The organism is Streptomyces sp. SID13031, assembly GCF_010548305.1.
Taxonomy (GTDB): domain Bacteria; phylum Actinomycetota; class Actinomycetes; order Propionibacteriales; family Kribbellaceae; genus Kribbella.
On the sequence record NZ_JAAGLV010000001.1, the window covers coordinates 746,219 to 803,142 of the forward strand.

At 68.8% G+C, this 56,924-nt stretch carries 52 protein-coding genes (2 of these 52 running past the window's edge); 26 read left to right on the forward strand and 26 right to left on the reverse strand.

Going from position 1 to position 56,924, the window contains the following annotated elements:
* From G3I17_RS03190 to G3I17_RS03270, 17 genes are all read right to left on the reverse strand, one after another.
* Positions 1-3,566, reverse strand: the 5' portion of a protein-coding gene (locus G3I17_RS03190) for a hypothetical protein (protein WP_164593717.1). 2,206 nt of this gene lie to the left of the window's left edge; the window shows 3,566 of its 5,772 coding nt (coding positions 1-3,566); it begins with the start codon at positions 3,564-3,566; its stop codon lies beyond the left edge, outside the window.
* Positions 3,566-6,832, reverse strand: coding sequence for a hypothetical protein (locus G3I17_RS03195; protein WP_164593719.1), 3,267 nt, complete (start codon positions 6,830-6,832; stop codon positions 3,566-3,568). The genes G3I17_RS03190 and G3I17_RS03195 overlap by 1 nt, the downstream gene beginning before the upstream one ends.
* Before the next feature lie 9 nt (positions 6,833-6,841).
* Positions 6,842-8,077: a collagen-like protein gene (locus G3I17_RS03200; protein ID WP_203589641.1), complete on the reverse strand. Its 1,236-nt coding sequence runs from the start codon at positions 8,075-8,077 to the stop codon at positions 6,842-6,844.
* Positions 8,074-9,795, reverse strand: a complete 1,722-nt coding sequence (locus G3I17_RS03205) for a hypothetical protein (RefSeq protein ID WP_164593721.1) — start codon at positions 9,793-9,795, stop codon at positions 8,074-8,076. The genes G3I17_RS03200 and G3I17_RS03205 overlap by 4 nt, the downstream gene beginning before the upstream one ends.
* A complete protein-coding gene (locus G3I17_RS03210) occupies positions 9,795-10,349 on the reverse strand; it encodes a hypothetical protein (protein WP_164593723.1) in 555 nt (184 codons plus the stop codon). The genes G3I17_RS03205 and G3I17_RS03210 overlap by 1 nt, the downstream gene beginning before the upstream one ends.
* Before the next feature lie 27 nt (positions 10,350-10,376).
* Positions 10,377-11,132 (reverse strand): hypothetical protein, encoded by a 756-nt coding sequence (locus tag G3I17_RS03215; RefSeq protein WP_164593725.1) that lies wholly within the window; start codon positions 11,130-11,132, stop codon positions 10,377-10,379.
* Positions 11,133-11,143: 11 nt separating this feature from the next.
* A complete protein-coding gene (locus tag G3I17_RS03220; protein WP_164593727.1) occupies positions 11,144-12,703 on the reverse strand; it encodes a hypothetical protein in 1,560 nt (519 codons plus the stop codon).
* Positions 12,700-14,517: a baseplate J/gp47 family protein gene (locus G3I17_RS03225; protein ID WP_164593729.1), complete on the reverse strand. Its 1,818-nt coding sequence runs from the start codon at positions 14,515-14,517 to the stop codon at positions 12,700-12,702. The genes G3I17_RS03220 and G3I17_RS03225 overlap by 4 nt, the downstream gene beginning before the upstream one ends.
* The gene (locus tag G3I17_RS03230) at positions 14,514-15,011 is read right to left on the reverse strand and encodes a GPW/gp25 family protein (RefSeq protein ID WP_164593731.1); all 498 of its coding nucleotides are present in this window, start codon (positions 15,009-15,011) and stop codon (positions 14,514-14,516) included. Before G3I17_RS03230 ends, G3I17_RS03225 begins: the two co-directional genes overlap by 4 nt.
* The gene (locus G3I17_RS03235; protein ID WP_164593733.1) at positions 15,008-15,343 is read right to left on the reverse strand and encodes a hypothetical protein; all 336 of its coding nucleotides are present in this window, start codon (positions 15,341-15,343) and stop codon (positions 15,008-15,010) included. Before G3I17_RS03235 ends, G3I17_RS03230 begins: the two co-directional genes overlap by 4 nt.
* Positions 15,344-15,346: 3 nt before the next feature.
* The gene (locus G3I17_RS03240) at positions 15,347-15,991 is read right to left on the reverse strand and encodes a hypothetical protein (RefSeq protein ID WP_164593735.1); all 645 of its coding nucleotides are present in this window, start codon (positions 15,989-15,991) and stop codon (positions 15,347-15,349) included.
* A complete protein-coding gene (locus G3I17_RS03245; protein ID WP_164593737.1) occupies positions 15,988-16,947 on the reverse strand; it encodes a hypothetical protein in 960 nt (319 codons plus the stop codon). Before G3I17_RS03245 ends, G3I17_RS03240 begins: the two co-directional genes overlap by 4 nt.
* Positions 16,948-18,256: 1,309 nt before the next feature.
* Entirely contained in the window at positions 18,257-18,730 is a 474-nt protein-coding gene (locus tag G3I17_RS03250) for a hypothetical protein (protein ID WP_203589642.1), read from the reverse strand.
* 2 nt (positions 18,731-18,732) lie between these two features.
* Complete coding sequence (locus tag G3I17_RS03255) at positions 18,733-19,248, reverse strand: hypothetical protein (protein ID WP_203589643.1); 516 nt, start codon at positions 19,246-19,248, stop codon at positions 18,733-18,735.
* Positions 19,249-19,254: 6 nt separating this feature from the next.
* Entirely contained in the window at positions 19,255-20,730 is a 1,476-nt protein-coding gene (locus tag G3I17_RS03260) for a phage tail sheath C-terminal domain-containing protein (RefSeq protein ID WP_164593739.1), read from the reverse strand.
* Positions 20,727-21,581, reverse strand: coding sequence for a hypothetical protein (locus G3I17_RS03265; RefSeq protein ID WP_164593741.1), 855 nt, complete (start codon positions 21,579-21,581; stop codon positions 20,727-20,729). The genes G3I17_RS03260 and G3I17_RS03265 overlap by 4 nt, the downstream gene beginning before the upstream one ends.
* Positions 21,578-22,177, reverse strand: coding sequence for a hypothetical protein (locus tag G3I17_RS03270; protein ID WP_164593743.1), 600 nt, complete (start codon positions 22,175-22,177; stop codon positions 21,578-21,580). Before G3I17_RS03270 ends, G3I17_RS03265 begins: the two co-directional genes overlap by 4 nt.
* Positions 22,178-22,382: 205 nt before the next feature.
* Between G3I17_RS03270 and G3I17_RS03275 the strand changes: the two genes are divergently transcribed.
* From G3I17_RS03275 to G3I17_RS03295, 5 genes are all read left to right on the forward strand, one after another.
* The gene (locus G3I17_RS03275) at positions 22,383-22,616 is read left to right on the forward strand and encodes a hypothetical protein (RefSeq protein WP_164593745.1); all 234 of its coding nucleotides are present in this window, start codon (positions 22,383-22,385) and stop codon (positions 22,614-22,616) included.
* Between the two features lie 52 nt (positions 22,617-22,668).
* Complete coding sequence (locus tag G3I17_RS03280; protein WP_164593747.1) at positions 22,669-23,388, forward strand: BTAD domain-containing putative transcriptional regulator; 720 nt, start codon at positions 22,669-22,671, stop codon at positions 23,386-23,388.
* A 27-nt stretch (positions 23,389-23,415) separates the two neighbouring features.
* A complete protein-coding gene (locus tag G3I17_RS03285; protein ID WP_164593749.1) occupies positions 23,416-24,138 on the forward strand; it encodes a hypothetical protein in 723 nt (240 codons plus the stop codon).
* 203 nt (positions 24,139-24,341) lie between these two features.
* On the forward strand, positions 24,342-24,938 hold the full coding sequence (locus tag G3I17_RS03290; RefSeq protein WP_164593752.1) for a sigma-70 family RNA polymerase sigma factor: 597 nt from the start codon (positions 24,342-24,344) through the stop codon (positions 24,936-24,938).
* Positions 24,935-25,417: a hypothetical protein gene (locus tag G3I17_RS03295; RefSeq protein WP_164593754.1), complete on the forward strand. Its 483-nt coding sequence runs from the start codon at positions 24,935-24,937 to the stop codon at positions 25,415-25,417. Before G3I17_RS03290 ends, G3I17_RS03295 begins: the two co-directional genes overlap by 4 nt.
* Before the next feature lie 5 nt (positions 25,418-25,422).
* Here the strand turns inward: G3I17_RS03295 and G3I17_RS03300 are convergent, their stop codons facing one another.
* A complete protein-coding gene (locus G3I17_RS03300) occupies positions 25,423-28,044 on the reverse strand; it encodes a CHAT domain-containing tetratricopeptide repeat protein (RefSeq protein ID WP_164593756.1) in 2,622 nt (873 codons plus the stop codon).
* A gap of 41 nt (positions 28,045-28,085) precedes the next feature.
* Here G3I17_RS03300 and G3I17_RS03305 point away from each other — a divergent pair, with 41 nt between their 5' ends.
* The gene (locus G3I17_RS03305) at positions 28,086-29,501 is read left to right on the forward strand and encodes a S8/S53 family peptidase (RefSeq protein ID WP_164593758.1); all 1,416 of its coding nucleotides are present in this window, start codon (positions 28,086-28,088) and stop codon (positions 29,499-29,501) included.
* On the opposite strand, the gene G3I17_RS03310 is transcribed toward G3I17_RS03305, so the two are convergent.
* Positions 29,502-30,110 carry a hypothetical protein gene (locus tag G3I17_RS03310; RefSeq protein ID WP_164593760.1) on the reverse strand — a complete coding sequence of 203 codons (609 nt, stop codon included), beginning with the start codon at positions 30,108-30,110 and terminating at the stop codon, positions 29,502-29,504.
* 212 nt (positions 30,111-30,322) lie between these two features.
* On the opposite strand from G3I17_RS03310, the gene G3I17_RS03315 reads away from it, so the two are divergent.
* From G3I17_RS03315 to G3I17_RS03340, 6 genes are all read left to right on the forward strand, one after another.
* Positions 30,323-31,210 (forward strand): hypothetical protein, encoded by an 888-nt coding sequence (locus G3I17_RS03315; RefSeq protein WP_164593761.1) that lies wholly within the window; start codon positions 30,323-30,325, stop codon positions 31,208-31,210.
* Positions 31,211-31,332: 122 nt separating this feature from the next.
* Complete coding sequence (locus G3I17_RS03320) at positions 31,333-31,584, forward strand: hypothetical protein (RefSeq protein ID WP_164593763.1); 252 nt, start codon at positions 31,333-31,335, stop codon at positions 31,582-31,584.
* A 410-nt stretch (positions 31,585-31,994) separates the two neighbouring features.
* Positions 31,995-33,392, forward strand: a complete 1,398-nt coding sequence (locus G3I17_RS03325; protein ID WP_164593764.1) for a hypothetical protein — start codon at positions 31,995-31,997, stop codon at positions 33,390-33,392.
* A complete protein-coding gene (locus tag G3I17_RS03330; protein WP_164593767.1) occupies positions 33,389-34,282 on the forward strand; it encodes a GTPase domain-containing protein in 894 nt (297 codons plus the stop codon). The genes G3I17_RS03325 and G3I17_RS03330 overlap by 4 nt, the downstream gene beginning before the upstream one ends.
* A 10-nt stretch (positions 34,283-34,292) precedes the next feature.
* Complete coding sequence (locus G3I17_RS03335; RefSeq protein ID WP_164593769.1) at positions 34,293-35,321, forward strand: hypothetical protein; 1,029 nt, start codon at positions 34,293-34,295, stop codon at positions 35,319-35,321.
* Positions 35,318-36,331 (forward strand): hypothetical protein, encoded by a 1,014-nt coding sequence (locus G3I17_RS03340; protein WP_164593771.1) that lies wholly within the window; start codon positions 35,318-35,320, stop codon positions 36,329-36,331. Before G3I17_RS03335 ends, G3I17_RS03340 begins: the two co-directional genes overlap by 4 nt.
* Before the next feature lie 78 nt (positions 36,332-36,409).
* On the opposite strand, the gene G3I17_RS03345 is transcribed toward G3I17_RS03340, so the two are convergent.
* Positions 36,410-37,405, reverse strand: coding sequence for a LacI family DNA-binding transcriptional regulator (locus tag G3I17_RS03345; protein WP_203589727.1), 996 nt, complete (start codon positions 37,403-37,405; stop codon positions 36,410-36,412).
* Positions 37,406-37,594: 189 nt separating this feature from the next.
* Between G3I17_RS03345 and G3I17_RS03350 the strand changes: the two genes are divergently transcribed.
* Both G3I17_RS03350 and G3I17_RS03355 read left to right on the forward strand, forming a co-directional pair.
* A complete protein-coding gene (locus G3I17_RS03350; protein ID WP_164593775.1) occupies positions 37,595-39,799 on the forward strand; it encodes an RICIN domain-containing protein in 2,205 nt (734 codons plus the stop codon).
* A gap of 469 nt (positions 39,800-40,268) precedes the next feature.
* Complete coding sequence (locus tag G3I17_RS03355) at positions 40,269-40,634, forward strand: LuxR C-terminal-related transcriptional regulator (protein WP_239062095.1); 366 nt, start codon at positions 40,269-40,271, stop codon at positions 40,632-40,634.
* Between the two features lie 10 nt (positions 40,635-40,644).
* Here G3I17_RS03355 and G3I17_RS03360 read toward each other — a convergent pair whose 3' ends face one another.
* Positions 40,645-40,851: a hypothetical protein gene (locus tag G3I17_RS03360; RefSeq protein WP_239062096.1), complete on the reverse strand. Its 207-nt coding sequence runs from the start codon at positions 40,849-40,851 to the stop codon at positions 40,645-40,647.
* A 122-nt stretch (positions 40,852-40,973) separates the two neighbouring features.
* On the opposite strand from G3I17_RS03360, the gene G3I17_RS03365 reads away from it, so the two are divergent.
* From G3I17_RS03365 to G3I17_RS03380, 4 genes are all read left to right on the forward strand, one after another.
* On the forward strand, positions 40,974-41,240 hold the full coding sequence (locus tag G3I17_RS03365; RefSeq protein ID WP_164593777.1) for a hypothetical protein: 267 nt from the start codon (positions 40,974-40,976) through the stop codon (positions 41,238-41,240).
* A gap of 189 nt (positions 41,241-41,429) precedes the next feature.
* Positions 41,430-41,867, forward strand: coding sequence for a ribonuclease H (locus G3I17_RS03370; protein ID WP_164593779.1), 438 nt, complete (start codon positions 41,430-41,432; stop codon positions 41,865-41,867).
* 132 nt (positions 41,868-41,999) lie between these two features.
* Complete coding sequence (locus G3I17_RS03375; RefSeq protein WP_164593781.1) at positions 42,000-42,731, forward strand: FHA domain-containing protein; 732 nt, start codon at positions 42,000-42,002, stop codon at positions 42,729-42,731.
* A 6-nt stretch (positions 42,732-42,737) separates the two neighbouring features.
* Positions 42,738-43,133, forward strand: coding sequence for a hypothetical protein (locus G3I17_RS03380; RefSeq protein ID WP_164593783.1), 396 nt, complete (start codon positions 42,738-42,740; stop codon positions 43,131-43,133).
* 41 nt (positions 43,134-43,174) lie between these two features.
* On the opposite strand, the gene G3I17_RS03385 is transcribed toward G3I17_RS03380, so the two are convergent.
* Both G3I17_RS03385 and G3I17_RS03390 read right to left on the reverse strand, forming a co-directional pair.
* Positions 43,175-43,879, reverse strand: a complete 705-nt coding sequence (locus G3I17_RS03385) for a hypothetical protein (protein ID WP_203589644.1) — start codon at positions 43,877-43,879, stop codon at positions 43,175-43,177.
* A 390-nt stretch (positions 43,880-44,269) separates the two neighbouring features.
* Positions 44,270-45,772 (reverse strand): aldehyde dehydrogenase family protein, encoded by a 1,503-nt coding sequence (locus G3I17_RS03390; RefSeq protein WP_164593787.1) that lies wholly within the window; start codon positions 45,770-45,772, stop codon positions 44,270-44,272.
* 252 nt (positions 45,773-46,024) lie between these two features.
* Here G3I17_RS03390 and G3I17_RS03395 point away from each other — a divergent pair, with 252 nt between their 5' ends.
* The 5 genes from G3I17_RS03395 (at position 46,025) to G3I17_RS03415 (ending at position 50,654) form a co-directional block, all read left to right on the forward strand.
* Entirely contained in the window at positions 46,025-47,047 is a 1,023-nt protein-coding gene (locus G3I17_RS03395) for a carbon-nitrogen hydrolase family protein (protein WP_164593790.1), read from the forward strand.
* Positions 47,048-47,088: 41 nt separating this feature from the next.
* Entirely contained in the window at positions 47,089-47,994 is a 906-nt protein-coding gene (locus G3I17_RS03400; protein WP_164593792.1) for a fumarylacetoacetate hydrolase family protein, read from the forward strand.
* A 2-nt stretch (positions 47,995-47,996) separates the two neighbouring features.
* Positions 47,997-48,752 (forward strand): aspartate/glutamate racemase family protein, encoded by a 756-nt coding sequence (locus tag G3I17_RS03405; protein WP_164593795.1) that lies wholly within the window; start codon positions 47,997-47,999, stop codon positions 48,750-48,752.
* Between the two features lie 2 nt (positions 48,753-48,754).
* The gene (locus G3I17_RS03410; protein WP_164593797.1) at positions 48,755-49,450 is read left to right on the forward strand and encodes a GntR family transcriptional regulator; all 696 of its coding nucleotides are present in this window, start codon (positions 48,755-48,757) and stop codon (positions 49,448-49,450) included.
* 73 nt (positions 49,451-49,523) lie between these two features.
* Positions 49,524-50,654: a cupin domain-containing protein gene (locus tag G3I17_RS03415; protein ID WP_164593799.1), complete on the forward strand. Its 1,131-nt coding sequence runs from the start codon at positions 49,524-49,526 to the stop codon at positions 50,652-50,654.
* Here the strand turns inward: G3I17_RS03415 and G3I17_RS03420 are convergent.
* Both G3I17_RS03420 and G3I17_RS03425 read right to left on the reverse strand, forming a co-directional pair.
* Positions 50,644-51,279, reverse strand: a complete 636-nt coding sequence (locus G3I17_RS03420) for a TetR/AcrR family transcriptional regulator (protein ID WP_164593801.1) — start codon at positions 51,277-51,279, stop codon at positions 50,644-50,646. The genes G3I17_RS03415 and G3I17_RS03420 overlap by 11 nt on opposite strands.
* Complete coding sequence (locus tag G3I17_RS03425) at positions 51,276-52,940, reverse strand: FAD-binding oxidoreductase (RefSeq protein WP_164593803.1); 1,665 nt, start codon at positions 52,938-52,940, stop codon at positions 51,276-51,278. Before G3I17_RS03425 ends, G3I17_RS03420 begins: the two co-directional genes overlap by 4 nt.
* A 140-nt stretch (positions 52,941-53,080) precedes the next feature.
* Here G3I17_RS03425 and G3I17_RS03430 point away from each other — a divergent pair, with 140 nt between their 5' ends.
* A complete protein-coding gene (locus G3I17_RS03430; RefSeq protein WP_164593805.1) occupies positions 53,081-53,479 on the forward strand; it encodes a DUF3892 domain-containing protein in 399 nt (132 codons plus the stop codon).
* 38 nt (positions 53,480-53,517) lie between these two features.
* Here the strand turns inward: G3I17_RS03430 and G3I17_RS03435 are convergent, their stop codons facing one another.
* The gene (locus G3I17_RS03435; RefSeq protein WP_164593807.1) at positions 53,518-54,210 is read right to left on the reverse strand and encodes a GntR family transcriptional regulator; all 693 of its coding nucleotides are present in this window, start codon (positions 54,208-54,210) and stop codon (positions 53,518-53,520) included.
* A 106-nt stretch (positions 54,211-54,316) separates the two neighbouring features.
* On the opposite strand from G3I17_RS03435, the gene G3I17_RS03440 reads away from it, so the two are divergent.
* Positions 54,317-56,224 (forward strand): alpha-L-fucosidase, encoded by a 1,908-nt coding sequence (locus G3I17_RS03440; RefSeq protein WP_164593809.1) that lies wholly within the window; start codon positions 54,317-54,319, stop codon positions 56,222-56,224.
* Positions 56,225-56,265: 41 nt separating this feature from the next.
* Positions 56,266-56,924, forward strand: partial view of an NPCBM/NEW2 domain-containing protein gene (locus G3I17_RS03445; protein WP_164593811.1) — the 5' portion only. It continues 2,590 nt past the right edge of the window; the window shows 659 of its 3,249 coding nt (coding positions 1-659); its start codon is at positions 56,266-56,268; its stop codon lies off the right edge, out of view.

The window sequence follows — 56,924 nt, forward strand, 5'->3', positions numbered from 1 at the left end:
CCACGCCGCATCAGGTCGGACACCCACCCGCCACCAGGGGCCAGTACGGACGTGAAGCCGGGCAGTTCGAAGCCCAGCGCGCCGAGCAAGGCGTACTGGCCGATCCCCGCGCCCGGCAGAGTCCGGGGAACCGTTGCCGCCGGCCCGCCTGCCATGTTCGCCCGTGCGGCCGTCGCCATTGCCAGGACTCTGCGCTCGACCGGGTGCGGCCGTACTGGCACGGTGTAGCCACCGAAAGCGGGGGAAACCCTTGAGGAGTTGACCTTCCGGCCCAGTTGATCGGCGAGGTCGCCGAGCCTTTGGTGGGCGAGTAGCGCCGTGGTCAGTGGAACCAGGAGCCCGGTGCCACCTGGTGGGTTCAGTTGCGCGCCACCGCCGGTGCCTGAGGACGCGGCCAAGCCCCGAGCCGGTACTGCGGTCACCCGGCGCATGGCTGCCCGGGGTTCGCCGGTTACGAGAGTCACCGGATTCTGCGACGCGGCTGCAGGGAACGGATCTGTGGCGTGGTGGACGAGAGCGAGCAGGACGAACCGCTGGCCGTCCGCAACGTCGACGGGTGGCAGCAGATCGCTGACCAGGTTGAAGGTCGCCACCCCTGGCTTGCCCGGCCGGATTCCGTCGACTGTGCGGATGCCTACGGTTTTCCAGCCACCGGCGTCGATCGGCGTACCGTCCCGTACTGCGGCCGTGTAGCCGGCCGGCAGAGCAGTCGGTGGGGTTACGTCGTCCGCACCCGCAGGGCCGACCAGCAAGGCGACTCGTACACCGTCGGCGGGCGGGTTGCCCGGACTCACCCCGCGGTTTCGGACCGTGACGTGCACACGGGTGGTGGCCGGTGCGGCGGGGACACTGGCTAGTACCTCGCGCTTGCCGTCGAGGTTGCGCAGTTCCACCAGGTTTGGGGTGGCGACCCCGTCGAGCACATAGCGGCCGTTCTGGTCCGGGGCATCCACCACGATGTCGGGGCTGGCGTCCGCTGTGGTGGTCCGGTTGTGGTCGCCGGGAAGGGCCGCCCCGACGCGGGCCGGTCGCCCGCGGTCGGCGGGGGTGGCACGTAGTACCAGGCTGATCGCGGGTTGGGGTGCGCCGGACAGGTCGAGCTCGAACACTCCACGGCCGTAGGTGGTCGCGCGTAGAAGAGTAGGAGCAGCAGGGACCGTCGGGTCGGACACCAGGTCGAGATCCAGGACGGCTGCATCGGGCAGGTTGGCGGACAGGACCTGCCAGGCGGCCGCACCGGCGTTCCAGCTCCACACCCCGAGGTCCGCGGCCACCCACCGGCGGCTCCCGGTGGGGTCGGCGGGATCCAGCACGATCGCGTTGTGCTGTACGTCGAGCAACCCCGCGCCGACCGCTACCCAGGGCCAGACGAGCGGTGGGGGAGGCGGGGGAGGAACGCGAGTGTCCAGGGACCAGACCCGGGCGCCGGCGCCGGTCCGGCCGCCGAGGGTGACGAAGATGCCTTGTCCCAATGGGATCGACGGATTGATCGCGATCCCGGTGACGGGCCTGGTTTCGCCGATCCGGGGGAGGTCCAGCGCGGTCCAGCCGGCCGCCGTCTTGTCGTACCTGGCGACGTGACCATCAGTCCAGCCCGCATACAGCCGGGTTGGGGATGCGAACGCCAGCGAGCGCACGAACGCGCCCGCAGGCGTTACCGGCGTACGAGCGGGTAGGCGTTTCCAGTTCCCGCCGAAGGTCTCGCTCACGTAGGGGACTTCGCCGCCGAAGGCGACCACCTGCGAGTCGCCGGGAATCGCGCTCGGCGGGGCTCCGACCATCGGCGGATAGAACAGCTGGCCCGTCGGGCTCGGGTCTACCGAGGAAGTGTCGTACCTGGCGCCGTCGAGGTCGCTGCGTCGGACCGCCGCGTCGTGGTAGATGCTCAGCAGCCGGCGCTTGGTCCCGGACCCGGCGGGCGCCCAGTCGACGACGGTGTCCCCGCCGTCGCCGTACAGCTGGTGGTCCCAGACCTCCGAGCCGAGGTAGCGCAGGCCGCCGTTGTCCTGCGCGCCACAGAAGGCGTACGAGTCCTCGCCGGGCAGATGGCCGAGTCCCATCAGGGTCAGGGTGCCCAGGCCGGCATTGCAGGAGCGGAACAACCGGCTGCCGGTCCCGCGGGCATTCGTGGTGGCGAAGACTCCGCCGTCGCAGCCGATCCACAGGTCGCTGGAGGAACCCGGGCGATGCGTCAGCGCGTGCACGTCGGCGTGTGAGGAGGCGCCGATGTAGATGTCGCGGCAGCTGAAACCCCCTCCTGCGGCCGAGACCTCGAGCCGATAGACAGTGGCGGAGAACTCGCCCTCGGTGGTCTTGCCGGAGCCGCCGATGTAGAGGACGTTCTGGTCATTGGGGTCGACTGAGATGGCCTGGTCGTAGTTGCCCTGGCCCGGCTCGTCGCTGCCGAACACATCACCGGGTACGCCGGACACCGTCGACCACGCCGGTGCCACCACGGACGGATCGATCCGGTGGACCCCGTGCAGGATGCCGCCCTTGAGCTGGTTAGGGCTGGGCCTGGTCACAGGAGTCGTGGAGAGCGCGTAGACGACGACGGGATCGCTTCCTGAGGCCGCGAGCGAGCTACGGCTCGACCCGGCCGGTAGGGCCGGTAATGCGGCCCAGCCGGCACCGGGCCGCCACTCGAAGGCGGCGCCGTTCTGTACCACGGCGTAGAACCTCACCTGGCCGGCTACCTTGCCGACGGCAACGCTGGTCACCTGGTTACCCGCACCGATCACCGGCAGCGGTTCTTCTACCCAGGGCGTCGCAGTGCCCGCGGTCGCCTGGGTACGACGGAAGACGCCGACGTTGGTGGCGACTAGGACATGCTCGCGGTCGGTGGGATCAGTGGCGAGGGCGTAGACAGTGCGGCCGAGCAGGGATGGAGCTGCGGCCTCCTGTGCCCACGTCCGGCCGCCGTCGTCGGAACGCAGCATGCCCACGCCGAAGAAGTCGGTGGACGGCCCGGTCCCGAAGCCGGCGTGGCCCTCGCCGGTACCGACGTAGAGGCGGTCGTGGGCCGCGTCACCGCCGTCGACCATGGCGATAGCGCCCGTGGCGAGTGTGTCGACCTGCCGGAGCGGCGGTACGACAGGTCCGGGTGGTATCGGCACCTCCAGCGCGTCGAGCTCGTCGCTCATCGCCTCCCAGGTCCGGCCGGCGTCGCCGGTTCGCCAGACGCCGCCGTTCGCGGTGGCGAGGTAGACGCGCTGGCCGTCCAGGGAGATCGCTATGTCCTGGACTCTGCCGCTCACCACGGGTTTTGGCGCGGCCTGCCCGGAGACTGCGCCGAGTGGTCCGATCGGCACCCAGTTCGGACCGCCCGGTACTGCGACCAGCCCGACTGGCTGCGTGGTTTCGGCCAGTGCTTCGTGCTGCAGCTCCCGGTAGGCACGCAGCTGCGCCAACCGGGTCTCGATGTCGGCGCCGGGCTCAGCGATCCTGTCTGTCGGGGCGAAGCCGACCGGACCGTCCGGACCGCCGGCCAGCCGCTCGCCGACGAAGTACTCCCAGCGTCGTTGCGAACCGCGCTTCCCGGATCGACCGCTCCCAGTTCCGGCCATCAGAAGCCCACCTCGACGCCGATGCTCACACCGATCGAGAGCGGTGACTCCTCGACGTGGTCAGGCAACGCGGCCTGCAGGCGCTGCAGCGCGTCACCAGTACGGTCGAAGCCCTGGTCCAGTTGGGCTGCCAGGACATCCAGCGCCGTCAGAACGGGTGCCAGCAGACCTCGCACGTCCAGTCCCGTGGCCAGCGCCAGGATGGTGGCGTGCATCTTAACGACGTCGGCGAAGACGATCGTGGGCCGCGCCTCGTCCAGTACGGCGGCCGCCGCGTCCTTCGCCGCGGTGACAGCGTCCTGCACCGGCGCGAGGGGATCGAAGGCACGGAGTCGGGCAATCACCTGATCGGCTGCCGTGAGTACTCCGCCGAGCAGCTGTTCGGGGCTTAGGGCAACGATCTCGCCAGTGATCTGCGTGTGCAGCGCGACCAGCTCGTCGACGATCGGCTGCAGGTCGAACGCCTCGATCACCCCTCGAACGCTGTCCACCACGTCCAGCGCCGGTTGCAGGAACACGTCGAGCAGGCGGATCAGCGCATCCCGGCCGGCCGCCACCAGGTCGGCGATCGCGGGCAGGATCCGTGCCGGGCCGGCCAGGTCGTACAGCTCGATCACCAGCTCGGACAGTGGCGCCGAACCGTCCACGCCAAGAGCACTGAGGATGTCTCGCAGCCTGGCCGGGATCGCCAGCAACGGCAGCAGTGCAACGGTGACCCCAGCCGCTGCAGCCGTGACCTCGCTCCGCCCGGATGCCGCCAGCGTCTCGGCCACAACCGCGTCCGCTTGCAAGGCGACCAGGTAGCGCCGCCGGTTCTCGGCCAGGGGGCCGAGGACGGCGCTCGGGGAAACGCCGGCCAGCAGGGGATCGAGAGCCAGCCGCAGTTGGGTGCCCGGGGCATGTACTTGCAGAGCACCACTGATCGCCCTCTGCTGGGCCCCAGCCGCCGCAGTCAGCGGCACCGGGTCGAGCGCGGCTACTCCGTCCCGAGCTGTGGCCATCTGGTCTGCGACGTGCCGCATCCGCGCCCGCACCACGGTGGCGCCGTCCTCGCGGCCCGAGATCCAGGCCAGCATGTCCGCCACCGCAGGCTCGGTGAGGTCCAGTCCACCAGACTGGCCGACCTTGACGAGCAGGGATCCGAAGGCGCCACCGGGCGGGCCCTTAGGGAGGTCCCGCAGCCGTGCGGCGACCGCCTCGTCCAGTACTGCCGCCAGTGCCATCGGGTCGACCCGGCCGAGCCACTCCGCGGCGCCATCGCGGAAGGAGGTCACGGCGGCGGTCACGTCGTCGAGGTGCAGGGCGTCGAGCGCTGTCTGCCTCACCTGGTCGAGCGGTTCCTGGAGAGGGTCGAGCACGTGTGCCGGATCGAGCTCGGCCAGCGCCCGCAGTACCGGCTCGAACAGGTCGGCCAGCGGGTCGAGAACTGCGGCCTTCAGGTCGATCCCGTCGAGTAGGCCGCGTACTTCGTCGAGGGCTTGTTCCGCGGGAGCCAGCAGTGCGGCCGGGTCGACCGCTGCGACGGCGGCACGCAGCTCCTCCAAGGGGCCGGTCTCCAGCTCGAGCAGAGCGGGTTCCGGGTCGAGCGAGGCGAGGAAGGCGACCACCTTCTGATAGACCTCGTCGATCGCGTCGAGGACCTCGGCATGCAAGGACTCCTGGATCGCCGCCAGCTCCACTCGCAGGGTGTCCTCGACTGCCTGCAGATCGAGCGCCTTGATCGGCTTGGCCAGGTCGACGATCTCCTGCTGTACGTCGGTCGGCAGCAATCCGAACGGGACGGCGTCGATCACCTGCGCACCGGTGTCGATCACGTCGTTGGCGGCATCGAAGTACGGCGTCAGCTGGGCGGCTCCGAGCGCGGCCGAGATCGAACCGAGTTCGGTACGCAGGTTCTCGGCCAGGTCGGCGAGGTGCAATGCGTCAAGCGCGGCGTCCACCCGGCCAAGGGCCTCGCGGACCTCGCCGGCGGCGGCGGTGACGGCACCGGCGACCTCTTGCAGGCCTGCCTCGATGTTGCCGCAGACCTCGAGCAGCACCTCTTCCGCAGTACCGACTGCTGCCTCGATCGCGTCAAGAGTGTCGATGACCGGCTGCATCGCCCGCTGCACCGCTTCGGCGACCGAGGTCAGGTCGACCTCATCGACGAGCTGGCGGACAGTACGGATCGCCGAGGAGATCGTTCCGGCGACGGACTCCACAGCCAGCCGTACTTCGTCCAGCGGGCCTACGACCAGGTCTGTCACCCCGGTCACCGGCTCGACGAGGGTTGCGGGGTCCCAGCTCCGTACGGTCGTCACCATCGCGCCGACGTAGTCCAGTGCCTGGTCGACGACGTCGCGGCCGGCGTTCTCGAGTACCGGCAGTTCGAGCTCCAGTACGGGAGCCGCCATCGCTCGTACGTCGGCTGCCATCTTGCCGACGGTCTCCAGGTTCGCGTTCGCCATGGCCAGCCGGGCGAGCTCCAGGCCGGCGAGACCACCGGCCAGGTCGAGACCGACCAGGGCTGCTTCGCCGACACCCATACCTATCGTCCAGCGCTGCTCGACATCGAGTACAGCGTCGAGGAAGGCGACTACGCGCCGGCCCAGCACCTCTACTGCGACAGGGTCGTCGGGGTCGGCGGATCGCAGCGCTGCAACGAGCCCTGTGTCAGCGGCTAGCGCGCCGAGACGGTTGGCCGCCGCTTGCGCTGCCTGTACGTCGAGTCGACCGGCGAGCAGGTCTGCCCGCCCTACCAGCCGGTCGCTGACTGCCGCTGTCGCCGTGAGCCCGGCCAGCACGCGTGCCAGCTCGACCAGTCCGCCTACGGTGCCGGCAGTGCCTACCAGCGTTTCTGGGAGGTGCAGGTCGGGGATCAGGTTGAACAGGGCGCCGAGGGGGGCTTCGACGGACGAGATCACTGAGCCAGTGCGGGCGAGCAAGGAGTCCAAGCCTGTGTCGGCGACGAGGTCGAGGGTCGGCTCGAGCACGTTGCCTGTCTGGCCGATCGAGCTGATCAGGCTGATGAGCTGGTCGATCTGGGAGGGAACCTCGGCACCAGGTACGCCGGCTTCGAGGCGGCCCGTGAGGGTGATGGACGCCGTACCGGCTGCTGACAGGACGGCAGCCAGGTCGGGAGGGGCCGCGCTCGCGACCAGGTTGAGGATCGCGGACGCGTCGAAGCGGATCTCGCCGAGGTCGGCGCCGGTGAAGGAGCCGGACAGCGCGGTGAACAGCGCATCGAGGTCGATGGAGGCTGTGACCTGGAGGTCCGCGTCGAGCATGGTCGCCCCCTAGCCGTTCCGGACCCGGATGGTGAGCCGCATCAGGCCGCCCGGTGTCGGTACGTCCTCGGTGCCGGTGATGGCGGCCTGCGACGAGGACACCGGCCGGCCACTGGTGTCGATCAGGTAGTCGCAGACGAGGTCGATGATCACGAAGCCACCGAGCTCCTTGAGGGAGTCGATGCCCTGCTGGAGCGAGACGGAGATGCGCAGCTGGTTCGCGTCGATGGTGACGCGGTGGCTGGGGTGGAGGACCGGTAGCGCGTCGGTTCCCGGCAGGACGAACACCTGGACGATCGCACTCGAGAATCGCTTGAAGAGCCCCGGCTCCAGGTCCGAGGTCCAGTCCAGCACCAGCTGCTCCAGCAGGCCCGGAAGCTCCGCGATCCCGACCGGCTTGACGGGATCCCAGCTCAACCCCTTCAGAACCGTCACCTCAACCTGCTGCCCCCCGCCGGGCGGCCCCTGAGGCCCCTGCTCACCCTGCGGCCCTTGCTCCCCGGGATCACCCTTCGGCCCTGCCTCACCTTGTGGTCCGGCGTCGCCCGGCGCGCCTGGTGCTCCGGGGTCACCCTTCGGGCCCCCTTCACCTTGCGGTCCGGCATCGCCCTGTGGTCCGGCGTCGCCTTGCGGGCCGGGATCACCCTTCGCTCCTGGATCGCCTTGTGGACCGGGATCGCCTTGTGGGCCTTGGGTTCCTTCGACGTCGCCCACGTCGACCGGGGCGCCGTCGTACAGCCAGAGGCCTTGCTCGTCCTGGTGCCACGTCCCGGAGTGCGTATGCGCCTGCGCCGGTACGAAGCGCGCCGGATCCTGCGAAACCGCCAGCTCCGGATCACGCCGTACGGTTCCCACCACCAGCGTGTCCGCGTCGGCTCCGTCCGCCGGCGCGACCACCTCGGTCAGCAGATCGACGATCGTCGCGACCTCACCGAGCCGGGTTCCCTCGTCCTCGCGACTGACCGCGCGCACCCCCACCACGACATCGTCCGTCCCGGCAGGCAACGACAACTTGACCTGCTCGTCCCGGCGCACCGCCAACCCGCTGCGGGTGAAACCCACCCCAGGCGTGAGTACGACGTCGGCCCCGTCCACCAGCAACCGGAAGCCCAGCGCCACCCGGTCCCGCCCGACCACCCGGCGCAGGTCGGCGACCGCCTGGTCCGCCACGGTCTGGAGGTGGTTCAGATGCGAAGGAGTGACCCGTAGGCCGTCCACGAAACGCGTTCCCGGAGCCTCGGTCACGGCGATCCCTCCAGCTCTCGATAGGTGACCAGCACGGTGTCGATGGTCAGCGAGCCGGCCGCGGCGCAGGTGGCCCGCAGGATCACCGGTGCCGTCGTGGGAATCGGCGTACTCAAGGTCAGCCGCGCCCGCAGGTCAGCCGGTCCCGGGTCCACCTCCAGCGCGTCGGTCGTACTCACCACCTGCAAGGTCGTCGCCGCGATCAGGTGGTCGCGATCAGGCAGCCCGACCAGTCGCAACGCGGCCCGCAACGGCCCGACCGCCGGGATCTCGGTCAGCCCACCCGTCGACCCACCGGACAGCCGCCGGCGCAGCGGTCCACCCGGACCGACCGGATCGGCCGGCAAGCCGGCCGTCAGCATGCACTCGACCTCGCCGTACCCCGGCTGCAACTCCAGCCACGCCGCAACATGATGCTCGTCGGACAACTGCGGCGGCTCCACGGGCGGCTCGGGCGGCATGGTCACCGCCACTGGAGCCGCGAACGGCAACGTGTACCAACGCGCCAAGGCGTCGACCACCTGTACCGGGCTGAGCGTCCCGCCCTCGACGGGCTCACCCGGTCGGCCGTCTGGAGTAGCGGCCAGCAGTTGGCCAGTGACCTGACCACCGTTGGTCCCATCGGCCGCCACCAAGTTCAGCCGAACCCCACTGATCGTCCCGAACCTCGACACCAGCGTCCGCGGCAGGCCGACGAGCAGACTCCGCCCGACCGCGAGCACGATCCGCGCCGCCGCGCTGATGACCGGCCCGGTCGCAGGCTGGACCCGCTCCGGCCCGAAGCTGCCTCGCACCACCAGCGACACCTCGTGCACCGCCTGCGCGTTCGGAGGGGTGACCTCCACCTCGACGACCCCTTCCTCGACGAGGTCGAAGCTCCGGGCCAGGCCTTGCGGCGGGAACGGCTGCGCATACACCCGCAGTACGTCGATCTGTGGCGTCAAGCGCAATGCCCCTGGCGCACCTGCCCGCAACGCGACTCGTACGACGACGTCCGCGCCGGGGTCGGTCGAAGCCGCGACCGCTCGGGTGAAGGCTTCCCGGACCGCGTCCGTCCGGTCGACCAGATACCTGACGCCCGCGGCCGACTCCGGCTCGTTCGGCTCATCGAGCTCGGCCGGCGAACTGCCCTGCCGCTCGAACCACACCGTCCGCCCGTCGACCAGTACTTCGAGCGACGGCGGTACGACCGGCAGCACCACACCGGCGCTCGTGATCAGCGTGTCCGCGAGATCCTGGACCCCGTTGGGGTTCTTGGACTGCACGAGCAGCCGCTCGGTGGCGGTCTCGGCGAACTCCGGCGCCGAGGCCAGGAACCGCCACTCGGTCCCCGTCCAGCGCCACACCTCGTCGACCCCGGAAAGGAAGGTCGCGTTGCCGACCAGCCCGCCGATCGTCACCAGGCGGCCGAAGTCGACGGTGGCGGCGGACGCGACATCGGAGCCCAGCGGCGTACTCGGCCGGATGTCCGCGACCGTCGGCAACTCCGCGCTGACGACGGGTTCGGCGATCACCTCGAACAGCGCGGACTCGATCCGGGCGTCGGCCGGCAGCGGCAGGTCTAGCTCGACAAGCGAGCCGGCCGCCGTCGCCTGCGGCGGGATAAGGATCGTGTAGCTGCCAGGATGATGCGAGGTCGACACCTCGAGGACGCCGGCGTGCGAGCCGAACACGCCGGTGTTCCCGAGGGCGGCCAGCGCCTGGCCGGAGACCGCCATCACGGGTTGCCGAACGAGGTCAGCATCTTCAGCGTCTCGATCGACGCTTGGACGTCGCGGCCCGGAACGTCCTGTTCGATCGTGACGTCGCCGGACAGGAACAGATCCTTCAGCGCCTGCTCGTCGACGGCACTCAGCGGGCCTTCGGCCGCCCGGACCACGAGCCGCTGCGCTTGTGGCTTACCCCGGACCAGCCGGTTGAACGCATCGCTGATCGTCGTCTGGCGCAAGGACTCGTGAACGCCACGGACGATCCCCACCGGCAGCCGGTCGGGCCGGGCCAGCGTCAGGTCGACGACGGTGTCGAGCGGTACCGGCGTACCGGGCCGCACCGACTGGCCGACGATCCGGTAGAGGATGATCGGCTCGCCGATGACGATGTCGTTGAGGATGTCGGGGTCGATCTCGTGGACGGAGATCGGCACCCCGTTGCGGACGACGTTCGACTCGATCTGGCGCGCGCCGACCTCGATGAAGACGACTTCCTGGTTGGAGCGCAGCTTCGCCGCGGCCGCGGCCTTGGGCGCGGTGGGGAAGAGCGGGTTCTCTGTCATCGTGATGGCTCCCTACTGCTCTGTGGCCTATTGGTCTGGCGCGGTCTCGCGGAAGGTGGTGCTGCCGACCCGCAGGCCGAGCTTGCCGAGCGCCTGCTGTGCTTCGGTGAGGGTGAGGCCGGCCAGGCTCGGCATGGTGACCACCGGCTCGCGGCGCAGCGCCGAGGAGACGACCAGCCGGACCCGGCCAGTGCCACTCGGTACGACCGCCTCAGCAGCGGGCAACTGCGCGAGTACCGGCGCATCGACGTACTCGGCGGGTACTGCGACCCGCGAGATCTCCCGGCCGGTCGTGTCGAGCACCAGGTCGGCATCGATGCCGAGACCCCGTAGCTTGTCGAGAGCGCCGCGCAGACCCAGTCCGAACAGGTCCGGGGTCTGTACGCCGTCAACGGTCAGCGTCACCGCTAGTGGTTCGACCCGTGGGATCGTCACCTCGCGGACCTCCGCGGTGAACCCAGGCGCCTGCACATGGACCCGCCAGGTGCCGTCGGTCAGCCCGCCCAGCAGGTGCGCAGTACGGGTACCGAAAGGAGGCAGCGCGCGTACTGCGTGGCCTTCGCCGAGTGGCTCGGCCAGTACGTCCGCAGCGGGAAGGGGCTCGGTGGTGGCACTGGCCCCGGTGCCGACTGACCTGGTGACGGCAACGTCGAGCGTTTCCCCGCCGAGCGCGATCACCGCGTCGTACAGCGCGGTCAGGCCGCTGACGATCGCGTTCCAGCCCTGCGCGGTGACAGGTTCCCCGGCTATGACATTGGCCAGGCTCGGTGTGGTGAGCGTCATCGGTATGTCTCCTAGGGCTCGGGCTGTGGTGTTCCGTCGGGCCACAACTGGGTTCCGGCGAGTACGACGCCCAGGGGGTCGTCCGCGCCGGTACGGACAACTCCTTCGCCCAGCGCCCAGCGCGGGTCGGCGTACTCGACTCGTACGTCGACCCCGGACGCCCGGTGCCGGTCCAGCAGCCGGGTGAGTGGTTGGCGCAGCAGAGTCCCGTTGTCGTCGTCAGCTGCGGAGAAGCGTTGCGGCAGCAGGACCCGGACCGCGAACGGCTCACGCTCCTCCCAGGCGAAGCCGAGCAGCATGGCCGGCTGTACTTCGGACGCGGTGGCTGCAGCAAAGACCGAAGCGTCGAACCGCCCAGCCACGGTTCGCGGTACAGAGGGCTCTCCGGCAGCGCCGCCACTACGGGCTACTCGGATTAGTGCGGTCCACCGGCTCTCACCGCGAGGCAGTTGCAGAGGGCCTACGGATGCGGCGCCGTGTGGCAGCGGCGGCGACTCGTCGAAGGCCCCGGCTACCGGTGCGGCGACGGCGAAGAGGCTTGCCTGGCCTGGTGGTCCGGCGCTGGCGGTCTCGGTCGGCACAGTGCCGTCCTCGGCGGTGAAGACGAAGTCCTCGCCGGGCAGTGCGTTGTCCTTGTCGGCGAACACTCCGCCGGTGAAGGTCCAGCTGGAACCGGTGACGTCGCTGCCGTCGAGCGTGACCTGGCCGCTGGCGGTGAACGCGAGCTCGGCGCCGTCGGGTACGTCCCCTTCGTAGACCAGACCGCGCCCGGTGCCGAGGTGGACCACCATCGGCCGGACCGTGCGGTTACCCAGGCCGAGGACCCGGATCGTGACGTCCACGTCCTCCAGGCCACCGCGAAGGATGCGGGTCCGCTGGCCGTGGGACTTGGGAGTCGGCTCGATGTCGGCCCGGCGGACCGGGTTCTCTTCCAGGGCGAGTACATCGGGCAGGGGCGTCAGGTCTGGCGAGGGAGGAGCGCCCTCGACCAGTGGCGGGATCAGCCGGAGCTGTTCGAGTGCTCGGGCCAAGTGCCAGTAGCCACTCGGCACATGCTGGACGGCAGTCACCTTCAGTCCCAGGTAGGCGGCAGTAGCGAGCAGTAGCGCGGTCGGCGTGGTGTTGCCGGTCCGGTGGGCACCGATAGCCCCGAGCACTGTCCCGCGTCGCAGACGCACTCGGACCCCGTACTGCGAGGCAACTGCCAACGCGGCGGCCAGATCCGCCTCGGCCAGTTCACCCAGCACCGCTGCCGGTACGCCGAGCAGCCCTGCGAGCGCCTCGACATCCAGCGGTGTGGTGGCGGCCGCGTCCCGGAGTACAAGGGCGCGGTTGTCCAACGGCACCAGCGCTGTGTCGCCGAGCCGATGGAGACTGGCCAAGGCCAGCAGGTCGCGCACGGTGGGTGCTTCGCTGATCCGGCGGGAGGCCCGCACTGTCTGTATCTGCTGGGTCAGTACGTCGAGGTCGGCGACCAGGCCGGTGACCACTGCGCCGAAGCGCTTGCCCGGGTCGGTCGCTGCCAGATGCAGCGGGAACCGGTCGAGTACAGCCGTAGGCCGCTGGCTCATGTCCCCACCTGCGTCTCTGTCACGAGGACGCTGCGCACCCAGACCTGCTGCGCCGGGCCGAGTGGCACAGTCACGTTGGATGCCGTCACCCGCACGCCTTCGTCGATCAGCTCGACCCGGTAGGACAGCTCCTCCACGGCGTAGTCGGCCGTCGGGTCCAGCATCCCGAGCAGAGCGGCCGGGGTGAGGACTGGTGGCGTCAGTGCGAGGGCCTCCACCAGGCGCCGTTCGATGTCCGCCCTGGCGGCACCGAGAGTGGCCTCGGCCTCGCCGGACGCGGCCAGCCCCCGGCGTTCGATCACGACGGTCAGGTCGAGGACGACCCGCTCACCGCGCAGCGTGACACCGAGGTCGCCGCGCTCCAGGCGGGCACGCGCGCCCGGGATCGGTGGCCGGACGTTGTACCGCTTCAGCGGTTCGCCGGCCGGCCGGTCCTTCGGCCCGATCTCGATCACCGCGTCGAGCACCCCGCTGACCGCCATCACCGCGTGGACCAACCGGTTGTAGATCACCGGCTCGCCGACCCCGAGCGCATCGACCGCGGCGATCAGGGTGTCCGCGCTGGCGTCCTGCAGCCGGCGGCGCTGCTCGTCGGTCAGCCCGGTGTCGCCCGGCGTCACCGTCAGCCTCGCCTCCAGCGGCATGAACACCCCGTCGAGAGCGACCCCGGAAGTAGGGCCGTCGCCGCCACCGCCGGTGTTCTCCGCCAACGTCGGTGCGGCCGCCGTCGGTACCAGCAGGTTGTCGTCGATCCGCACCCCTGCAGGCCGTGCCTCGTCGAGAGCAGCACGGGCCAGTACGGCGGCGGCCGGCGTCAGCTCGGTCGCCACGGTGACCTTGACGACGCCCGGGAAGGCCAGGTGGTCCTCCTCGACGAGCACGTCCTGCTCACGGATGCCCTCGACCGTCATCAACGCGCCGACCAGTGCGTCGCGGGTGCCACGGCCGGAACGGGCCAGCGAGAACTGCACGCGGGACCGCAGGTCCACGTCGGTCTCGGCTCCACCGCGGAACGCCATCGGCTCGGGGTTGAGTACCGCCTCGATGCCGAGGATCGGCCGGTGCAGGATGGTGAGAGTCCGCGCGGCGGCGACGCCCGCCGTACCGGCCGTCAGGGCACGAACCGGCGCCTGGGCGCTGACCGTTCCGCGCCGAAGGGTGACCGTCGCGGTGGTCTCGACCGTGGCGGCGATCGGGGCATCGGCCGAGGTCGAGATCAGCGTCCCGGCGACCACCGTCACATCGGCCGGCGCCGGCGTCGAGCGAGCCAGCACCACCTCGCCCGCGGCATGGGTGACGCCTCGGCGCTCGACCCCCACCAAGGACGCCAGTTGGTCGAGGTCGCGACCGCCGGCGGTCGCGACGAACGAGCCTGCGTAGACGCCGTCGAGCTGGTGTGAGATCACGGCCAGCTCGAGCGCGAACGCCTCGGCCAGGGTCCGGGTGATGCTGCCCGGGTTCCGGTCGGTCAGTACCGGTGGCTGTCCACCGGGACGCCGGTCGAAGCCGGCCCAGACGTCGGTGCCCAGGTCCGGAACGGTTGCTCCGGGCAACGGTTCACCAGGCGTGGAGTGGTTCCACAGCAACGCGCCCTCGGCGCTGAAGGTGAAGTCGCGGCCGAGCACGAACGTGGTGAAGAGCCCGGCCGCCAGGCCGATGACGCGCAACGTCTCCGGCAGCACCCGTTCGTGTCCGGGGATCTGGAACGGCAGTTCGTCCTCGACGTAGTGGAACCGCAACCGGCTGGTGCCGCCGGTCAGGTTGGCGATCAGGTCGGCGGCGAAGACGCCGTACGGCTCCGCGGCGAAGCTCATGTCGCCGTCTCCAGGTCGAACGGGACGACGAGGTTCAGCGGGTCGTCGAGGTCGATCAGCCGGACGGTCAGCTCGATCCGGACGATGTCGCGGCGGCGGGCTTCGGTGCGCACGTCGCAACGCTCGACCTTCGCGATCCTCGGTTCGCGGCGCAGGGCCTGGAGGATGTAGAGCTTGACCAGATTGCGGGTGCGCTCGGTGTTGGGTTCGCCGATCAGCTCGTGATGCCTGCTGCCGTACTCGGGGTGGCCGAGCGGCGCGAGCTCGCCCTCGCGCGTCATCAGCCGGTTCACCAGCAGCTGTACGGCCTGGCCGACCTCTTCGGCGACAGCGAGATCGGTCACCGTCTGGCCGTGGCCGGGCCGCTTGTCGGTGGCGAGGTCGGCATCGACGAAAGACCCGGCGGTACCGGCCCAGAACAACCCGAGGTCCCGGCCGAGCCGCCGCCAGAGCAGCTCGATCTCGGCGGCGGTCCGGCGTGGTGCCGCGGTCATGGCGCGTTCCCGTCGCTGACGAACGGCGCGGCGGGTGGGCCGAGCACGGTCAGAATCCCTGGCCCGCTGGGGATCCGGTCGCCCACCCGTACCAGCGCCTGACCGCCGATGGTGACGCCGGTCGAGGCGCCGGGCTGGCCGATCGGCAGCACGTACGGCACGCCGCTGACGGAGTTGACCAGTGTGCAGAGTGACCCCGTCACCGCGAGCGGCATGCCTCCGGCCGTGGCGATCACCTGCAGGACGGCGGTGATCACGCCACTGTCCGGCGGCCCGGCGGCTCCGGGCGAGAGCATCACCGAGCACCCGACGGTCACGGGCGGGCCGGACATCGCTCAGCCCGCCGAGAAGCTGGTCGTGCCGGCGATGGTCGTGGTGCCACCCTTCAACGTCGCCGAACCGGAGCCCTCGACGGTGACGCTGGCTCCCTTCAGCGTGGCGGTCGACGAGGCCTCCAGGGTCAGTGCTCCGTTGGCTTTGATGGTCACATCCGCGGCGGCCTCCAGGGTGATCGCGCCGTCGGTCTCGACCGTCACCTTGGTGGAACCCATGGCGATCTCCAGGGAGTCGTCGGTGACGGTCAGCGTGCTGCCGTTGGGAAGGCGCAGTTCGAGCCGCTTGGAGCCACCCGAGTCCGGTACCTCGTAGACCACCTCGTCCGGCTTGGCATCCGGCGGGGGAGTCCCGGCCGCGTGCAGGGTGCCCAGCAGTACTGCGCCGTTGACGTCACCGTCGATGAACCCGAGGACCACGAGATCGCCCTGTCGCGGCACGGCCGACAACCCGGGCCGGGCGACGGCGACCGGGACGTCCTGCAGGACCAGACCCGAGCCGTGCAGCCGGACGTCACACTCGAGGTGATGCTCGCCTGATCCGCCGTCGTTGGTTCGCGCCGCGTCTACGACGCCCAGCGCGACTCCGCGGTGCGCGGCGAGCTCGCGGCGAGCCACCTCCGTCATCAGCGGGATGAGGCCGGTCATGAGTCCCCCTCGAGCAACAGGTCGCACACGTAGCCGGTGGCGGGATCCACGGAGTGCCTGACCCGCAGTACTCGGTAGCTTTCGCCGCGGGCCTGGATCGTGGTGCCGGCCCGTAGGTCTGGCCGGCCGGGGACGCGAATGCGCGCACGCCGGGCGCCCCGGGAGGCGTCGGCAGCAGCCGCATCGGTACCGGCGCTGGCTGCCTCACGGGTCCGCAGCGCTACGTCCACCACCTCGACGTTGCTGCCACTGTCGGGTTTGGCCTCCAGCTGGTACCAGTACTGCGCTCCTGCCGGGCTCACCCGCGGCAAGGCGGTTCGTGCCTGCCTCGGTCCAGCTCGGAACGACAGCAGCTCGGCACCCTCGCGCAGCTCGTCGGTGAATGCCGCGGGCAACCCGACCCCGGCCACTGGAGTGAACGACACCTTGCCATCGGGTGTGCTGGTGATCTGGTGGCCCGTACGCCGAGCTAGGTCGTGCAGCGCTGACCAGATGCTGCGGCGCGGGTCTACGTGCAGGGCAGGCAGCGAGAGCGTTGCGTTCACATCACCCGCATCCACCTCGCCATCGCTCAGCAGATCCCGTACTACCTGCCCGAGCGTCGTCTGCCGCCACGACCGCCCTGCGTGGGTCAACGACAACTTGCGGCTGGCGGCGAAGGCGGTGAGCACGCACCCGCCCCCGATCGCGTCCACACCGTTGACCTCGGCCTTCAGGACGTCCGCGGGGTCAGCCGAGTCGTTGCTAAGAGCAACTGTTATCGCGTCGCCAGGGACGGCGCCGGCGAGCTTCGAGCCGGCCCACAAGACGAGCTCCACCCGGTCGTGCGCCTCGTCCACCGACAACTCCACCCGCAACCGCCGCACCGCACCTTCCGCCAGGCCGAGCGCTCCACCGACCGGCGCACCGATCCCGCCGCTCAGCCCCAACTTCGCCACCGGCCGCCCGATGCTCATGGCGCCCCCGCATCCAGCCCGTGCCGCTCCGCCTCGCGCTGCAACAACGCGTCCAGCGCCTCCTCAACCGCATCCTCGATCCCAGCACCCAGCAGATCAGCCGGCCCTTCGCTTGTTGGCCGCAGATAGGCCGCCCACCCGCCACTCGCCTCCCACCGCTCCGAGGCTGGCGCTGCGGCCGTCGAGCCAGCAACACCTGGCGCGTCAGACGCTGGTACCGAATCCCACGCCTCCGCCGAATCCCTTGCGTGCGCTGAATCTCTCCCGTGCGCTGAGCTTCCTGCGTTCGCCGAACCTCCTGCGCCGGCCGAACCAACCGAGCCAGCCGCCTGCGCCGAACCTGCCGCCTGCGCCGAACCCGCCGCCTGCGCCGAACTTCCCGAGTACGCCGAACCCGTCCCGTGCGTCGAGCCACGCCCATCGGCCGAGCCACGCCCATCCGCCGAGTCGCGCCCAGCGCCCGGGGCGGAGTTGGCCGCATCGGCGTCGGCCGGCCCCGGCCACCCTGGCGTACCCAACCCGCCACGCCGAGCCGAACCGTTCGGCGCAGCCGAACGCCCAACTCCTGCCTCGGCACGGGAGAAACCTGCCCAGGGGGCAGCCGCCTCGGAGCCGGCTGCATCCAAGCGAGCGGCTCCAGCCGGAACCCGGGCAGGTTCCAGGCGAGCGGCGAGATCCGAGAGTCCGGCCGGATTGAAGCGCCCGGCCGGATGCGAGTGAGCGTCAGCGCCTGGGAACTCGCCTGTGCGGGGGAGAGCTACCGCCCCGGAAGTCTGTCCAGCACCGAAATAGGCGTCCGCACCCGCGGGCTCGTCCGGGAACCCTGCTCCAGGGGGAACAGGCGCAGCGCCCGGAAAGGTCGTCGGCTCGGCATCCTCCCAGCGCCGGAGCAACTCACCCAGCCCGCGCTTCCCGGCGTACGGACGGTCGCCGGCGTCCAGCTTGCCTGCTTCGTTCGCCGGTGGCGTGGGCGGCAGCCCGGACCGTTCGCCAAGCAACGGACCCGCCACCGGCGCGGACCAGGATCGTTGCCCAAGGCCCCGACCCGGTGCCCGGTCCGCTCGCGCGCCGGGCATCGACGGATCAGCTGCAGCGTCCAAGGACTCAAGAGCTTGCGTCAGCACCGCGAGGTCCACGTCTCCGCCGGTCAGGCTTCTCCAGCGCCGACTCGAAGACACAGATACCGACGTCCAGCACAGCCCGGCACCAGCGAGTCCGCCCGCCCGCAGCCGCCCCCGCATCAGCTGCAGGGAGCGACCCGCGACGGTAACCCGTCGCGCGCGGTCGGCAGCAGACCAGCTGATACCGATCATGACGCCGCCGGACGCTCTCCGCGGCCGAGCATCTCCAGGTAGAGCAGCACCTGGCCGACGGTCAGTTCCGCACACCTGTCCGGAGTCCAGCCGAACTCCCGAGCGAGCACGAAACAAGCCCGCGCCAGCGGCGCGTGAACGGCGTCCTCCAGTTCGTCACCGTGCAAACTCAACCCGCTGACCCGATTCACCTCGCCGAGCACGAACTCGACCAGTCCGGCGGGAAGCCGATGGACCTGCTCGAGGGTCAGCCGCGGGTCGACCAGCGCCTGCTGCACCATCAAGGCGCTGGCCAGGTCACCGTCGTCCGCCGCCGCCCGGTTGAGTCGCGCGATGTCGGCGAGTACCAGCGGCCGGACCACCACCTCGGCCGGACCGTCCGCGGAGCCGGCCACGAGCTGGGCCGGCAGCGGCACCCGGTGAGTGAGTGCCGACCCCGCGAGCAGCTCCTCGGCGCTGAGTGTCGGCACGGTCAGGCACCTTCACCGGCGGCGTCCGCGACCCCGACCCAGAGCGCCCGGAACGTCACACCTTCGAGCACGAAGTCGTCCTCCGGCATGGTCAGCGACCACCCGTCCAGCTTCACCTGATGAACTGTCACGGTGGCCGATTGCTCTGGCCTGGCAGGGTTCTCCAGCACCAGGCTCAGGTTGAAGGTCGGGCTGACGAACGCCCCGGCCGGCCGGGTGCCCGCGCCGGCCTCGCCCAGCATCAGCTGCAGCAGCGCGCCGTTGATGTACGCCCGTCCCATCGTTCCGGTGACGTTGACGTTGCCCGGACGCAACTCGGTGGCGTACCGCTGGCCGATCTCGTGGAACGCCCGCATCGCGGACGTGACCTGCAGGGTGACGTCGGTGGCCCGGCCGATCGGGGTCAGCGCGAACGACTCGGCGACCGTGTTCGCGGCCTGGCCCTCGGGGGTGGCGGCGTCGTCGACGGCGATCGTGATCGCGCCGTCCATGCCGGTGTAGACATTCGTGTTGGGCACGGCGGATCACTCCAGATTCATCGTGACGCGGATGTAGTCGATCGAGAACGTCGGCAGCAGGGTCATCACGACCGAGCAGATGCCCGCCCGCTCCTGGGCCCGGCTGGCGCTGACCTCGAGCTGGTAGCCGACGAGCATCTCGTCCAGCACCATCTGCGACAGGAACCCGTCGAGGGTCGCCTGCAGCGCCTTGCGCACCCGGTTGTTGTTCAGCCTCCCGATGTACGGATCGGAGCCGAGCCGGACGCCGGCCTTCGCGTAGTCGACGATCCGGCGGATGCTGATCTGCGTGAACGGCGGCTGCGCGCTGGTGATCCCCTTGACCACCTGCGCCCCGAACTTCTGCCGCACGAGGAGCACCCGGCTCTGCAACAGGTTCTGGGTCAACGCGGTCGAGTAGCGCACGTCCGGTACCACCGGCAGCACCTTGTTGGTGAGACTGACCTGGGGCGCCAGCGTGGACAGCTTGCCCGCGACGACGGCCGCGAGGTACGGCGGCGGCAGCGACACGTTCACGCCGGTGGCCCCACTGGCCCCAGTGACGCCGGTGGGCGCGTCCACGGTGACCAGGCCCGGCGCGACGAGCACGATCCGGTCATCGGAGGTACCGGCCGCGTCAGCCTCGACACCAGTGGCGGAGGTGGCAGTACCGGACGCCCTCGCACCGAGGATGGCGATCCGCTCCCGTCCCTCGGCCTCGGTACGGTCGAGATGCCCGAGCACTGTCGTGCCGACGACATTCGCCCCGAGCCCGGCGACCAGCAGGATGTTGACCGGCTGTGACTCCAATACGGTCAGCCCACGCAGTACGTCGGCAGCGCTCACGTTGGCGCCGTCCGTACCCCCGGTGAGTGGGGCGTGCAGCGGAGTGAAGCCCAACCCGGGGTTCTGTACCGCGCCCGCCTGCACGAGGGTGGAGCCCGCGAGCTTGCCGTGGATCTCGCCGACGTTGGCGCCCTCGTAGATCTCGCGGCGCTGCCCGTACGCGATGGTCATCCGCCAGGTCGGCGGGCTCGTCGTACTGTCCGCGACCACCTCGACGTCGACGTTCTGGCCCCAGGTGCCGGAGCTGCCCGCGATCTCGGCGCCGCTCTCGTCCGTGGTTCCCCGGGCGGTCAGCGTGAAGGCCGGCTGGTTGGCCCCCACCGCGCTGACGGCCAGGGTCGCGGCGGTCCGGCTGCCGTTGGCAATCCGGACGGCGACAACGTTGCGCGCGCCGCCGGCGTAGGCCTGTTCGAGCGCTCGGGTGAGGGTCAGCGCCGCATCCGTCACCCGGGGGGAGGCGAACGCGTCGGGTTGGCCGAAGATGTCGGTCGCTTCGGTGAACGACCCGATCGGGACGGCCGTCTCGACCGGACCGCGGGCCGCCGTACCGACGATCCCGATGGTGCCGGTGGAGATGGCGCCGACCGCGATCAGTCCTTCGGCACGGACCTCGATGTACGTGCCGGGGATGACCATCTCGGCGATGGATTCGCTCATGTCGTGGCTCCTCGCGTGACGGTGAACGGCTCGATGGGCAATGGGATCCCGGGGGGATCCGCGAAGGCGCCGGTGACGGCGACCTGGCTGATCACGCCGCCGCCGGAGGTCAGTACAGGCTCTTCCAGTTCGGCGTCCAGGTGGTACGTGGTGGTCTGGGACCTGATGGCGACCTCGCCCGGAAGCAGGCTGTGCCGGACCGCTCCCCAGGACAGCGGCGTGGCTCGTGTTGCGGCGTCCGTCCCGGCCAGCGCGGTCGCGACGGCACGTGAGGTGTCGGCGGCCTGGTTGGGGGAGTCGGCCAGTACCTCGACGCCGAGCGTGCCCTGGACCCTGGTGGTCACCACGTCCCATTGCCCGACGTGGTAGGTCACCTCGAGGTCCCCGGTCGTGCCGAGCGGTACGCCGAACAGCAGGGTGCCCTCGCGCGGATCGGCCTGGACCTGCCGTCCGGTGGGAGCGCCGGACACGACCGTGAACGGCGTCCCATCGTCGGCGGACACATCGCCTGGGGCGAACGGAGGGTCAGGCGTGCCGTCGGCGCGGACCACCGGGCCGTGGGGCAGGGTCAGCGTGCGGCGGTCGGCCGAGAGCAGGTTGAGCGACTCGCCGTCGCCGAGATCGAGGACGGGATTCGCGAGATCGATTGTGGCTGACAGTCGCAGGGCACCGATCCGGGTCCCACGCGGTACCCGGCCGACGCCGGCCAGCGTCTGCGTGGCCGCGTCCAGGCTCAGTACTGCGCAGGGCAGATCCCCGATCACCACCGGCGCGACGTCATCGACCCGTACGCCGACGAGTCCGGCCGACAGTCGGGCGGCCAGCGGGTCGAGGACGCGGTACAGGGTCATGCCGGCATCCCGAGGGTGGATCGCAATCCACCGAGCAGAGCGGGTACGCCCGCCACGGCCTCGCGGGCAGCGCCGAGGGCCGGCCGGATGGGCTCGCTCGGATCGCTCAGCGCCGGGATGTCGCCCAGCAGGGCCGGCAGGTCGAGCCCGTCGAGCAGGCTGCCCGCGAGATCCTCGAGGCCGGCCAGCTCGTCGAGCGGCAGGTCGGCCACCAGCGGCGGCGGCTCCGGTGGTTCGACGTACTGGCGAACCACGATCCGGTACCGGACGGCATCGACCCATTCGTCGGTCTCGACGACGTCGAAGGCGACGATGATGACGTCCTCGAGCTCGCTGGACTCCAGGATGTCGGCGACGAACGGCACCGGATCGCCGCTGCTGAACTGCGCCTGCAGTGCCTCCAGAAAGCCGGAGCGCGTCTCCGCGCCGGACAGGCTGCCGGTGATGACGACGGTCAGGCTCTCGAGACCAAGGTCCTGGTGCAGGTCTCCGGCCAGGCCGGGTACGCCGAGGCGCACCTGGCGCCTGGCCTGGTGCAACTCGACCCGCTCGATGCACGGCAACTCCCAGTCGCCGATCATCGGTCGCACAATCATGGGTCCATCCGAGCAGGCCGGGGGTCGCCCGGGCGTCGCCACGACGTCACAGCGGCGTTACCGCCGCCCACCACGGTTGCCGTGCCGTAGTACCGGCCCTGACCGGTTTGATGGGTGGAACCACGGCCTGGCGCAGTGGCGCGGGTGGGATCGTGGTCATGCGGCGGAGACGCTCTGGTGACGGATGCGCTGTTCGGATACCTGTATGGCAACTGGGTGGGCCTGCGCCGTGATCCGGTGCGAGCGGATCGAGGAAGACCTCGACGGCTCGGGCAGCGTCGTGCTGCTGCGGGTCCAGTTCTCCTTGGGGGACGCGGATCCCGAGATCGTCGGCCCGCTCGTCGCGCAGCGCGCGGAGGCCGGCCGGCTGGTAGGACAAGTGCTTGATGCATTGTTCGCCTCGCTCGACGGACCTGCCGCGACGTCTTCAGATTCGTGACCGTTGGGCAGATGATCGGAGGGAGGGGACGCTGTCCAGGGGGTGGCCGGTGATGGTCGTGGTACGACTGCTTGATCGTTTCGACGTGAGTTCGGGTGGGGAAGCCGTGTACGTGCCGGCGAGTGCCCGGCGTCTGGTGGCTCTGCTTGCCCTGCGGGGTTCTCCCGTCGAGCGCTCCTACGCGTCGCAGTGCCTGTGGATGGACAAGACCGAAGCCAGAGCGCAGGCCAACCTTCGGTCGGTCATCTGGCGACTCAGCCGCTGTTCATCTCCGCTGGTTCTGCTGTCGTCGTCCCATTTGTCCCTGCGTCGCGACATCGAGGTGGACATCGACACGGTGCGAGGCCTGGCCCGCTCCCTGGTCGACGAGTCGAGGACGGTCGAGCTCGACGGCCTCGATGCGGGCAGCCTGTCGGGGGAGTTGCTGCCGGGGTGGTGTGACGACTTCGTCGAGCTCGAGCGTGAGCGGCTGCGCCAGATCAGGCTGCATGCGCTGGAGGCACTCGCACAACGACTACTGCGGGCCGGCCGGCACGCGCTGGCACTCGACGCCGCGCTCGCAGCAGTGGCCGCCGACCCGCTGCGCGAGACGGCGCACCGGGCGGTCATCGAGATCCACCTGGCGGAGGACAACCTCGGCGAGGCGCTCCGCCAGTTCGCCTCGCTCGTCGACCTGCTCGCCCGCGAACTGGGAACCGCGCCATCCCGGCGTACCGCCGAACTCCTCGTACTTCAGCCGCCCCTGACCACCATGGCCGGGCAACGCGCCTAGTAATTCAACAGCAACGGAGGCCCGGACATGCAGCCGGAGTCGGTAGAGATCAAGGTCACCATCGCCGGAACCGCTGTCCCCGACGCGATCGGCAAGCTGGACCTGGCGGACCCGAAGGCCTGGACGATCGTCTTCTGCGAGGACGTCACCACCGCCGCCGAGGCCACCGAACTGCTCGACCTCGGCGTCGTCCTGCGAGCCCGCTCGAAGTCCGCCACCAAAGGCGACTCCACGGTGAAGTTCCGCCCGTGCCGCTGGTCTCAACTCGACCGGAACTTCTTTTCGAACGGCACGTTCGGCGATGCGGAACTGAAGATCGAAGCGGACTGGGCAGGGACCAAACACGCGCTGGCCGCATCGATGACGGCGGAGTGGTCGGACGCACGCCTCTCTGCGGCCGACCTGTCGGTCGCCGACCTCTTCACCCCTGACCAACTGACCTTCTTGACCACGTGCAGCCAGGGCCGCGTCAACCTCGCAGCCGTCTCAGCCCTCGACCCGATCACCGCCACCCGCTGGGCCAAATTCCAGACCACCGCGGCAGGCCGCCCCCTCGACATCCGCGCCGAACGCTGGCAACTCGACGACACCCTCGACTTCCTCGAACTCTCCATCGTCTCCACCACCGAAGAAGCCCTCGACGACCAACGAGCCCTCACCACCTTCGTCACCGACCAGGCCCTACCACCAGACACCAACCAGGACAGCAAAACCCAGCGAGTCCTGACTCACCTCATCGGCAACCGGTAGACGCAGACCGGCCGGGGAATGAATCAAACGGCTGCCCGGGCAGGCTGGGCGCTGGTATCAGGACTCACCGTCCGGCCTCTTGTCGACATCAAGCCGATGCGAGGAGGTTCGAGATGCCTGCGCACAGTGGACTGTGTGGTGGTCTTCGGCGAGAATGCCGCAGGGGGCGGTACGCCGGCTCCGGAACATCGGAGAGATATGCGATGGAGCAGCGACCGGAACTCGATCTTCCCGAACTCGTCGAAAGGGTTCGCGCTGCGGATCCGGTGGCTTGGGCGACGCTGACCGATCGCTACACGAAGCTCTTGTGGTTCATCGCCCGGGGGATGCGGCTGAACTCCGAGGACGCCGCCGACGCCATCCAGACCACCTGGCTGCGCCTGGTGGAGCGGATCGACACCGTCCGGCAGCCGGAAAGCATCGGAAGCTGGCTGGCCACCACCCTGCGGCACGAATGCCTCGCGGCCCTGCGCCGCCGGTCCAAGGTGGTCGTCTCCGACATCTGGGCGGATCTGCCGGACGATGCCGATCCGCTGGACGACGGACTGTTGCGGACAGAGCAGGACGCGGCGTTGTGGCGGGCGTTCGGGTTGTTGAAGACACGCTGCCAGACGCTGCTGCGAGTGCTGATGGCCGACCCGCCGCCCAGCTATACGGAGGTCGCGGCAGCGCTGGACATGCGGGTCGGCAGCATCGGGCCCACCCGGCAACGATGCCTGGCGGCACTCCGCGACATCATGTCGGCCGGCTCGTACCAGTTCGACGCCAAGGCCATCGATGGCGGAGGTGACCAGCGATGAACGCCGACCAGGGCGACGACGCGCTGCTGGAGTGGCTCCGACAGGTCGCGCTGCAAGCCGATCCGGTGCCAGAGGGAGTCAGCGCCGCCGCGCGGGCGGCGATCGGGATGCACGACCTCGACGGCCGGCTTGCCGAGTTGATCGCCGACTCCGCCGGCGCTGTGCCCGGCTTGGAGTACGACGCGGTCAGGCGCGCGACGACGGACGGCAGTACGGAACGCCTGCTGTCGTTCGAAGGCGAGGGTGTCCGGGTCGAGGTGGAGATCGCGCCGGGTGCCGAGGGGCTGACCGTCATCGGCCAGCTTGTCGGAGCCGCGCCGGCGGAGTGCCAGCTGGAGTACGGCGACGGACGCCGGGAGACAGTCCAGCTCGATGATCTAGGACGCTTTCTGCTCGAGCAGTGGCCACCCGGTCCGGTCCGGATCCGGTGCCGGTCGGCGCGCGGCACACCCGTCATCACCTCATGGGTGAACCTGTGATCCGCTCACCGGCCGAGCGCCACGAACGACAGCGCGGTCGCCACCGCGACCGGATCGTCGTCGACCCTGCTGCGGGCGCCGTGCAGCGCGACGCCGAACGAGGCACGGGCACGCAGTCGCTGGTGAAAGTCGACCATCAGCGCGGCGGTCGTCGTGTCGTTGACCGGGACGACACTGGCCAGCAGGCTGGCCGTTCCGAGCGGGACCAGGGCAGACATCGCGCCGAGGAACTCGTCCGCGCCGGCCGGCGCGGCGACGCCGGACTCGCAACTGGACAGCACCAGCCGCAGCGGCGCCCGCCGGAGCCTGCCGAGGTCGTAGAGCGTCAGCGGGCCGTCGTCCAGAGCGATCGACGAGAACAACGGATTGTCGCGCCGGAATACCCCATGGGCCGCGATGTGTGCGGTCCAGGCGCCGTCGAGAGCAGCCAGCGTGTTCTCGGCGGTGGCCCGGCCGTCGGTCAGGACGATCGACCCCGGATAGTCCCGTCCGATCTCCTTCATCTCGTTCCTGCCACCGTCGAGACCCGGACCGGCGACGAGTACCACCCGGCGGTGCCGGGGGACCGGCAGCCGGCCGGCCCGCAACCATACGGACGCCGACGGCGCGACCACGACCGGCGCCGGTCTCAGCGCCGGCATCATCGCCCAGGGCACCGCGGGCAGGGCCGCAGGCGGCACGATCAGGACGGGCGCCCCGTCGAGATCGGCTACTGCCGGCCCGAGCAGCACCTGCTGCAACCGGAGTCCCGCCGCGTCCAGCCGTTCGAGGGCACCGCCCGGAGTCCGGCCGTGGGCCAGCCTGCGCAGCATGGCCAATGCGAACCCGAGTTCCCGAACGGCGACCCCGACCGGACCGATCGGATACATGCGCACCCGCGGTCCGACGACGGTGATCGCGTGCAGTACTCCGTCGAGGGCGGTGATCTCGACCAGGACGTGATCGCCCAGGCCATCGATCACGGCGCCGACGTCGGCGGCGGCATCGCGGTGCTGTGGCTCGTTGCCCGGCCGCTGACTCGCCAGTCGCCGGGTCCGGGCCCGGATGGCGGATTCGAGCTTGTTCCGTTCGGCCTGGAGCCGATCGGTGTCCCCGTCGGCCACCACCGCTGCGTCGAGGCGGCGAGCCACGTCGCGAAGCGCCGCCAGCTCGGCCGCCAGTTCGGGGTCGTCGGGCGGACGGACCGGCGGCAAAGCCAGTGCGCTGGCCCGCCACTGCTCACTCCACCGCAGCAGGAGCCGCGCGTCGTTTCGCCGTACGGCGTGGCGCTGGGCCAAGGCGGCGAGCTCGACGCCGTAACCGGCAGCGTGGGCACGCAGTTCTGGCGCGCCCAGCGATCGCTGGTGGTCGGCGGCCGCTTCGAGCCCGCGCCGGCAGGCGATCAGCGTCGCGGCGGTGGCGCCACGGCCCTCGGCCCGCAGCGCGTGCGCGAGCCAGCCGGCCGGATGGCCGAAGGTAGGACCACGATGGCGAAACCGGGCCGCGCGGGCCAGATGCCGATCGGAGTCGTCCGGGCGCCGATCCGCCGCGAGCCGGCCCGCGAGCAGATGGGCCGCGGGCGCGTCCGAAGAGTTCAACTCGTCGAGTCGATCGGCAAGCCGGCCCGCCTTCGTGCTCAGCTGGTCGCCACGCAGGCCGGCGTCGTACCGAGCTTGCAGCAGGACAAACGTCGCGCGGGCGAGCCAGCCCCTTCTCCCTTGCCGCCGGAAGAGTTCACTGGCAGCCATGGCACGTTCGGCGGCCAGATCAGGTCTGCCCGCGGCCAGTGCGGCCTGCGCGACCGCGAACAGCAGGTCGGCCGTTTCGGCGCCCTTGCTACCCCGGCGCAGGTAGCGCCGCAGAACCTGTTCGGTCGTGGCGACGGCTTCGGTCGCCAGCCCGGCCGCGAGCAGGACGGCGCTCCGATCGATTGCCAGACTGGGCCAGTCGGTCTGCAGTGCCGCGTAGCGAGCAGCCGCGTCGTCGAGAAAACTCAGCGCCGCCGGCAGATCGCCGGCCTGGAAGGCGATATCCGCGCGGTTGTGCACGAGCATCGCCGACTCCAGTTCCTGTCCGGTCGCTGCCGACAGGCGCTCTGCCACCACGAGGTCCTGGTCGGCATGGGCCGCCTGTCCCATCGCGGCGTAAACCAGAAAGCGATGGGTCCGGGCGCGTGCCTCCCAGACCAGGTCCCCGCCGCGACGCAGCAGCGTGATGGCTCGGCGCAGGTCCGCGAGCGCCTCGTCGTACCGGCCGAGCACGCGCAACAGATAGCCACGGCGAGTCAGGACCCGGCCGGCCGCCAGCCCACGACTGTTGCCGATCGCCTGCTCCAGGGCGGCAAGTCCCTCCCTCGGTCTGCCGGCGAGTCCGAGGGTCAGGCCGAGCGTGGCTTGGACATCGGCCAGGCGACCCGGCGCCATGGACTTCCTGGCCAGCCGCACGGCTTGGCGGAGTTCGGCGAGGGCCTCGACCTGCCGGCCGGAGTCGCGCAGCACGATGGCCCGGGCCTGATGAGCGATCGACGCCTCGTGCGGACCGGGCGACGCTTCGAGCAGTTCTCCGGCGAGCGCGAAAGCCTCGGCCGGCCGCGCCACCGCCAGCGGGAGCAGGTACTCAGGTCCGTCTCGCCGTCGGCGCGCTGACATCCAAGGAGTCTAGGGAGATCGAGAACAAAAGGGGAGGGGCGATGCAGCAAGACGATTCGGGCGCGCCGGGGGATGGCGGCGCCGTGAACAGACCAGCGGAGAGTTCGGCCCAGGACACGGGGAAAAGGAGGGGCCGGCGTACGCCGGTGACCGCGGAGCAGGCCCAGCGAGAACTCATTCTCAAGCACTACGGCCCGGGCACCGGCAACAAGCTCAAGGTTCACCAGGGCCGGACCGTCGGCTCCGACTGCGAGGTGGACTTCCTGTTCGAGGCAGGCACGATTCTGGTCCGTGAGGAGCACTACGAGCAGGTTCGCGGCATTCTCAGCGACCTGGAGATCCTGTACGGCGACGGGGACGAGCAACCGGAGTCGGAGCCTGTGCTGGCCGGGGTCCGGCTGGTCCGGCTCAAGCTCAACAACAGTCCGCACCTGGACACGCTCGAGACGCTCCGGATCATCCGCGAAGGCGGCTCGGTCCGGATCAACCTGCCGGGCGGCGGAGACCGCGATGTTCCGGTCACGGCCGCGGGCGCCGGCGCGTGCGCGCCGAACACGGTCCTGGTCGTGGCGGGCAACGGCGCCGGCTGTCCGGCGGAAGAGCCGGAACCGATGCCCGCCGGCAGCGCGCCGTATCCCGGCTACACCGCGGATCGCGCGGCAGGCGCGGGAGTCCGGGTGGTCGTGGTCGACACCGGTCTCGATCGGAAGGCAGCCAAACGCAACAGCTGGCTGGCGGGAGTGACGGGGGATCGCGACAAGGACGTCAAGGGCGGGAATCTCCGCGGGTACGCGGGCCACGGCACGTTCATCGCGGGCGTGATCAGATGCGTTGCGCCGCTGGCAGAAGTTCATGTCCGCCGTGGCTTCGGCACCGGCGGTGTGGTGACGGAGGCCGAGCTGGTCAAGACGCTGGACCAGATCCTCGAACACGACTATCCCGACATCATCAGCATGTCGGCGGGGACCTACTGCTACGACGCGACCCGGCTGCTCACCTTCACGGTCTTCAACGAGCGGCGGCTGCAGCATCACAAGGGCGTCGTCATGGTCGTTGCTGCAGGCAATGAAAGCGGTCGCGAGCCGTTCTGGCCCGCGGCGGCGCCGTTCACCGTCTCCGTCGGCGCCCTGGGCGCCCACTGGCGCGGACGGGCCGGTTTCAGCAATCACGGTGGCTGGGTGGACGTCTACGCGCCCGGCCAGGACCTGGTCAACTCGTTTCCCAAGGGGAGGTACAAGTACCGCCAGCCACCGCACGTCGGCAAGGGCCGGGTGGAGGATTTCCATGGGATGGCGAGGTGGAGCGGGACCTCGTTCAGCACCCCGATCGTGGTGGGCCTGATCGCGGCCCGGATGTCGCGAACAGGTGAGAACGGCCGGGACGCGGCGGCGGCCCTGATCGCCGAAGCCCAGCGAGCAGCACAGCCCGGAGTAGGAGCTGTGCTGCTGCCTGAGTGATCACTGCTTGTCGTCGGGCCGGTCCAGCTCGTCATCGGGCACGTGGGTCTCCTCGGGCGGCGTTGCGCCGAGCATCGGGCGCAGCCGCCGGAGTGCCTGGTCGGTGAAGAGGCCGGCCAGGCAGCCCATCATCACCAGAACCGCGACGCCGGCCTCGGAGGTCGTCTCGTCGCCGATGCTGATCAGCCCCGTGTTGACGGCGACGACGACGACCGAGCCGAGCAGGGCGGACCAGACCGGCCGCAGCAGGTACCACCAGACATAGCCGCGCTCGAGGGTCTCCAGGCCGGCCCGCTGGGCGAAGATCATGCTCTGCTGGATGACGCTGCCGACCGCGCCTGCTGCCGCGCCGAGGATCAGCAGGGACATGTTCAACGTGGTGGTGAAGTCAGGTCCCCACCATTGGATGGTCCGGGTCGCGATCCCGCCCGGCCCGGCGAGCTCCTGGTCGGAGACCAGCCGTTCGGCGATGCCGTAGGCCGCGACGAGTCCGACCAGGGTCAGGACGGCTTCGGCGAAGTTGATCGCACCGATCATCCGTCGGGTGAACGGCTTCATCGCGGCGCTCTTCCTGGTCCGCGGGACGGCCTGACGTGCTGTCGTGGTCACTGGGTTTCCTCCGCTTCGCGTCGTTGCTCTGATCGGTAGAGTCGCCAGACCGCCGGTGAATACGTCCGGCCGATGTCGCCGACCGCCCGGCCTGAGACGTCCTCCATCGGACGCCGTATCAGATCTGCCGCCGGCAGCTCTGTCTGGTCGACATCGGCAGCCGAGAGGAAGCGGACAATGACGACGACCCAGACATGGCTGGGGTGACCAGGATGGAAACCCAGCGCGGCCGGCAGGTCGGCCGGCAACTCAAAGAGACCAACGCCTTCAGCGGCAAGTCGCTGCTGCTCGGCGTCTTTTCGTCGCTCGTGTGCTCGGCGATCATCCCGGCGCTGGGAGCAGGACGCGGCGCGACGCTGGCCGGGGCCGCACTGAGCCCGGTGCTCGTGGCGGTGATCACCACGCAGGGAGCGGGCCTGATCCGCGGCGCGGGGGTCGCCGTCCTGAGCGCTGTCGCGCTCATCGTCAGCGTAGGCGGGTTCACACTGCCGGAAGCGATCGCCGGACACGGCTCCCTGACGGCGGACGGCCCCGGCACGTTCGTGAACACCCGGCGGGGTCCGTCGCCCACGCCGGCGACACCACAGCCGACGAAGTCCGCCACCAAATCTGCGACAGTGCGGCCCACACCGAAGGTCACGACCCGGCCCACGCCGAGCCCGACCACGAGTAAGTCCTCGACCTCGCGGCCAGGTCCGCGCCTCAAGCTGGAAGCGAGCCGACGGTGCCCCGAGGCGACGCTGGGACAGACCGTGACCTGCCATCAGATCGGCCTGACCAACGCCGGTACCACCACGATCCGGGTCACCACCTCGGACCTGGCGGGTGACCAGGCCGGCGACTTCGTGCTGACGAAGCAATGCAACGGCACCCTGGCACCCGATCGGTCCTGCTCGGTGCGGCTGAAGTTCCGGCCCACCACGGTCGGGGTCCGCCAGGCGTCCTTCGTCGTCAAGGTGTACCCGGGCGGCATCGTGCACGACGTCACGCTCACGGGCACTGCCGTCGACAACAGCGAGAAGCCGTCCGAGGAGCTGACACCTACACCGTCCTTCGAGCCTCCTTTGCCCACCGCAACACCGGGTGAGGCGAACGAGTGAGCCGACCGAGCTGGATCACTGCGGGTGGATGGGCGGGCCGGCCGTGTAGGTGAACTTGGCCTTGCCGCGGTCTGTTCCCAGTGCCGGGTCAGCCGCTTGGGCGTCGCGTTCCGGCTGCCGTGGTGGCCCACCTTGTAGAGGTCGACCTTGCTCAGGGTGGTGGCGAGCCGGCTGTTCCGCTTGCGGCCGTTGCTTCCCTCGACCTGGTCCAGCGTGAGCGACCAGTTCTCGGCCTGGGCGTCGCCGGGCAGCAGCAGGCGTCTGCTGCCGACGGTGACGAGCAGGATGACGCTGGCGTTGTTGAGGACATCGTCGAGTGCCTCGATGATCTCGAGCCCTTGCGAGATGCGGTGCTCGCTGAGATTGCGCAGTAGCCATTCGGCCGCGCCGACGCCACCGGGCCCGGGCCTCGTGGAATGCGAGCTGGCCCGGAAGCCCGCGTCGTCGACGAGTTGCGCCGGATCGGCCGGCGGATCCCAGCGGTCGCGGTAACACTGCGATCCCGTCGCGCGCGAGCCTCCGGAATCTTCGTCATGCGTGGTTCCCCCTTGACGCGTTGCCCCACGGCAGCAGGCACCGCCCCTCCGGATGGCCTGCGCCTCCCTCGTTCGAGCATGCCAGTCACCCGCTGTGTTGGCGATAGCTCGCCCCCGCGGCGCGGACCGAGTTGCGAGCGGGACCTTGCGATGTCCAGGAGAAGGGCGCATGGTCGAGCTGGAGGGGGAACCGGTCGTCGGCGGTGGCAGCGAGAATCGTGCCGCCCACCTGGCGGCTGGGCAGGGGGATGGCTGCAGATCCGATCAGCGCTGTCTCCAATGCCGTCAGTAGCGTGTTCGAGTTCGCCACCGCGGGGTTGGAGATCTACCAGGAACGCGTCGCCGCGCGACGCGGTGAACGTGAGCAGGCGGAGTCCGCGATCGTGGACGCCCGCCGGCGCGAGGAAGACCGTCAGCTTGCGCGGGAACAGTACGTCCAGGTACGCCGCGACCAGTCCGCCGATGACGCACGCAACCACCTGCAGAGCTTGGAGCGCGACCAAATCCAGCGCTTGTTCAAGAACTACCCGGTGCGGGACGGACCCGGGTCGTTGCGCGCGGCCGTCCAACGTCTCTATCCGGATCTGACGGCGATGCCGCCGTTGGTCCTTTTCGTGCCGTCGCACCAGGACGGCGATCCTGCCTGGCGGCCACTTCCGCTCCGGCTGCGATCCGCGCTGATGCCGTTGCAGGACGACCGGGCTGCCTTGGTGCGGTGGACAGACCGCTTGATCCCCTGGCCGCACGACGCGCTGATCGCCCACGATCTGGCCGACCTGCCGACCTTGCTGGTCTCGGCCGACGTCGTGGCCGGCGAGCTGGAGTTGAGACTCGGCGGCTGCAACCTCGGCGGCAGCGAGCCGATCCGCAATCTCACTCAGGTCGTCCGGACGCAGTTGCCCACCGGCGACTACTGGACGCCGGAACGACTGGACTGGTTCGAGTCGACCTCGACCAGCGGGTTCCGTCGACCGTCCGAGGCGGCCGTCGGCGAAGGAGAGAGGCGCGTCCAGTTCGAGTGGGCCGTCCGCCTCGGGCACGTCGCGATCGTGGCCGCCATCGACGCGTATCACCTGCTCCGCCGCACCGGGTACGCCGAGAAGCTCGACGACGCGCTGGACCTGCTGGAGCAGTCGATGGCCGACCGGGTGACCATCCCGTACCCGGCCGGCGCTCTGGCCGACCCGTTCCATCACGACCTGCATCAGGTCCGCCGCCTTCTGCAGCGCGGATCCGAGCCGGCTGCCCGGGCCTGGCTGGAGGCGGCGTTCGAACGGCTGGGTGGCTGCCCGGCCGTCGGGGTGACCGAGTCGATCCGCTCCGCCCGGTCCGCCGACCGGATCCAGCCGTGGCATCGTGACCTCCTGCGCGACCTACGCCCGCTCTTGCCGCCGGACGCCCTGGAAGCGCTGGACCGCCCCTCGGCGACAGTGGTTCGCGCCGAGCCGGTCACCAGCGGGCCGCCGCGCGCCGTCACCGCCCTGGAGGTGAAGCCTGCTTCGGTTTCGGGGGAGTGGGTCGGTCATCCACTTCGGCGAACACGCGTTCCGCAGGCTGACGACCCGGCCCAGGTGTACGAGGGACGTCCGGTCAAGCGGACGCGCGGGGATGAGGCGGGTCCGGACGCCGGGGTCGTGAGCCGATGAAGATCTTGATGCTTGGGGTGAGCAACGCCGGGAAGACGTCGTACGTCAGCTCGATGTACGGCGCCATGAGCCGTGGCCATGGGCCGTTCACCCTCCGCGCGGAGCGGCCTGCCGACCACCTGTGGTTGCTCAACAACGCCGCCCGGATCCAGCAGGGTGTGTACCCGTTGGCCAGCGATCGCCGCAGTTCGTACAACCTTCAGCTCTGGCACTCGGGGCAGCGATTCTTCGATTTCGTCTGGCGGGACTACCGTGGCGGCGCCCTGACGGAGCTCTCGACCACTTCGCCGCAGGCGAAGCAGTTACGCGCCGACCTTGCCACGGCCGACGGCTTGGTCGTCATGATCGACAGTACCGAGTTGGGCAACGGTCTGCGGTCGCGTTCGAAGGTCCGGCCGGTCGTCGCCACCACGCTGCGGCTGCTGATGGATCGGACCGCGCCGATGCCGCTGGTCGTCGCGCTGACGAAATGGGACCTGGTCCGAACCAGGGAGCAGGAGACCGCCGCGGCGGCCGATGACGTGCTGGGCGATCTCGTCCGTGGCGTCGGCGCGGAGTCCCACCTGCACGGAGCAGTGGTTCCGGTCGCCTGCGGACAGTCGCCGCTCAACGTGACGCTGCCGGTGCTGTGGTGCCTGCACATCGGAATCGTTGCAATCGGCAATGAGTTGGTGGCCGAGGTCGAGCGCAATGCGGAGCTGGTCCAGCTGGCCGAGCGCAAGCGGGGTGTGCTGGACCGGATGACCAGCATCATCACGGGCGAGCCCAGCTGGGATCAGATTCACCGGGAAAACGTGCAGCAGTACCGATCCGGGATGGCGCTGCTGCAGCCACTGATCGAGCCGAGCAAGCAGCTCGGATCCCTGTTCGAGGATGTCTACCTCTTCTGAAAGGCAACTGATGGCTGACTATCCGAGCCTCACGATCACGGCTCTGGGCACCCGGGGATCAGGCAAGACGACGTTCCTGCTCGGGATGTACGCCGAGCTGTCGGCCGGCCGGAAGGGCTATTTCCTCAACGCCACCGACCCGGACGTCGATCTGGTCCTGGCCGAGCGATGGGACAAGCTGCTCGAGGACGGCGAGCTCCCGCCGCCGAACCTGGCCGACAACATCCCGTACACGTTCCTGTTCCTCGACGGCCTGAGTCCGTTGCTGGCGATCGACTGGCTGGACTATCGCGGTGGCGCGCTCAGCGACGCCCGGGGCGCGGAATCCGGCGACGTCGCCGGGCTCCAGGACCGGCTCGAGCGATCCGACAGTGTCTACCTGGTGATCGACGGCGGGTATCTGGTCGAACCGGTGACGGAAAGCACCCGGCGCGACATCCTCGGCCGGACCGGACTACGCCGGATGACCTCCCTGCTGCAGAACGCGGTCCAGGCGCGGATGAAGGCCGACGAGCCGCTGCCCTCGATCGTCATCCTGATCACCAAAGCCGATCTGATCCCGCCCTGGCGGCGCGACTCTCTCGACGCCGTCGTCCGCGAGGTGCAGGAGCTGATCGGCATCGGTTTCAGCCAAGGCCTGTCGACTCTGGTCTGTCCGGTCACCCTCGGGCACTTCGGCCTCCACCCGCCGGCCCGGGTGGAGACCGGCGACATCGATCCTCGCGACCTGCACCTCCCGGTGATCTACTCGCTGGCGGAGTACATGTACCAGCTGTCCGTCGCGGCCAAAGGCGCTGCCGCGGACGCGGCCCAGACCCGGCAGGCTCTACAGAACCGGCTGGCCGCGCTCAGGCAGGGCGCCGGGGCGCTGTTCCGCCGCTCCGACATCAGGGACGCGGTGTACCAGGAGGTGATCGCCGAGCGAGACTTCGGCAGCTACGACGCGGTGCAGCAGGTCGCTGCGAAGCGTGCCGACACCCTGTTCGCAGAACTCGACCGGCTGCCCAGGTTCCGTGATGGTGTGGAAGTGTCGCAATGAACGCGCCGCCGAGTTGGCAGCTCGTGCTGTACGGCCGCACCCGGCGTGCCGACCGGTGGTGGCGGGTCCGACCCCGCGAAGTCGACGTCGAATGGCTGAACAGACTCGTCATCAGCACAACCGGCGGGGGCGAGGACCTGGACCGCGGCCCCCGTTTCGTCGCTGCTCGCAGCGGGCCGCTGCTGTTCGTCGGAGGGGCTTGCAAGGCCGGACTGCTGAGCGACAGCATGAACACCGACGGATCGAGGCCGCTCTACACCTTCGTCGGCTGGATGTCCCGCGACGCGGAGGCGACGCTCCCCAGCCTGGAGGAGTGCGAAGCGCGCTGGACGGAATGGGCCAGGGTGGAGTACCTGGCCTGGATGCGGCTGGACTGGGACCGGCACCAGTCCGACCTTGCTGAGGCGCACGAGCCGCCCTACCTCCCCGCTCACTGGTCATCGGCGGGCGGCAGCATTCCGCAGCCGGCCGCTCGCGAGGTACCGCGGCCGCAGGACGGCAGCGGCGTGCCAATCGTGGTTTCGGGCGAAATCCGCCACGAGGTCTGGCGAGACCTTTCCGCGTCGCACCAGAACTTCGCTTTCGTGGCGTGTGTCGCACGGCCGCCGTTCGACCCACCGGTGCAGCTCACGCACCTGGCCGTGATGGACCTGGGGGCCGGTAGTCCGCAGATGTCTGCCTCGCCGGGCACGTCGCGAGAGGAGGATCCCGCTACGCATCCAACCGGTGGCCCACCCCAGCGGCGAGCGAGCGAGACCAACCCGTCGAGGCCCCCTGGAAACCCTCCACCGCCGCCGCGCCACCCTGAGCCGGACCGGGGCGGCCTGGTCGGGCTAGTGCGAAGAGTCTTCACCGGCGGCCCGGATCACCCCGAAGACCCGGACCGTACGCCGGAACCGCCCGGCTCAGGTCCGGCGAGGGATCTCGAGTACTGGCGTGAGGCCGACCGGTCCAACGAGGCGCCACCCGACGATCCCCGCGGCAAAGGCCAGCGCCCCGACCGCCGCTGATCTCACGCCTGGCGCTGGAGCATCCAGGCTTGGTGGCCTTCTTCGGCGTCAGGTCGGCGATGCTGCGGTTCAGGGGTCTTAGCGGCGGGCAGGGCCGGTGCTGTCGCGGATTACGAGGGAGGTTCGCAGGAGCTGGGCCGAGTTGACCGGTGGCGCGCCTTCGGCGATTGCGCGGAGGAGGAGAGAGGTCGCCTGCTGTGCCATCTCCCGGCTGGGGATCGCCACCGCGGTCAGGGCCGGATGTGTCAGGGCCACGGGAGCGGTGTCGTCGAATCCGATCACCGAGACATCGCCGGGAACCGATCGGCCCGACTCTTTCACCGCCTCGAGCACTCCCAGCGCCAGCAGATCATGAGAAGCGAAGATCGCCGTCAGCGACGGATCGGCGGCCAGCGCCGCCTGTGCCGCGGCGAACCCACCGGCAGGCGTGGCTTCCGTAGGCGCGAACACCATGTCGTCACCGATCCGTAGCCGGTTCCGTGCGAACGCCGCCCGCAAGCCGCTCAGCCTCCGCTCATGGGTCGGCAACTCGACGACGGCCGCCACTCGCTTGTGGCCCAGGCTGCGCAGATGCTTGCCGGCCAGGAAGCCGGCGTGCTCGTAGTCGATGGTCACCACCGGCAGCGAGTCTGGGATCTGCGTCTCCCAGGCGCACAAGGCGATCGGGAACCGTGGGTCCGGAAGCAACGCGAGCGGATCGGTCAGGTCCCGGTCGCCGGCGATCAGCAGGGCGTCGACCAGCCGGCTGGACAGCCCGGCCAGCTGCCGTTTGGCGCGGTCACCGTCCCCCCGGGTGGTACACAGCACGAGGTGGTAGCCGTGCTGATCCAGCACGTTCTCGACCTCTTCGACGATCTCGGAGTAGAACGGACTGGCGACGGTCGGCACGATCAGTCCCACGGTCATCGTCGTACCGGTGGCCAGCGAACGGGCCACCAGGTTCGGTTCGTAGCCCAGATCGGTGATCGCGGCCCGGACCCGCGCGGCCGTGTCCGGGCGGACCGCGGCCCGGCCGGTGACCACGTTCGAGACGGTCTGCTTGGTGACGCCCGCTCGAGCGGCCACGTCCTGCATCGTCACCACAGGCGAACCTCATCTGTTGGACCGGTCAACTGACTTGCCGAGTATCGACCGCCACCGGAACAGCCGTCAACGCCGAAGTCCGTACTGGCCAGCAATTTTCTCTCAGCGCCGGTCTTGTTTACCGGTCAAATGAATCCTATGGTTCCGCGTACGACGCCGTCCCGGACCCAAGGAGCTCCTATGTCACGTTCTCGGAAGACAGCTGTGGTGGCCCTGCTAGCCCTGGGGCTCGGCGTCGGCGGCATCGGCCCGGCCGCGTCGGCGGCACCGCCGACGGGCGCGTCGTACACCATCACCGTCGGAACCAAGGGCAGTTGGGGTACGCCCACCGACACCCCGGCCGGCGCGTACATCGACAAGGACGGAACGTTCTACTTCCAGCAGTCCGCCGCCCTGTACGGCGCCACGGAGCCGCGCAAGTGGGACTTCTACACCGGCCCGAACTTCGACACCGCGACCAGGTCGACCGCCATCAGCAACGCGACCAATCCGGCCAACGCGAGCGACAAGAACAACGACACCACCTGGCGCTGCAACAACAGTCCTACCGGACTGGAGTCGACGTTCGCCCCGAGCGGCTCGGGCTATTCGCAGAAGAACTTCTGTGACCTGGCCGGTGTCTGGGTCGATCCGGACACCGGTGACTGGTACGGCCTGGTGCACAACGAGTTCACGCCGCAGCCCTTCGGCGACGGCCTGCACTACGACGCCATCGACTACGCCGTGTCGACCGACCAGGGCAGGACCTGGACGATCAAGAACCACGTCATCACTTCGCCGTACAGCACCAAGCGCAACGACACCACGGCCTTCCCGAACCAGACCTACTCGTACGGCGACGGCGACCAGCGGCTGTTCGTCGACACCGCCTCGGGCTACTTCTACGTGTATTACGGCTCGCGGATCGTCGACAAGTCGGGCAGCTGGAAGAACTTCAGGCAGCACGTCGCGCGGGCCAAGATGTCGGCGAAGATGGCCCCCAGTTCATGGCAGAAGTGGTACGACGGATCGTGGTCGCAGCCCGGAGCCGGCGGCCGCGAGAGCAACCTCGTGCCCGTCGACGCGAGCAATCCGGCTGGCTACACGCCGCTGGCGAAGGAGTACAGTCCCGCCGGCACCGGCACGGTGGATCAGCAGGTCGCCGCGGGCACCCTGTCACCGACGTCTCCGCTCTTCGTGATGGACATCGCGTACAACGCCTATCTCGGGCTGTACATCGGCGAGCCGCAGGCAGTGCGCCAGGATGGCAACGAGCCGCAGCACTTCTACGTCACCGACGATCTGACCAGCCAGAAGTGGTACTCGATCGGCGACACCGGGAGCTACACGACGGCCTCGTGGTACCGGTGGTTCCTCGACAGCGTGAACAAGACCAACTCCACCATCATCGGCAAGACATTCCGCTCGTACTGCTCCTTCGGCTGCTCCGGCGGCACCTCCGGTGAGTACGTCAATCTGACGATCACCTCGACAGCCCCAGCCGCCGCGCCGCTCGATCTCACCAAGACCTACCGGATCGCCAACGCCGGCGGCCGGATCCTCGCCCAGCAAGCCGGGACCACGGCAAGCACCTCCGTCGGCACGGCGTCGGGCTCGGCCCTTGAAGGCTGGTACTTCGTTGCTGTCGGCGACGGCTCCTACCAGATCCTCAACTCGTCGACCAGCCAAGCCCTTGGCGTCGATGCCGGTACGACGACCAGTCGCGCCTGGGGCGCCAAGCCGAGTGTCACCGCGATCGGGTCAGCCGGTCCGACCGCCGGCCAGCAATGGTGGCTCATCAAGAACTCCGGCGGGACCTTCCGATTCGTCAACCGGTACAGCGGTCTCGTCCTCGGCCTCTCCACGGACTCCGGACGTCTCGCCGAAACCACGCCGACCCGGGACTGGACCAACACGACCGGTAACACCGTCGGCGGCACCCGTACCGGGGCGGAGCAGACCCTCACCGTCACCCAGGTCGGAACCGCACCGCAGAACCTCAACGGCGTGCACACGGTCTCCACCGGCGGGAAGGCGCTGGACGATCCCGATCGCAGTACGGCACCGGGAACTCAGCTGATCACTTGGACCAACCACGGGGACGTCAACCAGAAGTGGACCTTCGCCCAGCAGGCCGATGGCTCCTACACCCTCAAGAACAACTCCTCTGGTCTCTGCGCCGACGTCAACGGCGGCGCGACCACCGCCGGCGCCACCATCATCCAGTGGACCTGCACCAACGGCTCCAACCAGCGCTGGACCGCCACCAAACTCGCCAACGGGACCTACACCCTCACAGCGGTCAACAGCGGTCTGCTTCTGACCACCGCCTCCACCACGGACGGCGCCAAGGTCACCCAACAACCCAACACGAACTCCGCCCTCCAGCAATGGACGATCAACTAGCGGCAACGCCCCTGCGAACGACGGGGCGAGCTCCGATCATCAATCGGATCCGTGGGTTTTGCGCAAATGATTCATTGGCCGAAGCACGGTCCCACGGGGATCCGCGGCTGTCTCTTTCCCTGCGGGCGGGCCGGTCCGGCTTGGCAACGCTGACTGGCGGCGATGGGGGGAGCGGCACTGCGCGACGCGGACGCCGTACTGGCTGAAGCGGATCCTGTACGGGAGCTCGACCTGTACTGGCACGCCTTGTTCACGCTCTCGGTGGCGGCCGTACCGGCGCGAGCGTACTCGGCCGCGCTGGTCGCGCGGAGAAAGGTTGTGGCTCAGGTCAGCGAGTGGGACCTGATCGAGTTGGACTTGCTCCGGGCCCGGGCCCTGCACAGGAAGGGCGATCTGCGGTCGACGATCGCCCTACTCCGAGCCCTGTTGCCGAAGGCAATGATTCTGCGCTGTCAAAACCCTGCTGCGATTGGGCCGGTCAGCGGAAGCAGATCGGCTCGCGGAGGAGAATCTCGAGCGTGCGCAGCTCTTCGGAACCACCGGCGCGATCGGCTTCGCGCAGTACGTGGTGGCGTTGACGCGGCCCAGGTGCGAACGGGAGCCGCTGCTCATCGAGGCCGTCAGCAGGTTGCAGGCTGCGGGCCACCTCCTGGACGAGGCCTCCGCCCAGTACGAACTGGGCAAGACCCTGCAGGCAGTCGGCGAGGACCCCGAGATCGCGAACCAGCTCTTCCTGGCCCGCCGGACGGTGGAGTTCCACCTGTCCGGCGTCTATCGCAAACTCGAGCTCACCGGCCGCCACGAACTCGTCCGACTGCTCGGCGAAGGCGCCTAGGCGCTGCGCCTCAGGACATGCTGACGCCGAAGTCCCGGTTGGCGGTGGCGAAGTCCTGGAAGCCGATCCGGGGGCCGGCGCCGCGGGTGACGGTTCCGTTGGCGATCAGGCCGGCGTCACCACGGGAGTAGACGGGGCCGCCGCCGCGGGCCGCGTCCTGCCCGTTCATCTGCTCGCCCTCCACCAGGTCTTCCCGGTCGTTGTAGAAGAACAGCACCTTGATGTTGCAGACCGGTCCGCCGGTGGCCGCCGCGCTGGTGATGCCGCTCTGGCACAGGAACTGACCGACGAAGACGTGGCCCCAGTAAGGGACTCCCTCGACGAGGCGCCGGTGCGCTGTTGGACGGCGTCCTCGGTGAGCACGATGCCCGCGAATCCCTGCAGGGCGGGCGATTCCGCTACGACGGCCAGGCGTTCGGCGGCCTCGACCAATGGGCGCTGAGCCAGCATCTGCCGATCCGCAGCAGTGGTCTCCTTGGCGGCGGTCCTCGGCTCGGCCGGTCCGCTCGCGGATGGCTCGGAAGCCTGGGACGGTACTGCGGTGAAGGCGGCCAGCAGGGCGACAGCGGCGATACCGGCACCGACTGCACGAGCACGATCAGGTGATTGACGCATGAGCGGATCCTCACGATTGGGGGCGGTCCGCCCACCATGAAGACCCCCGCTCACCCCTGTCAACGCAACCCCCCAAACCCTACGGAGGCAGAGAACCTCCGGTGGGCGCCCGATTCGCCCGCAGGGTAATGTTTCGCTGTGATGCCTCCAGCTCGCGCCCGCCGTCCTCGTCCGGCCGACATGACAGTCCCCATCGGCGCGCGCAAGGTGTTCACCGACGGTGCCTGCTCGCGCAACCCCGGACCTGGAGGCTGGGCCTGGGCGCTGTCGACGACCGAGTATGCCGCCGGTCACGAGGCTGCCTCCACGAACCAGCGGATGGAGATCCGTGCCGCCCTCGAGGCCGTGCGGGCGAACGACGGTCCGCTGCTGGTCGTCTCGGATTCGACCTACGTCGTCAACTGCTTCCGCGACGGGTGGTACAGAGGCTGGCTTGAGCGAGGCTGGCTCACCTCAGCAAAGAAGCCGGTCGCCAACAAGGACCTATGGGAGCCCCTGGTGGCGTTGGTGATCGAGCGCGGGGATGTCGCCTTCCAGTGGGTGAAGGGCCATTCCGGCCACCAGATGAACGACCTCGTGGACGGCTTGGCCGTCGCTGCCTGCTTCCCACAGCACTGACCTGCCAGATTGGTCTCGGCAGGATCGAAGACGGCCGGAGGTTGCGTCTTGTAACGGTCCGGCGCGAGTGCTTTCCTGATCGTGGGGGTGCGGCGCGGACGGGCGAGGTGCCCGCGGTCGCCGCAGAGGACGATGAGCGATGCATCGAGTACGACGTACCTCGTGGTGGAAGCCGGATCACACGAGGGGCAGCGGATCAATCTGACCGGCGCCCGAATGACGGTCGGCCGGTTGCCGACCTGCGAGGTACGGTTCGACGACCCGTACCTGAGCCGGACGCATGCGGCGCTGTGGCAGCAGGGCGGCGTGGACTATGTCGAAGATCTAGGCTCGGCCGGCGGCACCTTCGTGAACGGCGAGGCGATCACGGAGCCGCGACGGCTGCACGCGGGGGACCGGATTGCGTTCGCGGAGCTGCGGCTTCGCTACGGCACGGGCGAAGGCGCGCCGGCCGGGGTTCGCTACGACATCGGCGATCAGCGGGCGCACGCGATCAACAATGTCGGGCGGGATCAGTACGTGCAGCAGGTGATCCAGCAGCGGGAGAACTTCTTCCGCGAGATCGCCGCGGCGAAGACGAAGGCCCGCGGGCTGATCTGGACCGGTGTCGTGGTGTTCCTGGTCGGACTCGCCGTCGCCGCCTTCGGTTGGTACACGTACTACGGTCAGATCCTGGACCTCTCGGCTGCGTCCAGTATGCCCACGAAGGACGATTTCAGCGGGCTCTTGGTGTTCGCGCTCGGAGGCCTGGTCAACCTGGTCGGCGTACTGCTGATCATCGTCGGGATCGTGCTGCACATCGTCGCCACCGCGCGCCGCCGCCGGGTCGACCGGGAACTACCGCCACCCCAGTTCATGAGATGAGTCGCGATGACCTTCAACATCGGCAACCAGAACGCCGCCAACATCAACAACGTCGGCCGCGACCAGCACATCACGGGCGGTCAGACCGGCATCGTGGTGACATCGGAGCAGGCCCTGCAGGCGCTCGCCGATCTGCGAGCGGGCGTCAAGGCCACGCGTCTCGACCCGCTGTCCTCGATCGCGGTGGAGACGGAACTCCGCGACATCGAGGCCGGTCTCCGCCAGCCGAAGCCGGATCGGACCCGGATCGCCCCGAGGCTTGAGCGGCTGACCCGCATCCTCCTCGCCGCAGGATCACTGGCCTCGGCCGGATCGGCCCTCGTCGGGCCCCTCGGCATGCTCGCGCATTGGCTAGGAGCCCTCGGAGCGCCGATCCTCGGCCTGCTACCGGCTCTACTGTGACTACCGGGACTTGGTGAAGTGAGCCGGTGGTGGGGCAGCGCCTACTCACCCAAGAGTGGGTCGATGGGTGCGGCAAAGCGGAAGTAGGCCGGGTCGTTGAACGTACCGGGGACCTTGCCGAGGCCTTGGATGACCGTCGCAGTGCCGTTGGCGTGGCCGACGGCGTACAGATAGGCCGATTGGGTGTCCTTGTCGATGCCGAGCAGCAGGGTGCCCTGGTTGCCGCACTTCTGCGCGATCAGGAATTCGAAGCCCTGCCAGGTACGGGTGCGTACCCGTTTGACCACTGGTTTCATCGGCGCCGTCGTCGGGATGTGAATCGTGTAGAGCGCGCCGCCCCGGGTGTTCGCGAGGAACGTGTCATAGCTCCGGGTCTTGCTGATCAACGCGATCGCCTTCACCGGCGCGAAGCCCGGGGACGTGCCGGTAACTCGCCAACCCCCGCTGGTGGAGGTCCATCTGCTCAGCACGCCGTCGTCGCGCAGCCCGTAGATCGTCGTTCGTGGGACGGAGGTTCCCTCCCGATAGCGAGACTCCTCGAACGCGACGATGTCACCGTATTCGCCGCCGTCGACCTCGCGGTGGATCGAGTCCGGGTCGAGTTCGCCCCTGACGAGCGTGTAGGCACTGTAGATCAGGGTCGAGCCGATGATCACGTGGCCCGCGACAAAGACGCCGCGCGGATCCGGGGAGGCAAACATCGAACCGCTGAGCCGTACCTGATCGTCGAACACATCGGCCGCCACCACCCGGTCGTTCGTTCTCGTCGGAGGCGAGCCGGCCGTGATGCGCTGCGACCTGTGATCACCTCCAACCGTGACCGACCCCAGATCCATGGAGCACTTCTTGCCGGCGCTTGCATCGCCGGTAGTTGTCGTCACAGCGTCCGCGGCGCCGGGAAGCAAGCCGGCGGCCAACAGTGCAGCCCCGCTCAGTACTACCGAGCCCCGACGGACGAGCCTTTGCCTACCACGCATGTCGCAACCTCTCGTGACCTGACCCCCAGGTTGCCGGCTCCATGCCAACAGCAGATCGTTACCCACCTTGATGCGGCCAAGCCGACGAAAGTTGCGCAACCATAGCCGAACAAGCTACGTGGGCAGGTGTGGCGGTCATGGTCGGCCTTCGAAGTGAGGTCAGCGTGGCAGGTAGAAGGGGGCCTGCGGTTGACCGATCAGCGTGACTGACTTCAGGTGGGTGTAGAGATCGATGGTTTCGGCTGAGTTCTCGGAGCCGTAGCCGCTGTCCTTGAACCCGCCGATCGGTGATCCGTCGACGAGGTTGAAGTACTTGTTGATCCACACCGAGCCGACCTCGAGACGGTCGGCGGTCTCGAGTGCCCGTGCGATATTGGTGGTGTAGAGGCCGGCGGCCAGACCGTAACGGACGCCGTTCGCCTGGGCGATCATGGTTTCGTAGTTGCTCCACCGGATGACCGAGAGCACCGGGCCGAAGATCTCCTCCTGTGCGATCCGCATCTCGTTGGTCGCCTCGAAGATCGTGGGCTGAACGAAGTAGCCGTACTCGTTGCCCTCGACAACCGAACGCTCGCCACCGGTCAGCAGCTTGGCCCCTTCCTTGCGGCCGATGTCGACGTAGTCGAGCACCCGCTTGCCCTGGCGCTCGGAGACCAGACAGCTCAGGCCGGTGGCCGGGTCGATCGGGCTGCCGAGAGCGATCTTCTCGACGCCGGCGACGAGGCGGCCGACCACGTCGTCGTACACGTCCTCGTGGACGAATAGGCGGGTTCCGGCCAGGCAGGACTGGCCGTTGCAGTACGTCGCGGCGAACGCTGCGTTGTCGACCACCCCGTCGATATCGTCGATGTCGGGGAAGACGATGTTCGGACTCTTGCCACCCAGCTCCAGACTCACCGGCGCGAGTCGCTCGGCGGCGGCGATGGCGACGAGCCGTCCGACCTCCGAGCTGCCGGTGAAGGCCAGTTTGCGGACGTCGACGTGGGCGGTCAGGGCAGCGCCCGCTTCCTCGCCCAGACCGGTGACGACGTTGACCACACCCGCCGGGAAGATCTGTGCCAGGTGCTCGCACAAGGCCAGGGTGGACAGTGACGCGTGCTCGTCCGGTTTGAGGACGACTGTGTTGCCGGCGGCAAGGGCCGGCGCGAGTTTGTGCGCCACCATGATCGCCGGGACGTTCCACGGGATGATCGCCCCGATGACGCCGAGAGGCTCCCGGCGGGCGATGGCGATGCCGTTCTCGATCGGCCGGTTGAAGCCGGTGCGGTTCAGCGCGGCGCCGGCGAAGAAGCGGAACTCGCCGAGCGCGATCCGATGGTCGATCTCGGTCTCGGTGACCCGGCGGCCGATGTCGAGGGCGTCGAGGTAGGCCAGCCGCTCGATGTCGGCCTCGATCGCGTCGGCCAGCCGGAGCAGCATCGCGGCCCGTTCCTCGGGCAGGGTGCGGCGCCAGTTGACGAACGCGGCTTTGGCGGCCTGGACGGCTCGGTCGATGTCGGCCGCGCCGCCGCGGGCGAGGTCGCTGAGGTGCTCGCCCGTGGCGGGGTTGACCGCTGGGAAATGCGTAGTGGTGCTGCTCTCGAAGTCGCCATCGATGAAGTGGCCGTACTGCGGCCGGAGGTCGCTGAGGACGGCAGCCGAGGCTTCGGATACGGCAGTCATGTGGAGGTGCTCCTCATCAGAGGGATGGACCGGCCGACGAGCCCGCGAAGGGCCGGTGCCGGGTTTGTCAGGGCGTGTGGATCGCCGACGGCGAGCTGACCGAACCGGAGATTCCGGTCGACGGCTGTGAACGTGTGAAGCGACAGTAGGAGCACATGATCTAACTCGTCAATAAGTAGATCATCATATTTGATAAAAGCGGAGAATTGTCGTAACGTCGCCCTCATGAGAGCTGGCTGAAGGGAGGAGCACGTGGACTACCCGAGGTTCCGCGCCGCCGCGATTCAGGCGGCGCCGGTCTTTCTGAACACCCCGGCGACCGTTGCGAAGGCCTGCGAGCTGATCGCGACCGCCGCTCGGGAGGGCGCCGAGTTGATCGCCTTCCCTGAGGTCTTCGTGCCCGGGTATCCCTACTGGAACTGGACCATGACGCCGATCCAGGGGAGTCCCTGGTTCGAGAAGCTTTTCGACGCGGCGATCGACATCCCTGGACCTGAGGTCGACCAGCTGCGTGCGGCTGCCCGCCGGGCCGGCTGCACGGTCGTCATCGGTGTCAACGAACGCGACCCGTTCTCGATGGGAACGCTCTACAACTCCATCGTGTTCATCGGAGCCGACGGTGCTTTGCTGGGTGTCCATCGCAAGCTGGTCCCGACTTGGGCGGAGAAGCTGACCTGGGCCGGCGGCGACGGCCGGTCGCTGCGGGTCTTCGACACCTCCGTCGGCAGGCTCGGTGCCCTCGCCTGTGGTGAGAACACCAACACACTGGCGCGGTTTGCACTGCTGGCGCAGGGCGAGAACGTCCACGTGGCCAACTACATCGCGTTGCCAGTGGCACCGGCCGGCTACGACATGGTCGAGGCAATCAAGGTCCGGTCGGCCGCGCATTCGTTCGAGGGCAAGGTCTTCTCGGTCGTGTCCTGTGCCGCGATCACTCCGGAGATCGTGGACGCGGTTGCCCATGACAACGATTCGCGAGAGCTGTTGCAGGGCGAACACAGTGCTTTCAGCGGCATCTTCGGGCCGGACGGCCGGCTGCTGACCGAACCCTTGATCGACACCGAAGGCATCGTTTACGCGGAGATCGATCTGCGCCGATGCATCCAGCCGAAACAGATGCACGACATCATCGGCCACTACAACCGCTTCGACGTGCTCCAGTTGCACGTCGATCGCAGGCCGAAGACACCAGTGGTGTTCACCGACGATCCCCACCCCGTCCAAGCTCCGGACCACGAGCCCGGCCTGTCGGCCGTCGAGTTCGGTCTCAGCTGAACCGGGCCCCGACGAAGCCGTTCTACCTCCAAGGAGCATCGATGCGTTTTGCCACCTTCACCCCCGCCCGCGGCACCGCTGCCCGGATCGGCCTGATCGTCGACGACGGCGAGACGGTCGTGGACATCGAGGCCGCGCTTCGCGGTGAGCTCGATGTGCCAGGCGACCTTCGCAGCCTCATCGAGGCAGGTCCTGCTGTCCTCGACAGCATCCGCGTGGCCGTTCACGGTCAGACTGCGTGGCCGCCCGGCACCGCCCATCGACTGGCCGAGGTCAGGCTGCATGCACCGCTACGCCCCGGAAAGGTGATCGGGGTCGGCCTGAACTACGTCGAGCACGTCGAGGAGTCGAGCCGCACGCTCGACACCGACGAGGCGCTGCCGGCCCGCCCGGTGCTTTTCAGCAAGCCGGCCACCGCGGTGGTCGGACCCGGCGAGCCCATCCGGCACGACCCCGGGCTGACCGAACAGCTCGACTGGGAGTGCGAACTCGCCGTCGTCATCGGACGAACGGCCCGCTCGGTCGACCGCGACGACGCCTACGCCTACGTCTTCGGGTACACGATCCTCAACGACATCAGCGCCCGCGACCAGCGTCGCGCCGGGCAGTGGTTCTTCTCCAAGGGCCAGGACAGCTACGCACCGCTCGGACCGATCGTCGTCACCGCCGACGAACTGCCCGATCCGCACAGTCTGCAGCTGAGCTTGTTCGTCAACGGGGAGCAGAAGCAGGACGGCAACAGCAAGCACATGCTGTTCGGCATCCCGGAGCTGATCGAGGACATCACCTCGGGCATCACGCTCGAGCCAGGCGATGTGATCGCGACCGGCTCGCCGCAGGGTGTCGGAGCGGCTCAGGACCCGCCGCAGTACCTCCGGCCCGGTGACGTCGTCGAGGCGCGGATCGAGGGCATCGGCGCCCTGACCAACCCGGTCGAGGCGGTCTGACGATGGCGAATCGAGCGCGCCGGATCGGGCTGATCGTGCCGAGCTCCAATATCACCATGGAGACCGAGATCCCCGCCATGCTCCGGGCCCGTGAGGAGATCGAACCCGAGCGGTTCACTTTCCACTCGTCGCGGATGCGGATGAAGTCGGTGACGAGTGAGGAACTGGCCGCGATGGACGACGAGTCCGATCGCTGCGCGGCAGAACTCGCCGACGCCCAGGTCGAGGTGCTGGCGTACGCGTGTCTGGTCGCGATCATGTCGCGCGGCTACGGGTACCACTGCGTCTCACAGGAGCGGTTGACTCAACGGGTCGGTGAGAACGGCTCGTCCGCCCCGGTGATCACCAGCGCCGGCGCCCTCGTGAACGCGCTCGGCACGCTGGGAGCGACCAGTGCTGCCCTCATCGCGCCGTACCTGAAGCCGCTCACCGAGCAGGTGGTCGGATACATCGAACACGAGGGCTACCGCATTACGGACCACATCGCGCTGGAGATCCCCGACAATCTCGAGGTCGGAAACCGGGACCCGATGGCTCTCGATGCCATCGTCGACCGGCTCGACCACAGCCAGGCCGACGTGGTCATTCTGTCGGCCTGCGTTCAGATGCCGTCGCTGGCCGCGATCCAGGTGGTCGAGGATCGGATCGGCAAACCGGTCATATCCGCCGCTCTGGCCACGACGTACGAGATCCTGAAGGCCATGGATCTGAAGCCGCTCGTTCCCCGGGCCGGCGAGTTGCTCAGCGGAAGGTACTGACAGTGACGAACAAGTTTCGCGCTCCGGCGCGTACGACCACAGCCGACCAGGCCTACAACACGGTCCTGGCGGCGATCCTGGACGGGTCGATCCCGGCCGGCGCACCACTGCCGCTCCAGCAACTGGCCAAGGATCTCGACATGAGCATGATGCCGGTCCGCGAGGCCATCAAACAGCTCGAGGCGACCGGGATCATCGAAGTCGAGGCGCACCGGGGGGCCCGGGTACGACCGTTGACGGACGACGACCTGATCGACACCTATCTGACCCGGATCGTGCTCGAAGGAGCACTGGTCCGCCAGGCGGCCGAGGGGTTCGACGACGAGGCGGCGCAACTCGCCCGGGACGCGCTCGATGCCCAGCAGTTGGCGCTGCGCCTGGGCGACAAGGCCGGCGCCCGGAAGGCCCACGAGGACTTCCACTTCACCGTCTACCGGGCAGCCGAATCGTCCTGGCTGTTCCGGTCCATCAGCCCCACCTGGCTCAACAGCGAGCGCTACCGGGCTGCCGGTCTCTACGACCCGGCAGAGGTCGACATCCGCCGGCGCGAACACGAACTGATCCTCGATCACTGTGTCGCGCACGACCCGGCTGCCGCCTACCAGGCCCTGAAGTCGCATCTGCTCAGCACCGTCCAAGGTGTGAATGCGGAAGCGGCCGAACGCCTGAGCGAAAGGCTCGAGAAGCAGATGGTCTGATCCGGCCCTCCGCCGCTTCTCCTCGCGCGGCGGGCCGGCAATCGGACTTCTTCCGATTGACAAGGAGTTGGACATGACACTGAGTGATGACGTTCTGGGCCGCGCCCGGGTGCGGGAGACCGCTGAGTTGCAGGCCTACTACGAGCGCCTCGAAGAGCTCGACGCCGGTGCGCTGTGGACCATCGCGAACAAGATCGAGCCGTGGTTCCCGCAGCCCCGGTCGGTGCCGATGCACTGGCGGTACCGCGACCTGCGGCCGTTGGTCCTCGAGGCACTCGGGCTGGTGAAGGCCGACGACGCTGGTCGCCGGGTCGTTGCCCTCTACAACCCGGACCGCCGCGACATCGCGGCCACGGTTGGTCTGCTGTACAGCGGTCTGCAGGTGATGGCTCCGGGCGAGTCGATGACGGCCCACCGCCACCAGGCGGCCGCGCTCCGGTTCGTCCTCGAAGGCACCGGCGCCTGGACCATCGTCGACGGCCAGAAACTTAAGGTCGGGCCGCGGGACTTCGCGATCACCCCGAACTGGACCTGGCACGAACACGGCAACGACGGCGAGGAGTCCTCCGGGCCGGTGATCTGGCAGGACGGTCTGGACATCCCACTCGTCAACGCGCTGGACGCACCGTTCTACGAGGTCCATCCGTCCACGTACCAGAAGCAGGAAGGAGTGGTGAACTCCTCTCTGCACACGTATGGCGCCGGCCAGTTGCGTCCAGCCGGCGGCTCCTGGGGCAAGAACCACTCTCCGCTGCTGGCCTATCCGTGGGAACCGACCTACGAGGCCTTGCTCAGCGCGGCCAAGGCCAGCGACGGGTCGCCGTACGACGGCATCATCATGGAGTACAGCAACCCGCTGACGGGAGGCTCGGTGATGCCCACGATGAGTGCTCATATGCAGTTGCTCCGTGCGGGCGAAGCGACCCTGGCCCATCGGCAGGTCGGCTCGAAGATCTACACCGCGGCCAAGGGCAGCGGTACGTCGGTCGTCAACGGCAAGCGCTTCGACTGGAGCGAAGGCGACATCTTCTGCGTTCCGTCCTGGGCCTGGCACGAGCACGCCAACGTCAGCCGCTCCGACGACGCCTGCCTGTTCTCGTTCAACGACTTCCCGGTGATGCGCTCGCTGGGCTTCTTCCGTGAAGAGGCCTACCCGGACAACGATGGTCACCAGCCGGCTGAGGGCCGGTCGCTCATGGTGTAGGGGCTTCTTCGACGGTGGTGGGGCGCCGGATCGCGTCGATCAGGCGCAGGCAGCGCTCGCTCATCTGTCGGGGTGTTTGGGTGGGGTGGTCGCCCCACCAGTTGATGGTGGTGGACACGGTGCTGAACCACAGGGCGAGCAGCAGCGAGTGGTCGAAGGTGTCGTGAGTCTCGTGAGTGTCGTTGTCGGTGAGAGCTTCAGCGACGCCTCGTGCCCCCATGGTGTTGAGTGCGTCCTGGTACTGCCGGGCGAGGGTGTGCGCCTCGCTGGGGCGGGGGAGGGAGGCGTCGTAGATGAGCTTCCAGTTCTGGGTGTGCCCGTCGAGAGCGTGGAAGATCGCGGTCAGTGTGGCGAGGGCTTTGTTGTGTGCGCCGGCGACGGTTTGGGCGGATTCGACGGCGTCGACGAGGATCCGTCCGGCGCGGTGGACGCAGGCCGCGTGCAGGCCGTCCCTGGAGCCGAAGTAGGTGTAGATGAGTGGCTTGGATACTCCGGCCAGGGTGGCGATGTCGGTCAGCGAGGTGTAGGCGTAGCCGCGGCTGCCGAACTCGGTGGTTGCGATGTCGAGGATCTGGTGCTCGCGTTGCTGACGTGGGACGCCTTTGGTGCCCGGTCTGCTGGTCATGCGGTGTGCTCGACCTTTGTGGGGTCGATGAGTACGCCGGGGTTCAGGATGCCCGCGGGGTCGAGGGCTGATTTGGCTGCGCGGAGCGCGACGGCGAACGGTTCGGGTCGCTGACGGTCGTACCAGGGGCGGTGGTCGCGGCCGACCGCGTGATGGTGGGTGATCGTGGCTCCGGAGGTGATCAGTGCTTCGGACACGGCGATCTTGATCTCGTCCCACTGCTCGACGGTCTGGCCCCAGCGGCCGGCGGCATAGATGCCGAAGTACGGGGCTGGTCCGTCCGGGTAGACGTGGGAGAACCGGCAGCTCACCACGCCGACCGTTCCGGTGGAGGTGAACGCGGCGGTCGCCGCGGCCAGGACGGCGGCACGCAATTCGTCGAAGCGGTCCCAGGTACAGGCCGTCTCGAAGGTTTCCACGATCATCGACTGCGCCGCCATCGCATCGCGCTGGTAGGGCATCCGCAGGAACGACGATCGCCAGGTGTCGGCCGCGCCGGGCCGGGCAGCTTGCGCGGCCGAGTCGGTGAGGCTGATTCCATCGGGCAGGCGTCCACCGTGGTCAAGGCAGATCTGTTCGGCCCGGCGCATCGACTCTTCGACTGGATGGTCGGCCGACTCGAAACCCAGGACCAGTACGCCGCCGGCGCTCTGGGTTCCCGCGTTGAGGAACGCCTCCACCGGGTCCAGCAGACGGCAGTTCGTGGGGAACAGGCCTGATTGGGCGATCGTGCGGGTCGCCGCGACCGCCTGACCGTAGTCGTCGAACAGCACCGATGCGCCGGCCCGCCAGCGCGGACGGTCCTGCAACCGCATCCACGCTTCGGTGATCACTCCGAGGGTGCCTTCAGAGCCGAGGAACAGCCGGTCGGGGGACGGGCCCGCGCCCGAGCCTGGCAACCTTCGTGATTCGCTGATCCCGACCGGGGTCACCACGCGCATCGACTCGACCAAGTCATCGATGTGGGTGTTGAGGGTGGCATAGTGCCCGCCGGCCCGGGTCGCGAGCCAGCCGCCGAGCGTCGAGAACTCGAACGACTGCGGGAAATGCCGAAGGGTCAGGCCATCGGGGCGTAGGCCGGCCTCGAGCACCGGCCCGAAAATGCCCGCCTGGATTCGCGCCGCCCGGCTGGTTCGGTCGACCTCGACGATCCTGTCCAGCCGTCCGAGGTCCAACGACGCGGTGCCCGCGTAGTCGCTGCAGTTGCGGGGTTCCACACCGCCCACCACCGACGTTCCCCCGCCGAACGGGATCAATGCGATACCGGCATCACCGCACCAGTCGACGATGTCGACGACATCCTGTTCGGTGCCCGGTCGCAGAACGAGATCGGGGATGTCCTCGACCCTGCCGAGCAGGTTGCGCACCACATCGCGGAACGCCTGACCGCGACCGTGCGACACCCGGTCGGCGAGGTCTTGCGAGGCCAACGCTGCCAGCGGAGCCGGGGCCTCCAGACGGGAATCGGCCACGGTCAAGGAGGCCAGCTGCGGTGGCTCGTGCACCGTCAAGTCCGCGTTCGGGAGCATCGCCGCGACCCGCGCGGTGAGCGCGGCTCGCTCAGCGCCCACGACGGCATCCTCGATGTTTCCCCAACCCCACCAAGACCTGGTAGCCACCGCGTTCACTCCCCGAAGCCCGAATTGACGAATTGACTCCATAGTAAATTACTACTCAATCAATTCATACCGGCGGCCTCGAACGCGGTGGCAGCGGTCCAGTGGGTGGTCTGGCCCTTCCGGGGCGGCGGGGGAGAGTGCCACGATGCGAGGGTTGGTATACCAGGAGAGTGCGTCAGTCGATGAGCCTTGCAAGTTACCCGGCAGTGACGGTTACTGCGATCGCTATGTCGCAGGAGCGCGATGACCTGCGTGGTATCGCTCGCGTTGAGTGGTCGGATCCTCACGGTGGGTTGGAAGACAGCTCGATCGAAGATGTCATCCGATGGCTTGACCAGAGTGCCGGCATCGCCTACGTCGGCGAGCCGGATGGGAGTCGTGGGCCGCGGATCCGTGTCGTCGGCGTGAACTCGCAGCGGTACATCCGGAGCAACCCGGACGACGAGACGGCCGACGCACTGCTGACGTTGCCACGGCTTGACCCCGTCGTACTCCCCGATCGAAGGCCCGGCTCCCGCAGGGCCGCCCGGCAACCAGGATGGCGCTGGACCATCGGAAGGCGCGCCAGACCGGCGATGTAGCCGGAGCCGTCTGCTGTCGCCCCGGCGGTGGTGTCTGCTCAATCCTGGTCGTAGGCGGCGAGGAGGCGGATTCGGGAGTTCTCCAGGTGGATCCGCATGGCTTGTTCGGCGCCGGTCTGGTCGTGGTCGCGGATCATGTCGCTGATCGCCTGGTGCTCGCCGGCGGTCACCTCGGCGATGCCGTGACGGAAGTAGAGCCGGTACGAGTGGATGTGCGCGCGCAACCGGTCGAGCGTCTCGGCGATGAGCGGATTGCCGCTGGCGTTCGCGATCGTGCCGTGCAGTTTCGCGTCCTCCTCGGCGAACTCGCGGTACGCCTGGTAGCTGTCCCCGTGCACGGCGGGCGCCATCGCTCGTACGGCGTCGTCGATGTCCTCGCGGTCGCGCTCTGTCGCGTTGGCGGCGGCGCGGGCGGCGGCCGTGGGTTCGAGCAGGAGTCGGAGGTCGTAGAGGTCGAGGAGTGCGTCGCGGCCGAGCAGCGGTGCGACGAGGTAGCCCGCGTTGGGCCGCCGGACCACCAGGCCCTCAGCCTCGCATCGGAAGAGCGCCTCACGTACAGGCGTCTGCGAGACCTGTAGCTCGCGGGCCAGGCCGTCGATCGACAGCCTGGTGCCGGGCTCCAGGGCGTTGTCCATGAGTAGGCGTTTGAGCGACTCGTACACACTCTCGCGCAGCATCAGCCGGGGTGCGGGCCGCAATGTCGGCGCCTGACCTGGATCTTGATCGCGCACGCTCTCCTCCTGCCCCGGCCATTGACACCAGGCTACGCAGCTTCTAATTTCCAATATCGTATCCGATTTTGAGTGACTCGCCGCCCGCGACTGAAAGGCCACTCCGATGCCGAAACCTGATTCTCCCGCCGAGGGCTTACGGCGCCGTTCGATCATTCTGGGCGCGCCCGCGGTCGGTGTCGCCGCTACTTTGCTCGGCTCGACGACCGGCCAGGCGCACGCCGCGGCAGTTCCGAGCCCGTTGGCCGCTGGGAAGCGGGTGACTGGACAACGGGTGGACGGGCAGGAGGCTCTCGCGAGACTGCGTTTCGGGTTGTTCGTGCACTTCGGGCCGGCCAGCCTCACCGGGCGGGAGACCGGCTGGGGGCGGGAGGCGTACCGAGCCGGCAAGCCGAACGAGACCGCGCCGTACAACGATCCGACCAAGCTGTTCGATCCGGTGTACGACGTGGCGTACAAGTCGTTCCTGCCGGCGAAGGGGTGGGCCGAGGAGCTGGCCGACGTCGCCGTGTCGGCCGGGATGAAGTACCTGGTGCTGACCAGCAAGCACCATGACGGGTTCCCGATGTTCCGGGCCAGGAACTTCGCGGCGTCGTTCTATCCGGATTTCGCGACCACTCCGCTGGGGAAGTCCAAGCGTGATCTGGTCGATGAGGTCGCGATCGCCTGCAGATCCCGCGGGATCGAGTTCGGTCTCTACTACTCCGGCTGGGACTGGACGAATCCCCTGGTCGTCGCGGGGAGGAACGACGAGTACTACGACTACATGATGAGCCAGCTGAAACAGCTGATGAGCGACTACGGCGACATCTCCTTCCTCTGGTACGACGGGATCGCGCCGACCGACCTGAGCGTCTACCGGCCGCCGACGTTCCACTCGGTACCACGCAACCTCCAGCCCGGGCTGCTGATCAACAATCGCGGGTACGCGCTCAACTGGGCGGATCCGCAACCGGCGCTGGCCGGTGACTACTCGACCCCTGAGCAGCGGGTCGGGGCGTTCGACGTGGCGCGAGCCTGGGAATCGTGCATCACGATCGGCGACCAGTGGTCCTGGCGGCCGAACGAGTCGGTGAAGTCCCTGGAGACGATCATCAAGACGGTGATCTCGACGGCGACCGGTGATGGAAACCTGCTGTTCAACGTCGGTCCCAAACCGTCGGGCGAGGTGGACAAGCCGCAGCGCGACCGGCTGGCCGAGGTGGGTCAGTGGATGAAGTCCTACGGTGCGGCGATCTACGGCACCCGCGGTGGACCGATCCGGCCGAGCGGTCTCGCGGCGACCACCTTCGAGGGCGCCACGATGAACGTGTTCCTGTTCAAGCGGCCGGTCAGGGACAAGGATCTCCTGACGGTGCCGAATCTGAACAACCCGGTGGTCTGGGCGAAGACGCCCAAGGGCAGAGCCGTTCCGTTCACGGTCAGGAGTGACGGGCGGATCGACCTCAACCTGGCCGGACTCGATATCACCGCCGGACCGGTGGAGCTGATCCACCTGAAGTACCGCGACCCGCTGTCGCACGAGTACCTGGGCACCGACTTGATCACCGAGCCCGTTCGTCCGGGCAACCTGGCCCTGAACAAGCCGGCCACCCAGATCTCCACCGACTACGACGGCGACGCGGCCCGGGGCGTCGACGGCAACACCGACGGCACCTACTTCAACAACTCCGTCACCCACACCGCCGTCGACGCCAAGGAAGCCTGGTGGCAGGTTGATCTCGGTGCCTCCGCCCCGATCGGCGACGTCGAGATCTACAACCGTACCGATGGCGGCTTCGGCTCCCGCCTCAGTGATTTCTGGGTGATCATCTCCGACAACCCCATCACCGCTCAGGACCTGGCCACGGCCCGTACCGGCCCTGGAATCAGCGCCAAACGCCAGGCCGGTACCGCCGGAACTCCCACCACTCTCAACTTCGGCGGCGCCTCCGGCCGGTATGTCCGCGTCCAACTCGAGAACCAGAGCGGCCCCTTGTCCATCGCCGAGGTCGGCGTCTACAAGCAGTCCTGACAGTCGAGGAGCAGGCCATGCCGCCCACCAGCATCAGAGCAATGTCACGGACCGGTCGATTGCTGCTGATCGGGTTCTGCGTCCTGGCGCTCGTCCCGCTCGTCGCACCGGTCAGGGCAAACGGCGAGCCCGACAGCTCCGGACACGAACTTGTGGTGAACGGCGGCTTCGAAGCGGGCAGCGAGCCTTGGAGGTTCACCGATGGCGCAGGACGTGCCACCAACAACCCACACTCGGGACAGGCGTTGGCCTACCTCGATGCCGGCCCCGCGTACCAGGTGGCGCAGACCCTGACGGTCGATGCCGACGGCAACTACACCCCATCGGCCTGGATCGCGACGAATGGAGCAGGTGGGGTATTCGGGCTCCGCGACGCCGACAGCGGCCAGATGCTGACGTCACGGCCGCTGCCGGTTGATAGCTCGTACCAGCCGTACTCTCTCGAGCCGGTGGACCTGTCCAGCGGGCAGCGCGTGGAGGTGTTCGTGACGAGCAGCGCCGAGAACTGGATCAACATCGACGATGTGTCCGTGTACGACGACCTGCGGGAGCTGCTGAGCTTCGAGGTGGACGGCCAGCAGGGCCTGTCGGTGATCGACCAGGATGCCCGCACCGTGACTGTCCAGCTGCCCTACGAGTCCGACCGGAAAGCCTTGTCAGCCGACGTCGTACTTCCCGCGGGCAGCACTATCGCCCCAGA

Bases quoted from the DNA above. Each gene is read 5' to 3' on its own strand.
- G3I17_RS03195 (WP_164593719.1), bottom strand. From the start codon at position 6,832: ATGCTCGACGCGGACCTCCAGGTCACAGCCTCCATCGACCTCGATGCG.
- G3I17_RS03205 (WP_164593721.1), bottom strand. From the start codon at position 9,795: ATGGCGGTCTCCGGCCAGGCGCTGGCCGCCCTCGGGAACACCGGCGTG.
- G3I17_RS03210 (WP_164593723.1), bottom strand. From the start codon at position 10,349: ATGACAGAGAACCCGCTCTTCCCCACCGCGCCCAAGGCCGCGGCCGCG.
- G3I17_RS03215 (WP_164593725.1), bottom strand. From the start codon at position 11,132: ATGACGCTCACCACACCGAGCCTGGCCAATGTCATAGCCGGGGAACCT.
- G3I17_RS03220 (WP_164593727.1), bottom strand. From the start codon at position 12,703: ATGAGCCAGCGGCCTACGGCTGTACTCGACCGGTTCCCGCTGCATCTG.
- G3I17_RS03225 (WP_164593729.1), bottom strand. From the start codon at position 14,517: ATGAGCTTCGCCGCGGAGCCGTACGGCGTCTTCGCCGCCGACCTGATC.
- G3I17_RS03230 (WP_164593731.1), bottom strand. From the start codon at position 15,011: ATGACCGCGGCACCACGCCGGACCGCCGCCGAGATCGAGCTGCTCTGG.
- G3I17_RS03235 (WP_164593733.1), bottom strand. From the start codon at position 15,343: ATGTCCGGCCCGCCCGTGACCGTCGGGTGCTCGGTGATGCTCTCGCCC.
- G3I17_RS03240 (WP_164593735.1), bottom strand. From the start codon at position 15,991: ATGACCGGCCTCATCCCGCTGATGACGGAGGTGGCTCGCCGCGAGCTC.
- G3I17_RS03245 (WP_164593737.1), bottom strand. From the start codon at position 16,947: ATGAGCATCGGGCGGCCGGTGGCGAAGTTGGGGCTGAGCGGCGGGATC.
- G3I17_RS03260 (WP_164593739.1), bottom strand. From the start codon at position 20,730: ATGAGCGAATCCATCGCCGAGATGGTCATCCCCGGCACGTACATCGAG.
- G3I17_RS03265 (WP_164593741.1), bottom strand. From the start codon at position 21,581: ATGACCCTGTACCGCGTCCTCGACCCGCTGGCCGCCCGACTGTCGGCC.
- G3I17_RS03270 (WP_164593743.1), bottom strand. From the start codon at position 22,177: ATGATTGTGCGACCGATGATCGGCGACTGGGAGTTGCCGTGCATCGAG.
- G3I17_RS03275 (WP_164593745.1), top strand. From the start codon at position 22,383: ATGGCAACTGGGTGGGCCTGCGCCGTGATCCGGTGCGAGCGGATCGAG.
- G3I17_RS03280 (WP_164593747.1), top strand. From the start codon at position 22,669: ATGGTCGTGGTACGACTGCTTGATCGTTTCGACGTGAGTTCGGGTGGG.
- G3I17_RS03285 (WP_164593749.1), top strand. From the start codon at position 23,416: ATGCAGCCGGAGTCGGTAGAGATCAAGGTCACCATCGCCGGAACCGCT.
- G3I17_RS03290 (WP_164593752.1), top strand. From the start codon at position 24,342: ATGGAGCAGCGACCGGAACTCGATCTTCCCGAACTCGTCGAAAGGGTT.
- G3I17_RS03295 (WP_164593754.1), top strand. From the start codon at position 24,935: ATGAACGCCGACCAGGGCGACGACGCGCTGCTGGAGTGGCTCCGACAG.
- G3I17_RS03300 (WP_164593756.1), bottom strand. From the start codon at position 28,044: ATGTCAGCGCGCCGACGGCGAGACGGACCTGAGTACCTGCTCCCGCTG.
- G3I17_RS03305 (WP_164593758.1), top strand. From the start codon at position 28,086: ATGCAGCAAGACGATTCGGGCGCGCCGGGGGATGGCGGCGCCGTGAAC.
- G3I17_RS03315 (WP_164593761.1), top strand. From the start codon at position 30,323: ATGGAAACCCAGCGCGGCCGGCAGGTCGGCCGGCAACTCAAAGAGACC.
- G3I17_RS03325 (WP_164593764.1), top strand. From the start codon at position 31,995: ATGGCTGCAGATCCGATCAGCGCTGTCTCCAATGCCGTCAGTAGCGTG.
- G3I17_RS03330 (WP_164593767.1), top strand. From the start codon at position 33,389: ATGAAGATCTTGATGCTTGGGGTGAGCAACGCCGGGAAGACGTCGTAC.
- G3I17_RS03335 (WP_164593769.1), top strand. From the start codon at position 34,293: ATGGCTGACTATCCGAGCCTCACGATCACGGCTCTGGGCACCCGGGGA.
- G3I17_RS03340 (WP_164593771.1), top strand. From the start codon at position 35,318: ATGAACGCGCCGCCGAGTTGGCAGCTCGTGCTGTACGGCCGCACCCGG.
- G3I17_RS03345 (WP_203589727.1), bottom strand. From the start codon at position 37,405: ATGCAGGACGTGGCCGCTCGAGCGGGCGTCACCAAGCAGACCGTCTCG.
- G3I17_RS03350 (WP_164593775.1), top strand. From the start codon at position 37,595: ATGTCACGTTCTCGGAAGACAGCTGTGGTGGCCCTGCTAGCCCTGGGG.
- G3I17_RS03370 (WP_164593779.1), top strand. From the start codon at position 41,430: ATGACAGTCCCCATCGGCGCGCGCAAGGTGTTCACCGACGGTGCCTGC.
- G3I17_RS03375 (WP_164593781.1), top strand. From the start codon at position 42,000: ATGAGCGATGCATCGAGTACGACGTACCTCGTGGTGGAAGCCGGATCA.
- G3I17_RS03380 (WP_164593783.1), top strand. From the start codon at position 42,738: ATGACCTTCAACATCGGCAACCAGAACGCCGCCAACATCAACAACGTC.
- G3I17_RS03390 (WP_164593787.1), bottom strand. From the start codon at position 45,772: ATGACTGCCGTATCCGAAGCCTCGGCTGCCGTCCTCAGCGACCTCCGG.
- G3I17_RS03400 (WP_164593792.1), top strand. From the start codon at position 47,089: ATGCGTTTTGCCACCTTCACCCCCGCCCGCGGCACCGCTGCCCGGATC.
- G3I17_RS03405 (WP_164593795.1), top strand. From the start codon at position 47,997: ATGGCGAATCGAGCGCGCCGGATCGGGCTGATCGTGCCGAGCTCCAAT.
- G3I17_RS03415 (WP_164593799.1), top strand. From the start codon at position 49,524: ATGACACTGAGTGATGACGTTCTGGGCCGCGCCCGGGTGCGGGAGACC.
- G3I17_RS03420 (WP_164593801.1), bottom strand. From the start codon at position 51,279: ATGACCAGCAGACCGGGCACCAAAGGCGTCCCACGTCAGCAACGCGAG.
- G3I17_RS03425 (WP_164593803.1), bottom strand. From the start codon at position 52,940: ATGGAGTCAATTCGTCAATTCGGGCTTCGGGGAGTGAACGCGGTGGCT.
- G3I17_RS03430 (WP_164593805.1), top strand. From the start codon at position 53,081: ATGAGCCTTGCAAGTTACCCGGCAGTGACGGTTACTGCGATCGCTATG.
- G3I17_RS03440 (WP_164593809.1), top strand. From the start codon at position 54,317: ATGCCGAAACCTGATTCTCCCGCCGAGGGCTTACGGCGCCGTTCGATC.